Annotated in this window: 43 protein-coding genes and 2 pseudogenes; 12 read left to right on the top strand and 33 right to left on the bottom strand. The window is 73.0% G+C overall.

The annotated features are described in order from the left end of the window. Positions 1–949: pseudogene (locus ACFCY1_RS35195) on the top strand (hypothetical protein); the annotation flags it as partial. Between the two features lie 444 nt (positions 950–1,393). Here the strand turns inward: ACFCY1_RS35195 and ACFCY1_RS35190 are convergent. The 3 genes and pseudogenes from ACFCY1_RS35190 to ACFCY1_RS35180 form a co-directional block, all read right to left on the bottom strand. Next, positions 1,394–1,815, bottom strand: a pseudogene (locus ACFCY1_RS35190) (TrmH family RNA methyltransferase); the annotation flags it as partial. A 14-nt stretch (positions 1,816–1,829) separates the two neighbouring features. Further along, entirely contained in the window at positions 1,830–3,326 is a 1,497-nt protein-coding gene (locus tag ACFCY1_RS35185; RefSeq protein WP_375877208.1) for a UvrD-helicase domain-containing protein, read from the bottom strand. Further along, positions 3,307–5,565, bottom strand: coding sequence for an ATP-dependent endonuclease (locus ACFCY1_RS35180; RefSeq protein ID WP_375877207.1), 2,259 nt, complete (start codon positions 5,563–5,565; stop codon positions 3,307–3,309). The genes ACFCY1_RS35185 and ACFCY1_RS35180 overlap by 20 nt, the downstream gene beginning before the upstream one ends. A gap of 547 nt (positions 5,566–6,112) precedes the next feature. Between ACFCY1_RS35180 and ACFCY1_RS35175 the strand changes: the two genes are divergently transcribed. Together ACFCY1_RS35175 and ACFCY1_RS35170 are read left to right on the top strand one after the other, a co-directional pair. Then, positions 6,113–6,532 carry a hypothetical protein gene (locus ACFCY1_RS35175; RefSeq protein ID WP_375877206.1) on the top strand — a complete coding sequence of 140 codons (420 nt, stop codon included), beginning with the start codon at positions 6,113–6,115 and terminating at the stop codon, positions 6,530–6,532. After that, positions 6,532–9,225: a KGGVGR-motif variant AAA ATPase gene (locus ACFCY1_RS35170; protein WP_375877205.1), complete on the top strand. Its 2,694-nt coding sequence runs from the start codon at positions 6,532–6,534 to the stop codon at positions 9,223–9,225. Before ACFCY1_RS35175 ends, ACFCY1_RS35170 begins: the two co-directional genes overlap by 1 nt. A 132-nt stretch (positions 9,226–9,357) precedes the next feature. Here the strand turns inward: ACFCY1_RS35170 and ACFCY1_RS35165 are convergent, their stop codons facing one another. Then, the gene (locus tag ACFCY1_RS35165) at positions 9,358–10,263 is read right to left on the bottom strand and encodes a TrmH family RNA methyltransferase (protein ID WP_375877204.1); all 906 of its coding nucleotides are present in this window, start codon (positions 10,261–10,263) and stop codon (positions 9,358–9,360) included. 88 nt (positions 10,264–10,351) lie between these two features. On the opposite strand from ACFCY1_RS35165, the gene ACFCY1_RS35160 reads away from it, so the two are divergent. Beyond that, the gene (locus ACFCY1_RS35160; protein WP_375877203.1) at positions 10,352–13,093 is read left to right on the top strand and encodes a SpoIIE family protein phosphatase; all 2,742 of its coding nucleotides are present in this window, start codon (positions 10,352–10,354) and stop codon (positions 13,091–13,093) included. Between the two features lie 37 nt (positions 13,094–13,130). Here ACFCY1_RS35160 and cobA read toward each other — a convergent pair whose 3' ends face one another. From cobA to ACFCY1_RS35080, 16 genes are all read right to left on the bottom strand, one after another. Continuing rightward, entirely contained in the window at positions 13,131–14,378 is a 1,248-nt protein-coding gene (gene cobA / locus ACFCY1_RS35155; protein WP_375877202.1) for a uroporphyrinogen-III C-methyltransferase, read from the bottom strand. Between the two features lie 107 nt (positions 14,379–14,485). Further along, positions 14,486–18,457 (bottom strand): nicotinate-nucleotide--dimethylbenzimidazole phosphoribosyltransferase, encoded by a 3,972-nt coding sequence (cobT, locus tag ACFCY1_RS35150; protein ID WP_375877201.1) that lies wholly within the window; start codon positions 18,455–18,457, stop codon positions 14,486–14,488. 494 nt (positions 18,458–18,951) lie between these two features. Then, the gene (gene cbiE / locus ACFCY1_RS35145; protein ID WP_107418731.1) at positions 18,952–20,208 is read right to left on the bottom strand and encodes a precorrin-6y C5,15-methyltransferase (decarboxylating) subunit CbiE; all 1,257 of its coding nucleotides are present in this window, start codon (positions 20,206–20,208) and stop codon (positions 18,952–18,954) included. Positions 20,209–20,345: 137 nt separating this feature from the next. Beyond that, positions 20,346–20,981 carry a GNAT family N-acetyltransferase gene (locus ACFCY1_RS35140; protein ID WP_049652062.1) on the bottom strand — a complete coding sequence of 212 codons (636 nt, stop codon included), beginning with the start codon at positions 20,979–20,981 and terminating at the stop codon, positions 20,346–20,348. Positions 20,982–21,180: 199 nt separating this feature from the next. Beyond that, a complete protein-coding gene (locus ACFCY1_RS35135) occupies positions 21,181–22,008 on the bottom strand; it encodes a MetQ/NlpA family ABC transporter substrate-binding protein (RefSeq protein WP_074002360.1) in 828 nt (275 codons plus the stop codon). 57 nt (positions 22,009–22,065) lie between these two features. After that, a complete protein-coding gene (locus tag ACFCY1_RS35130; protein ID WP_375877200.1) occupies positions 22,066–22,794 on the bottom strand; it encodes a methionine ABC transporter permease in 729 nt (242 codons plus the stop codon). Then, positions 22,791–23,816, bottom strand: a complete 1,026-nt coding sequence (locus tag ACFCY1_RS35125) for a methionine ABC transporter ATP-binding protein (protein ID WP_074002359.1) — start codon at positions 23,814–23,816, stop codon at positions 22,791–22,793. The genes ACFCY1_RS35130 and ACFCY1_RS35125 overlap by 4 nt, the downstream gene beginning before the upstream one ends. A 550-nt stretch (positions 23,817–24,366) precedes the next feature. Then, positions 24,367–24,867, bottom strand: coding sequence for a GNAT family N-acetyltransferase (locus tag ACFCY1_RS35120; RefSeq protein WP_049652066.1), 501 nt, complete (start codon positions 24,865–24,867; stop codon positions 24,367–24,369). Between the two features lie 206 nt (positions 24,868–25,073). Then, entirely contained in the window at positions 25,074–25,331 is a 258-nt protein-coding gene (locus ACFCY1_RS35115; RefSeq protein WP_053112078.1) for a sigma-70 family RNA polymerase sigma factor, read from the bottom strand. Between the two features lie 164 nt (positions 25,332–25,495). After that, complete coding sequence (argH, locus tag ACFCY1_RS35110) at positions 25,496–26,920, bottom strand: argininosuccinate lyase (protein WP_375877199.1); 1,425 nt, start codon at positions 26,918–26,920, stop codon at positions 25,496–25,498. A gap of 116 nt (positions 26,921–27,036) precedes the next feature. Further along, positions 27,037–27,585, bottom strand: coding sequence for an arginine repressor (locus tag ACFCY1_RS35105; RefSeq protein ID WP_049652068.1), 549 nt, complete (start codon positions 27,583–27,585; stop codon positions 27,037–27,039). Between the two features lie 23 nt (positions 27,586–27,608). Beyond that, the gene (locus tag ACFCY1_RS35100) at positions 27,609–28,895 is read right to left on the bottom strand and encodes an acetylornithine transaminase (RefSeq protein ID WP_375877198.1); all 1,287 of its coding nucleotides are present in this window, start codon (positions 28,893–28,895) and stop codon (positions 27,609–27,611) included. Then, the gene (argB, locus tag ACFCY1_RS35095) at positions 28,892–29,767 is read right to left on the bottom strand and encodes an acetylglutamate kinase (RefSeq protein ID WP_049652078.1); all 876 of its coding nucleotides are present in this window, start codon (positions 29,765–29,767) and stop codon (positions 28,892–28,894) included. Before argB ends, ACFCY1_RS35100 begins: the two co-directional genes overlap by 4 nt. A 142-nt stretch (positions 29,768–29,909) precedes the next feature. Further along, positions 29,910–31,082: a bifunctional glutamate N-acetyltransferase/amino-acid acetyltransferase ArgJ gene (argJ, locus tag ACFCY1_RS35090; RefSeq protein ID WP_375877197.1), complete on the bottom strand. Its 1,173-nt coding sequence runs from the start codon at positions 31,080–31,082 to the stop codon at positions 29,910–29,912. Further along, on the bottom strand, positions 31,079–32,107 hold the full coding sequence (gene argC / locus ACFCY1_RS35085) for an N-acetyl-gamma-glutamyl-phosphate reductase (protein WP_375877196.1): 1,029 nt from the start codon (positions 32,105–32,107) through the stop codon (positions 31,079–31,081). Before argC ends, argJ begins: the two co-directional genes overlap by 4 nt. 94 nt (positions 32,108–32,201) lie before the next feature. Next, entirely contained in the window at positions 32,202–33,413 is a 1,212-nt protein-coding gene (locus ACFCY1_RS35080; RefSeq protein WP_375877195.1) for a methyltransferase, read from the bottom strand. 80 nt (positions 33,414–33,493) lie between these two features. On the opposite strand from ACFCY1_RS35080, the gene ACFCY1_RS35075 reads away from it, so the two are divergent. Beyond that, positions 33,494–33,928: a VOC family protein gene (locus ACFCY1_RS35075; RefSeq protein WP_375877194.1), complete on the top strand. Its 435-nt coding sequence runs from the start codon at positions 33,494–33,496 to the stop codon at positions 33,926–33,928. A 9-nt stretch (positions 33,929–33,937) separates the two neighbouring features. After that, positions 33,938–34,312: an RNA-binding S4 domain-containing protein gene (locus ACFCY1_RS35070; protein ID WP_074002351.1), complete on the top strand. Its 375-nt coding sequence runs from the start codon at positions 33,938–33,940 to the stop codon at positions 34,310–34,312. 14 nt (positions 34,313–34,326) lie between these two features. Here ACFCY1_RS35070 and ACFCY1_RS35065 read toward each other — a convergent pair whose 3' ends face one another. The 3 genes from ACFCY1_RS35065 to ACFCY1_RS35055 form a co-directional block, all read right to left on the bottom strand. Continuing rightward, the gene (locus tag ACFCY1_RS35065) at positions 34,327–34,836 is read right to left on the bottom strand and encodes an FBP domain-containing protein (RefSeq protein ID WP_049652075.1); all 510 of its coding nucleotides are present in this window, start codon (positions 34,834–34,836) and stop codon (positions 34,327–34,329) included. A gap of 44 nt (positions 34,837–34,880) precedes the next feature. Next, positions 34,881–35,435: an HD domain-containing protein gene (locus ACFCY1_RS35060; protein WP_375877193.1), complete on the bottom strand. Its 555-nt coding sequence runs from the start codon at positions 35,433–35,435 to the stop codon at positions 34,881–34,883. A gap of 126 nt (positions 35,436–35,561) precedes the next feature. Further along, positions 35,562–36,446 carry an SAM-dependent methyltransferase gene (locus tag ACFCY1_RS35055; protein ID WP_079272094.1) on the bottom strand — a complete coding sequence of 295 codons (885 nt, stop codon included), beginning with the start codon at positions 36,444–36,446 and terminating at the stop codon, positions 35,562–35,564. A gap of 210 nt (positions 36,447–36,656) precedes the next feature. On the opposite strand from ACFCY1_RS35055, the gene ACFCY1_RS35050 reads away from it, so the two are divergent. Beyond that, entirely contained in the window at positions 36,657–37,571 is a 915-nt protein-coding gene (locus tag ACFCY1_RS35050) for a polysaccharide deacetylase family protein (protein WP_375877192.1), read from the top strand. A gap of 42 nt (positions 37,572–37,613) precedes the next feature. On the opposite strand, the gene ACFCY1_RS35045 is transcribed toward ACFCY1_RS35050, so the two are convergent. Continuing rightward, positions 37,614–38,432, bottom strand: a complete 819-nt coding sequence (locus ACFCY1_RS35045) for an SDR family NAD(P)-dependent oxidoreductase (protein WP_074002350.1) — start codon at positions 38,430–38,432, stop codon at positions 37,614–37,616. A 305-nt stretch (positions 38,433–38,737) separates the two neighbouring features. Here ACFCY1_RS35045 and ACFCY1_RS35040 point away from each other — a divergent pair, with 305 nt between their 5' ends. After that, on the top strand, positions 38,738–39,607 hold the full coding sequence (locus ACFCY1_RS35040) for a 3-hydroxybutyryl-CoA dehydrogenase (protein ID WP_049649865.1): 870 nt from the start codon (positions 38,738–38,740) through the stop codon (positions 39,605–39,607). A 74-nt stretch (positions 39,608–39,681) separates the two neighbouring features. Here the strand turns inward: ACFCY1_RS35040 and ACFCY1_RS35035 are convergent, their stop codons facing one another. The 8 genes from ACFCY1_RS35035 to infC all read right to left on the bottom strand — a co-directional run bounded on the left by ACFCY1_RS35035 (position 39,682) and on the right by infC (position 48,329). Then, a complete protein-coding gene (locus tag ACFCY1_RS35035) occupies positions 39,682–40,524 on the bottom strand; it encodes a chitosanase (protein WP_049649866.1) in 843 nt (280 codons plus the stop codon). Between the two features lie 249 nt (positions 40,525–40,773). Continuing rightward, the gene (gene pheT, locus ACFCY1_RS35030; RefSeq protein ID WP_375877191.1) at positions 40,774–43,275 is read right to left on the bottom strand and encodes a phenylalanine--tRNA ligase subunit beta; all 2,502 of its coding nucleotides are present in this window, start codon (positions 43,273–43,275) and stop codon (positions 40,774–40,776) included. Beyond that, a complete protein-coding gene (gene pheS, locus ACFCY1_RS35025; RefSeq protein ID WP_049649868.1) occupies positions 43,275–44,396 on the bottom strand; it encodes a phenylalanine--tRNA ligase subunit alpha in 1,122 nt (373 codons plus the stop codon). The genes pheT and pheS overlap by 1 nt, the downstream gene beginning before the upstream one ends. Before the next feature lie 171 nt (positions 44,397–44,567). Then, positions 44,568–45,671: an ATP-binding protein gene (locus ACFCY1_RS35020; protein WP_049649869.1), complete on the bottom strand. Its 1,104-nt coding sequence runs from the start codon at positions 45,669–45,671 to the stop codon at positions 44,568–44,570. 117 nt (positions 45,672–45,788) lie between these two features. Beyond that, positions 45,789–46,655: an RNA methyltransferase gene (locus tag ACFCY1_RS35015; protein ID WP_049649870.1), complete on the bottom strand. Its 867-nt coding sequence runs from the start codon at positions 46,653–46,655 to the stop codon at positions 45,789–45,791. A gap of 100 nt (positions 46,656–46,755) precedes the next feature. After that, positions 46,756–47,151: a 50S ribosomal protein L20 gene (gene rplT, locus ACFCY1_RS35010; protein ID WP_030055649.1), complete on the bottom strand. Its 396-nt coding sequence runs from the start codon at positions 47,149–47,151 to the stop codon at positions 46,756–46,758. 109 nt (positions 47,152–47,260) lie between these two features. Further along, positions 47,261–47,455, bottom strand: coding sequence for a 50S ribosomal protein L35 (rpmI, locus tag ACFCY1_RS35005; RefSeq protein WP_030055648.1), 195 nt, complete (start codon positions 47,453–47,455; stop codon positions 47,261–47,263). A 142-nt stretch (positions 47,456–47,597) separates the two neighbouring features. Continuing rightward, positions 47,598–48,329 carry a translation initiation factor IF-3 gene (gene infC, locus ACFCY1_RS35000; RefSeq protein WP_074002347.1) on the bottom strand — a complete coding sequence of 244 codons (732 nt, stop codon included), beginning with the start codon at positions 48,327–48,329 and terminating at the stop codon, positions 47,598–47,600. A gap of 446 nt (positions 48,330–48,775) precedes the next feature. On the opposite strand from infC, the gene ACFCY1_RS34995 reads away from it, so the two are divergent. After that, complete coding sequence (locus tag ACFCY1_RS34995) at positions 48,776–49,153, top strand: DUF1844 domain-containing protein (RefSeq protein WP_049649872.1); 378 nt, start codon at positions 48,776–48,778, stop codon at positions 49,151–49,153. Positions 49,154–49,213: 60 nt separating this feature from the next. Here the strand turns inward: ACFCY1_RS34995 and ACFCY1_RS34990 are convergent, their stop codons facing one another. Continuing rightward, a complete protein-coding gene (locus ACFCY1_RS34990) occupies positions 49,214–49,987 on the bottom strand; it encodes an SseB family protein (protein ID WP_049649873.1) in 774 nt (257 codons plus the stop codon). 102 nt (positions 49,988–50,089) lie between these two features. On the opposite strand from ACFCY1_RS34990, the gene ACFCY1_RS34985 reads away from it, so the two are divergent. From ACFCY1_RS34985 to ACFCY1_RS34975, 3 genes are all read left to right on the top strand, one after another. Further along, entirely contained in the window at positions 50,090–51,313 is a 1,224-nt protein-coding gene (locus tag ACFCY1_RS34985; RefSeq protein ID WP_375877190.1) for an amino acid deaminase/aldolase, read from the top strand. 58 nt (positions 51,314–51,371) lie between these two features. After that, positions 51,372–51,791, top strand: a complete 420-nt coding sequence (locus tag ACFCY1_RS34980; protein WP_049649875.1) for a hypothetical protein — start codon at positions 51,372–51,374, stop codon at positions 51,789–51,791. A 241-nt stretch (positions 51,792–52,032) separates the two neighbouring features. Further along, the gene (locus tag ACFCY1_RS34975; RefSeq protein WP_049649876.1) at positions 52,033–52,947 is read left to right on the top strand and encodes a lytic polysaccharide monooxygenase; all 915 of its coding nucleotides are present in this window, start codon (positions 52,033–52,035) and stop codon (positions 52,945–52,947) included. Positions 52,948–53,044: the final 97 nt, after the last annotated feature.

The following is a 53,044-nucleotide window of genomic DNA, read 5'->3' as shown; positions in this document are numbered from 1 at the left end:
CGCGCAGGCCGCCGGGGCGGCCGGACGGCGCCCCCAGGGGCCGGGCGCCCCACTCCCCCGGCCCGAGCCGACACCGGTCACCCGGCCGCTGCGGGCACGCCCGGACCGGCCGCAGACCCCGCCCCCGGCCCGGCCCGGGCCCCGTGACCCCCGCGACGCCCGCGAGCGGGTGCGTCCCCGGGACCGCCAGCACACCCCCGCCCCCGGCGGGCGGCCCGGCGCCGCGCGGCAACGGCTGCTCCGGCAGCGGCTGGTCGTCTTCGTCACCGTGACCATCGGGGTGGCGCTGGCCATCGCGGCGGCCCAGGGGTGCGAGAACCGGGACAACCGGAGCGTGCGGCCACCGGCCGCGGTGGTGACCAACACCGGCTCCGGCGGCGAGCAGGCCGTACCCGGGACATCGGCGGACGTCGCGCCGCAGGCCTCGCCCACCCCCCTCCCGGCAGCGGCACGCGGCGGTACGGACGGCGGGCTGACGGCCCCCCAGGCGCCGCTGCCGGCCGTGGACTGGCCCAACCGCAGCTACCCCGACGGGGCCGGCGGGCCGGCCATCGCCCTGCAGAACGGGCACTCGGTCGGCGCCGGGCCCCAGGTCGCGCTGAGCGCGGTGCTGCCGGCCCGGTACAAGGGCCTGCCAGCCGCGGTGGTCGTCCTGCGACGGGTGGAGGGCTCGGCCCCGGTCGACCTCGTCCAGCTCTACACCTTCACCGGGGACGCCCCGGCCGCCACCACCTCCCGCACCTCGGTGGCGGACCCGCAGGCGACGGCCAGCTGGCGACTGGACGGCAGCACGGTCGTCCGCGAGGAACGCGCGGCCGCCACCGGCACCGTCACCTCCACCCGCTACGCCGTCCGCCCCGACGGCACCCTCGACGAATCCTGGACCGGCGCCGCCACCACCCCGCCCCCCGCCGCCGCCCCGGCCCCACCCACCTCCCCCACCGGCTGAAGCCTCCGGGCCGGCTCCCGGTTGTGCGGCGGCCGCTGCGAAGGCATGCGCAGGCGGGGCATGGCGCGAGAAGTCGGGCCCGCCGACTTCCGGTGCAGGGCGGTCCCGGAAGGGCGCTGCGGGCCGGCAGGCGGGATAGCGGCCTCAGCGGAGCCAGTACGCGTGAGAAGTCGGGCTGGCCGACTTCCGGTGCAGGGCGGTTTCAGGGAGCCCAGCGGGTCGGCGGCCGATCGGGGGCCTCAGCGAGGGGTGGCGCACCACCAGAAGTCGGGCGGGCCGACTTCTGGTGGTGCGGCGGCACCTGGCGAGGTGATAAGTGGGCGGGGCGCGGCGTGAGAAGTCGGGTGGGCCGACTCTCGGGGATGGGGCCGCGGCTGCGGTGTCAGGGGCCGGGCAGCGCGCGGGAAGTCGGGTGGGGCGACTTCTCGCGCGCCGGTGAGGGGGTCAGGGGATGGTGACGGCGTAGAAGGCGACGGCGGCGGCGGCGCCGACGTTGAGGGAGTCGATGCCGTGGGCCATCGGGATACGGACGGGGTGGTGGGCGGCGGCGATGGCGCGGGGGTGAGGCCGTCACCCTCGGCGCCGAGCATGAGGGCGGCCTTGGGGAGGCTGTGCGGGGCGAGGGTGTGGAGGTCGACGGCGGTGTCGGCGGGGGTGAGGGCGAGCAGGGTGAAGCCGGCCTCGCGGACGGTGTCGAGGGCGGCGGGCCAGGAGTCGAGGCGGGCGTACGGGACCGCGAAGACCACGCCCATGGAGACCTTGACGGCGCGCCGGTAGAGCGGGTCGGCGCAGTCGGGCGAGAGCAGGACCGCGTCCATGCCGAGGGCGGCGGCGCTGCGAAAGATGGCGCCAGCTGTCTTGCGATCTTGCGGTGTATCTCCTACAGGGCGACGCTCAGATTTCTCGCTCTGGTAAGGGCAACGTAGAGCGTCCGGTGGCGCTCGATGGCGGAGTCGAGGCCGTGTTCGAGGGAGCGCCGGTCGTAGTCATCCAGCCTAATACCCACTCTGCCCCACTCTCGCCCTTTGGCCTGATGGCACGAGATGCCTGGGACGAGATGGTTGGCGGGCATCTGGAGTCGCATCCGCATGGCGTTGAGGCGTTCGATGTGCGTGGCATGGCGTCGTGGAAAGGTTCTGTCGACCGCTTCGGTGGCGACCGCTTCGTTGAGAAGCTCCCAGATCCCGTTCAGGTCCTCTGTGCCGGCCAGCGGCTCCATGATCGCCTGTAGTTGGGGGCGAAGCCGCGCGAACGCGTCCTGGTCCGATATTCCGAGGGTCGTGAGCGCGTCGTTCAGGTACGTGGCGTCCAGGCCGAATGTTCGCCGGGTGATTTCGTTGAGGAGGAGTGTGGAGGCTGCCTCCTGTACCTGGCCCGTTGCCGACTTGAAGGCGAGCGGAAGGACTCTGGCATCGGTCTCCCACAACGGCTTCCACTCGCGGGCAAGGACGATGTCGACCACGTCGACCGATCCGATCGGTACGGTGGTTGGAGCGCCTGAGCGCAGTTGCGCGGCGAGCTGGTCTTGGGGGCTGTTGCGCTGCCATCGGAAGGAGGAGCAGAGGTCTCGCTGGGTGAACCGTTCTTCGGTCACAAGAACGGGCACCTGCTCGGGGCGAGCACCGCGGAAACTGTAGAGGGCCTGCCAAGGGTCTCCAACGACGGTCACCTGGATGCCTGCGCGGGCTGCGAGACGGACGACTGCCAGGTCGAGCGTGTTGGCGTCGAAGATCTCGTCAACGATCAGGGCTCGGGTTGTCGCTTCGAGGTGGCTTGTCAGGCTCTTGACGACGTCGTCTGCGGCAAGTGCGTGTTCCAGCACCTCACGTAGGTCGTCGTGAGTGCAGAATCCGGCGTGCACAGCCTTCTCGAAGTTGTCCTGCGAGACCGTGTAGATCGGCTCGGTGCCGGTACTGACGGAGGTGGCGACGACCTGGCGACCTTCGAGGACGAGTGCCGGCTTCCGGCATGTCCTGGAGGTCGGGAACTTTACCTTCCATGAGTCGAGGACTTGCAGCTCGCGGTGGCCACCGGGCCATTCGATCAGTCCGATGCGGAGCAGATGGGTGAGCAGGTCGTACATGACGGTGTCGAGGGTGACAATGCGGTGGGGCCACGCGAGTGCGCTGGGCCCCCATCGCTGGAGTACCCGGGTTCGTAGTTCAGAGGTGGCCGAGCGGGTGAAGCTGACTGCGACGACGGCCCGCTGGTCGGCGGAGGGTGTATAGCGCTGCAGGCCGAAGCGGTGGGCGGAGACAGCAGTCTTGCCTGAGCCCGGCGCGGCCTGGATGTAGAGGCGTGGGACGAGGCTGCCAGCGGCGACGAGCTGCTCGGCGGTGAGGCCGGGGATACTCGGATTAGACGCCGTCATGGTCATCTACCGTCTGATGCGGGAAGGGGAACGGCCAGGTTGAGGGTACGGGCCACGGCGAGGATCCTCCAGTGGCCGGATTCTGCTCTCGGGCCTGGACCTCGAGCTCGGGCGTGAGCCTCCATGGAGTGACAGGAGCGTAAGTGTTCGGTGCCGCCTCGTCCGGCCATTTTTCCGGGCTGGACGGCTCCTGCATTCCGACCCAGTCCTCGTCGTCCCACGGTCCGATGATGTGCCCAGAAGCATCGCTGGAAGGCGGCAGGGGCGCGGGAACCTCGTCTGTCCGAGCAGTTGTGTGCTCGCTACCGGTGAGGGACGACGTGCTGGCATCCGTGATGGCTGCGCTGACGTCCTGGGCGGCGGTAGCGCGGGGATAGAGGAAGTCGAAGAGCCTCTGGAGGTGGGCGGGCACGGTGATCGGGGTCTGGGTGGCGTTGGCGTCGATCAACTGACCAGCGAGGGCGAGAGCAAACTCCGCTTTATGCTTCGCTCCTGGACCGGCAGGTGTGGACGAGGTGCCGTTGCGGCCCTTGCGGGCGCTCTTGAACGCGTCGTGGATGCTCTCCGGTGTGATGCTCTCGACTTCCAGCCCAACCTCCTCCAGAGCCGCGGCAATGAGTTCTTCATTGCCCGCGGTGATAGCCGGCTCCAGGGTGGGGTGACTGATGAAAGCCCCCACGACCTCCGGGTCGTGATCGACCAGCCATCTGGGGTCTTCGGGTTCTTCGTGGAACGCCAGGTCGCTGTCGCGCAGCACAGCAAGCTTCGTGCACAGCTCGTACTCCAGGGTCGCCAGCAGGCGCACAGCCCAAGGGCCGACCTTGGTTCCGACCGGCACGACACTCAGGGCGTCGATGAAAGCGTGCTTGATGTCGTCCTGCCCGGCCCAGGCACGGCCGAACTCTCGCAGGATGGTGGCTTCCGTGACGCCCTCCACCAGAACGAGACGGTCTGCGAACAACGCGGCGGAGCGACTGGCGTCCAGATGCAGCCTGGCCATGCGCAGCGTCTTGTCCGGCTCCTTCATAGGTGCTTTGGCGACCGGACGGCAGACGCGCCGCCCATCAGGGGTCTGGCGCACCACGACGAGATCCTCGGGATCGCAGGAGGTGATGACGTCCGTGGCATGAGTGGAGAGGACAACCTGCAGCTCCGGACGCTCCTTGACGGTCCTGCGCAGGTAGCGGACGAGTGCATGCTGCAGTTGGGGGTGGAGGTGGGCCTCCGGCTCCTCAATCACGACTGTGGCGTGGAATGGGGTCGCGGGGAAGAAGGAGTCCTCCTGCGACTCCGCCTCGGCCTGAGCTTGGAGGAGGTTATCCTGCACCTGACGTGCCGCTTCCCCCTCGGCGACTTCGGTGAGAGGCTCCAACTCGTCTTCGCCCTGCGGTTGGCCAGCCGATGTCCCGGTGGCATGCCGGGCGGGGTCTGGAATTGCGGCGAGGGTCACCGCGATGTGCAGAAGGTTGACGTAGCCCAGACCGGACACTTCCAGGGGCCTGGCAGCGCTACGCCCTTCCATGACGGCGAGCATGAGTTCCAGGACACGGGCCAAATAGGAGTCGTCGATGACCTGCCCTCGGACGTACGGCCACTGAGCGTCGACTCCGGCGGACAGGGCGACCAGGTGGGTGCGGATACGCTCCTCAACGGCCTCGATGATGCTGTCCTTGGCCAGATCCTCCAGCAGTCGGGAAGCGCGCACCCTCAAGGGAACCAGGCTGCGGCTCCCATCCAGCCGCTGTTGCTGGGAGCGCAGGAGCTCGATGAGGATGCGGACCTCACGGCGTGCGAGCTCATCCAGTGGGTGACGCCAGGCCGGCAAGTAGATGAGTTTGAAGGGATCCAAGTCCTTAGTGGCGCCCTGGGAGTACTCAATCGTGCTTCTGATGGTCCCCAGGCTGCGACTCAGTGAGGCACCCCATCGCATGGCGACTTGGCCGGAATCCACGTATCGAGTGTGACCAAAGTTTCGGCCCAAGGGGCCCTCAGCCACCAGCTCCGTGCCGAGAGAGTACTCGACGGCAATCCGCCGCGCGACATCAGCAGGGCCCAACGTCGAGGCGCTCTGGCGCGGCAGGGTAGGAAAGCGGCTGGGATGTATCAGGTAGAGCGCGTCGGTGATCGTGGTCTTACCAACCCCGTTCGCACCGATCAGCACGCTGAACCGGCCCGGCAGCTCGCACTCGATCTCCCCCTCTGCACTCGCTCGAAGACCGCTGACCTTCAACCGGCTCAAGTGCATGTCGCTCCCCTCAGCCACAGAACCGACGATCGATAACCATCATGGCGGAAAGCAACGACAAACCGGCGATCTCGCGAACGGACAGCCATGGCTTGGAGGATGACGGAATCGGCCCCCAACCCGGCGGCGTGCCACGGCTGCGCGCTCGTCAGCGAGACATCGTGTGAGACATCGAGCCGCGTACTGGACCGCCAACTCGTCCTCTGCGGCCGGGACGTGCCCGGGCTCCTCGAGTGTGTCTTCGATAGGGTCCGGCGCGGGGCGATGGTGTAGGGCGATGTCGGACGAGCGCCACCACGTGCGCCAGGGTCCCCCCTCCATGGGCACTGGGGGCGCTCGGGTTCACGCCTCGCCCTGCGGTCGTCGGCACCGGTCCGCTCACGCCCGGTCGGCCACCGGGCGTGGACTCGAGAACGGGTGCCCTGCGCCGGACGGACGCGGTCACCCAGAAGGCACCACTAAGGTCATCCACGCCTACCGATCCTCCATCAGGACTGTCCTTAGGCTGCCCTCCGCCCCACTTTCCTCAGCCGGTAGCCTGGCCCGCATGGTGGATGTGGGGGTCAGCGAGTTGCGGCGCAGCCGCGATCGGCTCGCGAAACGGGCGGAGGCCGCCGAGCAGGCGGGCGACGGGGCTGCCGGGGGGCTGCTGTACTTCTACGCAGCGGAATGCGGCTTGAAGGCCTCGCTGTTGCGTAATGTCCTACAGCATCAGGACACCTCAGGTCTGCCCGTGAATCTGCGGTCGCACGATCTGCGCCGTCTGGCCAAGGCACTGAACCTCAAGGACCCCGGGCCAGGGGCGGATCCGTTGCGGTGCCGGCGACACAAGGGCGGCGCCGTGGTTGAGGGCCATCAGTTGCACGAGGCGTGGCGCTATGGTGCGGAACTGCACGCGGAGGATCAGAAAGCGGCGTTGGAAGCGCTGAAGGCACTGGTGAAGGACGCCGGAAGGGATTTCAGGTAATGGCTGGCAGGCTCTTCACCTGGGTTGATGTCGACACGCGGCTCGCGGACGCGGCCACGGCGGGCCAGTGGCCCTCGTGGCTGTCGGAGGCCGACGCATGGTGGGACGGGATTGAGCTGACAGTCCGCCCGGGGACCACCAGCGCCGAGGTCCGCTCGTGGCTGGACGGACAGTTCGGCCTCGGTTCGGCCACCGAGCAGGACGGGACACTGGATCTCGCCCTGGACCGGCCTTCCTCCAGAACTCCCGCGTCGCTCGCCGTACGGCTGGTCGAATCGGACAGCCCAGAGGTAGTCACACGCCGTCCCCGGCTGGACGAGCGGCAGGTCACCTCCGCCCTGGGCGAGGCCCTCCCGCGTCCGGGCGCGGCCCAGTTCGCCGGGGACGTACAGGTCACGGCCTTCCATTCGTTCAAGGGCGGTGTCGGACGCACCTTGCATGCGGTGGCACTGGCCGACCGCCTGGCATCCCAGGGCCGCCACGTCCTGCTCGTCGACGCGGACCTGGAAGCGCCCGGTATCACATGGATGTACCAGGCCCAGGGCGGGCGCTGCGACATCGCGTATGAGGATGTACTCGCCCTCCTGCACGGCTCCCACCGGGGCGACCCCTCCCCCGCGGTGGAGATCGCCGCCGCCTACCTACCCAATCAGCAGGTCTCGCGCTACCGGGGAACGGGCCAGGTGACGGTACTGCCCGCCAGTCGGCGCACGCGGCTCGGCCCGCCCCGCATCGGCCCGGCCGACCTGCTCACCGAGGACCGCCCACCATTCTTCCTCAGCGAGTCCCTGGCGGCCCTCGCTGTCGCTGCCGGTGCCGACACCGTCGTCCTGGACCTGCGGGCGGGAGCGTCGGAGCTGTCGGCCCCGATCCTGCTCGACCCGCGGGTCATGCGGGTCTTCGTCACCACGATCAGCAGCCAGTCCCTTCAGGGCACCGAGAGCATGATCCGTCAGCTCGGGGCGAAGTCCCCGGCACTGGCGGGAACAGACCCGACGCCCGGCGCGATCGTGACCCAGTACCGGCTGGATGTCCACGACGGCCACGCCGAAGAGGCCCGCAGGGGCCTGTCCGAGGCACTGTCATCCGCGATCGAACTGCCTGAGACGGTGACCGACGAGTACAGCCCTGAGGACCTGGTGGTGGACGAGCAGGTCCTGACTGAGCCGGTCCTGAGCCCGTTCCGCGAGGAGCTCCTGGCGCTTCCGCCGAGCTGGGACGAGGTGGTCGAGGTCGTCCGCCGGTGCGGGCTGCCCGATCTTCTCGGCGAGTTCGCTCCAAGTCGGGTCCACTTGGACAGAGGCGCGCCGCTGGCAGGGGCCTCGAGCGCGGCGACGCCGGACGACCGCCGGCGCTCCCTCGCCGACACCGCCAGCCGACTCGTCTTCGCCGAGCGGCAGGGCATGGACGCCGGCCTCGGCTTCCTCACCACTGAACCCGTGCGTCGACTGATCGCCGATCACAGTACGGACCTGCCTGTGGCGGTCGTCGTCGGCGCGAAGGGGGCGGGCAAGACCTTCACCTTCGCGAGGATGTGCGCCGAGGGCTCGTGGGAGGCGTTCGCCCGCGAGAACGGCCAGCGTGTCCAGCGGACCGCCCCGGTGCTGCCCGTCCTGGACCCGATCAACATCGCCGAGCCCCGTGGCGGTGTACCGCGGCCTCAGGAGCTGCGCGACCTCGCGGCGGGGGGAACCGGGGTGACGGCCGAGGAGATCCGCAGCCACCTCAACGCCGGCCTCCGGGACGAACTCGGCGACGACGCGAACTTCTGGCGTCAGCGCTGGCTGCAGTGTCTGGCCCTGGCAGCCGGCGCCCGGTGGGGCGAACCTGCCGAGGAATTCCTCATTCGGCGGACCTCCGACGAGTCCGGAGCTGTCCTGTTCGTCGTCGACGGCCTCGAGGACTGGCTCGAGACGATCGACGAAGAACGCCGCCGCGTGGCGCTGCGGGTGCTTCTGACGGACGTTCCGGCCTGGCTGCGCCAACTGCGCAACCGATCCCTGGGCCTAGTGGTGTTCGTCCGCCAGGACCTGGTCCGGGCGGCGATCCGCCAGAACCTCGGCCAGTTCATGGACCGCTACGACCCCTACCAGCTGCACTGGGACACCGAGGACGCGCTGCGGCTGTCGCTCTGGGTGGCGACCCGCGCTGATGCCGTGGCGCCTCCGGAGTTGCCGATCGCCGACCTGAGCTACGACGAGATCGTCCAAGCGCTCCTCCCCCTCTGGGGCGCCAAGCTCGGCCTCGACACATCGCGCGAGGCATGGACCGAGCGGTGGGTGCCCGCAGCCCTCGCTGACTTCCACCAGCAGATCCAGGCCCGGGACGTCGTCCGCTTCCTCTGCGAGGCAGCGCAGGCCTCGATCGGGGACGAGCGCTGGCCGGACCGCGTCCTGGCCCCGCCGGCCATGCGCAGGGCCCTGAGCGCCTGCAGCCGCGCGAAGGTCAGCGAGATCGGCCAGGAAAACCGACGCCTGGGCAAGCTCCTGACAGCCATGTCGCAGTACTCGGGCGACGTGAAGATGCCCTTCGACGCCGCAGACGTCGGCTTGGATGCCGAGGACGCCGAGGCGCTCGAACAGTGGGGCGCCCTCGCCCGGGACAACGACGGGCGCTACCGCATGCCCGAGATCTACCGACACGCCCTCGGCTTCCGCACCCAGGGCCGCGCCCGGGTGGTCCGCGGGGTGTGACGCCGATGCCGGTACCCCTGCCGCAGGGCGGGGGTACCGGCCACCCGTGTCCTCAAGGGCAGGCACCGGCGGGCACTGGACTCCACCGTGCTGGAGGAGGGCCAAAGAGGCCCAACAGCTGCTCTGAGTGATCTACCGGACCAGCTCGCGTCGCGCGCGGGTCGCGTAGAAGGCCACCGCCGAGGCTGCTGCGACGTTGAGCGAGTCGACACCGGCATCCATCGGGATGCGGACGTGCTCGTCGACCGAGGCGAGTGTCTTGGCGGCAAGGCCGTCGCCCTCCGTGCCGAAGACCAGGGCGAGCCTCTCGTCGTTCCGCGAGGCGAGTTCGTCGAGGGTGATCGCCCGGTCACTCAGGCACAACGCCGCGACCGTGAAGCCGGCGGAACGCAGGATCTCGATGTCCTTCGGCCATGCCTCCAGGCGAGTCCACGGCACCTGGAAGACGGCGCCCATCGACACCTTCACGGACCGGCGGTAGAGGGGATCGGCACAGCGCGGGGTGAGGAGGATTGCGTCAACGCCCAGGGCGGCCGCGTTCCTGAAGGCCGCCCCTATGTTGGCGTGATCGACGATATCCTCGAACACGGCGACGCGCCGAACTGCATGTTCCCGTAGACCCAAGGGCAACACCGCGCCGAGGTTGGTGTGGTCGACCAGGCCTTCCAGGACGGCGACCCGGCGGGCGCCGGCGAGCACCTCGGCGGCGTCCGGAAGGGGCTTGCGCTCCATCGAGGCGAGGGCGCCGCGGTGCACGTGGTAGCCGGTGACGGCTTCGGCGAGGGCGGGCTCGACCACGTGGACGGGGGCGTCGGCCTCGGCGATGACGTCGCCCATCACCTCCAGCCACTTGGAGGTGAGCAGCATCGACCGCATCCGGTAGCCGGCGGCGAGGGCGCGGCGGATGACCTTCTCCCCCTCGGCGATGAAGAGGCCCTCGGCGGGTTCGCGGCGGCGGCGCAGCTCGACGTCGGTGAGGCCGGTGTAGTCGGCGAGGCGGGGGTCGGCCGGGTCGGTGATGGTGCGGGGTTCGGACACCCTGCGATCTTGCCAAGCCCGGACGGGGAAGGCCAAACGGCGGAGGGGGCGGGTGGTCCCCGGCTGGCCGTAGTGCAAATATGACCGTATGGCCCGAAATCCGGGCCGATCCTGGGCTCCGTCGGCCTCTGGCGCCACTGGCTCCGCCGGCTCCCCCGGTGGGCGCCCACACGGTCGGCCGCAGCTGCCGCACGCGAAGCCGCGGTGGCCCGTGTGGCACCGGTCGGTGGCGGGGCAGGTGTTCGCGCTCCAGATCCTGGTCGTGCTGCTGCTGGTGGTGGCGGCCGCGGTGGCGCTGGTGGTGCAGTCGCGCAACGACGCCGAGCACGAGGCGCGCAACCGTTCGGTGGCGGTGGCGCAGACCTTCGCCAGTTCGCCGGGCATCGTCGACGCGCTGCGCTCCCCCGACCCAACGGCCGTCCTGCAACCGAGGGCGCAGTCCGCGCGGGTCGCCGCGGGCGTGGACTTCATCGTCGTGCTGAACAACCAGGGCATCCGCTACACCCACCCGAACCCGGCGCTGATCGGCCGGAAGTTCGTCGGCACCTACGAGCCCGCGCTGCACGGGCAGGTGGTGACCCAGCGCGTCTCGGGCACGCTCGGCTCGCTGGTGCAGGCGGTGGTCCCGGTGTACGCGCCGGACGGTTCGGTGGTCGGGCTGGTCTCGGCGGGCGTGACACTGAAGAGCGTCAGCAGCGCCAGCGAGCGCCAGCTTCCGGTGGTGCTGGGCGCGGCGGCGGCCGCGGTGGGGCTGGCCACGCTCGGGACGGCGCTGGTCAGCCGCAGGCTGCGGCGCCAGACGCACGGGCTGGGCCCGGTCGAGATGACCAGGATGTACGAGCACCACGCGGCGGTGCTGCACGCGGTGCGCGAGGGCGTGATGATCCTCGGCGGGGACGGCCGGCTGCTGCTCTGCAACGACGAGGCGCGCCGGCTGCTGGACCTTCCGCCGGACGCCGAGGGCCGCCCGGTGGCCGGGCTGGGCCTGGAGCAGCGGCCGCTGGACCTGCTGACCGCCGAGCGCCCGGTGACCGACGAGGTGGTGCTGTCCGGGGAGCGGCTGCTGGCGGTGAACGTCCGGCTGATCGACCAGCCGGGCGGCCCGCCCGGCCGGGTCGCCACGCTGCGCGACTCCACGGAGCTGGCGGCGCTGTCCGGCCGGGCGGAGCGCGCGCAGCGGCGGCTGCGGCTGCTGTACGACGCCGGGGTGACGGTGGGCAGCACGCTGGACGTGACGCGGACGGCGGAGGAGCTGGCGCAGGTCACGGTGCCGCGGTTCGCGGACTTCGTCACGGTGGACCTGGCGGACCAGGTGCTGACGGGCGAGGAGCCGCCGCCGGGCCCCTCGCTGGGGCGGATGCGCCGTACGGCGGTGACGGGCGTACGGGACGACGCGCCGTTCTACCCGGTCGGCACGGTGCTGGACGTGGTGCCCGAGACCCCGCTGGCCGGGGCGCTGCACAGCGGGGAGCCGGCCATCGAGCCGCGGCTGGCGGAGGCCGGCCGGTGGCGGGAGCAGGACCCGGAGCGGTCGGCGCGGGTGCTGGCGTACGGGGTGCACTCGCTGGTGCGGGTGCCGCTGCGGGCGCGCGGGGTGCTGCTGGGGGTGGCCCGGTTCTGGCGGGCGCAGCGGGCGGAGCCGTTCGAGGCGGAGGACCTGGCGCTGGCCGAGGAGCTGGTGGCGCACGCGGCGGTGTGCATCGACAACGCCCGCCGCTACACCCGGGAGCACGCGATGGCGGTGACGCTCCAGCACAGCCTGCTGCCGCGCAAGCTGCCGGAGCAGACGGCGCTGGACGTGGCGCACCGCTACCTGCCGGCCCAGGCCGGGGTGGGCGGGGACTGGTTCGACGTGATCCCGCTGCCGGGCGCGCGGGTGGCGCTGGTGGTCGGGGACGTGGTGGGGCAGGGGCTGCACGCGGCGGCGACGATGGGCCGGCTGCGGACGGCGATCCACAACTTCTCGACCCTGGACCTGCCGCCGGACGAGCTGCTGGGGCACTTGGACGAGCTGGTGAGCCGGATCGACCAGGACGAGGCGGCGGGCGGGGAGCGCGCCGGGGTGGCCGGGGCGACCTGCCTGTACGCGATCTACGACCCGGTGTCGCGGCGCTGCACCCTGGCCACCGCCGGGCACCCGCCGCCGGCGGTGGTGGACCCGCAGGGGCGGGTGGTGTTCCCGGAGCTGCCGACCGGGCCGCCGCTGGGGCTGGGGGTGCTGCCGTTCGAGAACGCCGAGCTGGAGCTGGCCGAGGGCAGCCGGCTGGTGCTGTACACGGACGGGCTGGTGGAGGACCGGCAGCGGGACATCGACGAGGGGCTGGAGCTGTTGCGGGCGGCGCTGGCCGGGCCGCCGCGCACGCCCGAGCAGACCTGCGCGGACGTGCTCGGGGCGATGCTGCCGGAGCACCCGCAGGACGACATCGCGCTGCTGGTGGCGCGGACCAGGGTGCTGGCGCCGGAGCAGGTGGCGCAGTGGGAGGTGCCCTCCGACCCGGCGGCGGTGCGCGAGGTCCGGGCCGCGGTGGCGGAGCGGCTGACGGCCTGGGGGCTGGCGGAGGCGGCGTTCGTCACCGAGCTGATCCTGAGCGAGCTGGTGACCAACGCGATCCGGTACGGCTCCGGGCCGATCCGGGTGCGGCTGCTGCGGGACCGTTCGCTGATCTGCGAGGTGTCGGACGGCAGCAGCACCTCGCCGCACCTGCGGTACGCGGCGACCGAGGACGAGGGCGGGCGCGGGCTGTTCCTGGTCGCGCAGTTCGCGGACCGCTGGGGGACGCGTTACACGGCGACCGGGAAGGTCATCTGGACGGAGCAGCCGCTGGAGTAGGAAGTCGGCCGGGCCGACTTCCCACTCCCCCGCGGGCCTACCGCTGGAAGGCGGCCGCCAGCACGTTGACGACGTCGCCGATGACGATGACCGCCGGGGGCTTGACCCCCTCGGCCTCGACCACCGCGGCGACGGTTCCGAGGGTGGCGTCCACCCGGCGCTGGGCGGCGGTGGTGCCCTCCTGGACGATCGCGACGGGGGTGTCCGCCGACCGACCGTACTCGACCAGCCGGGCGGCGATCGCGCCGATCTTGTCCACGGCCATCAGCAGCACCAGGGTGCCGCTCATCCGCGCGGCGGCCTCCCAGTTGGTGAGCGAGCGCTCGTCGTCCGGGCCGACGTGGCCGGAGATGACGGTGAACTCGTGGGTCATGCCGCGGTGGGTGACGGGCACGCCGGCCGCGGCGGGGACGCTGATCGAGCTGGAGATCCCGGGCACCACGGTGACCGGCAGCCCGGCCTCCGCGCAGGCCAGCAGCTCCTCGCCGCCGCGGCCGAAGACGTACGGGTCGCCGCCCTTGAGCCGGACCACGAACTTGCCGGCCTTGGCGTGCTCGACCAGGGTGCGGTTGATCGCCTCCTGGGCCATGAACCGGCCGTACGGGATCTTGGAGGCGTCGATCACCTCGACGTGCTCGGGCAGTTCGGCGAGCAGCTCGCGCGGGGCGAGGCGGTCGGTGACGACCACGTCGGCGTCGGCGAGCAGCCGGCGGCCGCGCACGGTGATCAGGTCCGGGTCGCCGGGGCCGCCGCCGACCAGGGCCACGCCGGCCCCGTGCGAGCGGTACTGACGGGCGGCCAGCGAGCCGTCCCGCAGGCCGTCCACGATGGCGTCGCGCAGGGCGGCGGAGTGGCGCGGGTCGCCGGTGAGGACGGCCACGGTGGCGCCCGCGTCGCGGCCGCTGGCCGGGGTCCAGGCGGTGGCAGCGGCGGCGTCGTCGCTGCGGGAGCAGAACACCCGCTCGCGCTCGGCCTCGGCGCTGACCGCCGCGTTGACGGCCGGGTCGTCGGTGGCCACCAGGGCGTACCAGGTGTCGGCGAGGTCGCCGTCCCGGTACGGGCGGGCGTGCCAGGTGAGCTCGCCGGCGTCGGCCATGGCCTGGACGGCCGGGGTGGTGGCGGGCGCCACCAGGTGCAGGTCGGCGCCGGAGGCGATCAGGGCGGGCAGCCGCCGCTGGGCGACCTGGCCGCCGCCGACCACGACGACGCGGCGGCCGGCCAGCAGCAGGCCCACCGGGTAGGGGGTACGGCCCTCGGTGCTCGGGTGCGGGGTGGGCGCGGTCATCGGCGGTGCTCCTGATCGGGGATGAGGGTGTGGGGACGGTACGGCACGTCACCGCTCCGCGGTCCGGCGCGCCCTCGGGCCGGTCCGCGGAGCGGTGACGGGGTGCGTCAGGCCTTCTCGGTGACCCCGGCGGAGTCGAAGGTCGCTACATCGTGCATCGCCCGGGCCGCGCTCTGCACCAGCGGCAGGGCCAGCAGGGCACCGGTGCCCTCGCCCAGCCGCAGGTCCAGGTCGATCAGCGGGCGCAGGCCGAGCTTCGCCAGCGCGGCCTGGTGGCCGGGCTCGGCGGAGCGGTGGCCGGCGATGCAGGCGGCCAGCACCTCGGGGGCGATGGCCTTGGCGGCCAGCGCGGCGGAACCGGCGATGACGCCGTCCAGGATCACCGGGGTGCGCAGCGAGGCGGCGCCCAGCAGGAACCCGGCCAGGGCGGCGTGCTCCAGGCCGCCGACGGCGGCGAGGACGCCGATCGGGTCGCTCGGGTCGGGCTGGTGCAGGGCCAGCGCGGCGCGGATGACCTCGACCTTGCGGGCGTGGGTCTCGTCGTCGATGCCGGTGCCGCGGCCGGTGACCTCGGCCGGGTCGAGGCCGGTGAACACCGAGATCAGGGCGGCCGAGGCGGTGGTGTTGGCGATCCCCATGTCGCCGGTGACCAGTGCCTTGTTGCCCGCCGCGACCAGGTCGCGGGCGGTCTCGATGCCGACCTCGATGGCCTTGAGGGCCTCCTCGCGGGTCATCGCCGGGCCCTGGGTCATGTCGGCGGTGCCGGGGCGGACCTTGCGCGGCAGCAGGCCGGTGGCGCGGCCCTGCTGGACGGCGTCCGGCAGTTCGGCGGCGACGCCGACGTCGACGACGCAGACCTCGGTGCCGATCTGCTTGGCGAAGGAGTTGATCACCGCTCCGCCGGCCAGGAAGTTGCCGACCATCTGGGCGGTCACCTCCTGCGGCCAGGGGCTGACGCCCTGGGCGTGCACGCCGTGGTCGCCGGCGAAGATCGCCACGCAGGCGGGCTCCGGGAGCGGCGGCGGGCACTTGCGGGACAGGCCGCACAGCTGGGCGGAGATGATCTCCAGCATGCCGAGCGAGCCGGCCGGCTTGGTCATCCGCTTCTGCCGGTCCCAGGCCTCGCCGAGCGCCTTGGCGTCCAGCGGGCGGATGCCGCGCAGGGTGTCGGCGAGCAGGCTCTGCGGCTCCTCGCCGGGCAGCGCGCGGTTGCCGTACTGCTCCTCGTGGACGACCCAGGACAGCGGGCGCTTCTTGGCCCAGCCCTGCTGCTCCAGCTCGGGCTCGTCCGGGAACTCGTCGACGAAGCCGACGCACAGGTAGGCGACGACCTCCAGGTGCTCGGGCAGGCCGAGCTCGCGGACCAGCTCCTCGTCGTCGAAGAAGCTCACCCAGCCGACGCCCAGGCCCTCGGCGCGGGCGGCCAGCCAGAGGTTCTCGACGGCCAGGGCGGCCGAGTACGGGGCCATCTGCGGCTGGGTGTGCCGGCCCAGGGTGTGCCGGCCGCCGCGGGTGCGGTCGGCGGTCACCACGATGTTGACCGGGGTGTCGAGGATGGCCTCGATCTTGATTTCCTTGAACTGCTTGGCCCGGCCCTTGGGCAGCGAGTCCGCGAACGCCTCGCGCTGGCGCTCGGCCAGGGCGTGCATCCGCCTGCGGGTCTTCGCCGAGCGGATCACCACGAAGTCCCAGGGCTGCGAGTAGCCGACGCTGGGCGCGGTGTGGGCGGCCTCCAGGACGCGGATCAGCACCTCGTGCGGGATCGGGTCCGGGCGGAAGCCGTTGCGTACGTCGCGGCGCTCGCGGATCACCTGGTGGACGGCCTCGCGGCCGGCCTCGTCGTAGCCGGGGGCGGCCGGGCCGCGCGGCTCGGCGGGCTCCTCGGGCTGCGGCTCCGGCTGCTCCTCGGCGGCCTCGGCGGCGGGCTGCTCCTTGGCCACGGGCTGCTCCTCGGTGGCCTCGGCGGCTTCGGCGGGCTCCGTGGCCTCGCCGGCTTCGGCGACCTCGGTGACCTCGCCGGACTCGACGGTCCCGGCGGCGGGCTGCTCGGCCTGGGGCTGCTCGGCGGCTTCGGCGGGGGCCTCGGCGGCCTGCTCCTGGACGGGCTCCGCCTCGGCGGCGGGCTCCTCGACGGCGACGGGCTGCTCAGCGGCGGCCTCGGGCTCGGCCGGGGCCTGCGCCTGCTCGGCGGCCGGCTCCGCGGGGGCCTCGGCCTCCGGAGCGGCGGCGAGGGGCTGCTCGGCGACGGCCTCGGCGGGCGCGGCAACCTCGGCGGCCTCGGCGGCGGGCTCCTCGACGGCTTCGGCGGGCTGCGCCGCCTCCGCCTCGGGGGCGGCCTCGACCGGAGCCTCGGCGGCCGGCTCGACAGCTGCGGCGGCGTCGGCCTCCGCCGGCGCCTCCACGGGCTGCTCCGCGACCGGCTCGGCGACGGCCTCGGCCGGGACCTCGGCCTGCTGCTGCGGCTGCTCGCCCTCGGCCGCGGGCTCGGTGACGGCCTGGCCGGAGGGCATCTCACCGGTGCCCGCGGCGGTCTCCGCCACCGGCTCGGCGACGGCCTCCGACACGGCCTCGGCCGGGACCTCGGCCTGCTGCGCGGCCTCGGCGACCTCGGCGGCTTCGGCAACCGGGGCGGACTCGGCGCCCGCCACGGCCTCGGCGACGTGAGCAGCCTCGACGACCTCGACGACCTCGACGGCCTGCGGCGCGTCGGCGGCCGCTATGGGCGCGGGCTGCTGCGCGGCCGTCTCCTCGACGACCGGCGCCTGCCCGGCCGCCCCGACCTTGGGCAGGCCGTGCGGGGTGGGCGCGGCGAGGAAGGCGGAGATCCGGCGCGGCTGACCGGCCGGGGCCGCGGCCTCGGGCTGCTCGGCGGGCACGGCGGCGCCGTCGGCGGCAGCGCCCTCGGCGGCGACGGCCTCAGGAGCGGCGGGGGCGACGGCGGTCTCGGCGGCCACGGGCTCGGCGACGGGTGCGTCGGCCGCCTCGGCCACCGGCTGGGCGGCCTCGGCCGGAGCCGGCTCGGCCACGGGGGCCTGCGGCGCGGCCGCGACGGCGGTCTCCACGACCTCGGCGGCCTGAAGGGCCTGGGGAGCCGTCACGTCCTGCACGGGCTGCGCCGGGACGGCCTGGGCGGCCTCCGGCGTCTCGACGACCTCGATCACCTCGATCGCCCCGACCGTCTCGACGGCCAGCACGGTCTCGACCGGCGGCACGCCGAGCGGCACCTGCTGGGCCCCGTGGGCCTGCGGAGCCTGCTGGACCTGCTGGGCCTGCGGGAAGTCCTGCGCCTGCGGCAGCTGCTGCCCCTCCACGACCGGGGCCGCCGGAGCGGCCGGGACGGCCTGCGGCGCGACGGCCGGAGCCGCGGCCTCGGCCATCGGCGGGCGGCCGACCACCGGGATGCCGTGCGCCGGCGTGCCGCCCTGCGAGGGGCCGCGGTCGGCCAGCGAGCGGACCGGCACCTGGCCGGTCATCAGCGACGGGTCCGGGATCGGCGGACCGGCGTGCAGCGGCCGGCGCGGCTGCTGAGCCTGCGTCATCGGCTGCTGCGGCTGCTGGACGGGGTGCTGCTGGACGCCGTGCTCGGCGCCGAGCACCGGCGGGTCCACCGGCGGCCAGGACGGCTCGACCGGCGTGCCGTCGTGCTGCGGCGCGAGCGGCACCTGCTCGGCCGGGACGGCCGCGAGCGGCTCGCCCCAGGAGCCCTGCGGACCGGGCATCAGCAGCACGTCGTCCTCGTCGTCCAGGCCGTCCGGCGTGTCGGGCTGGTCGAGGAAGTGGAAGGCCGGGCGCGGGGCGCCCTGGTCGACGCCCCAGCCCTCGCCGGGCTGGCCGGGCTGCGGCACGCCGGGAACGCCGTAGCCGTACTGGCCCTGCGGCGGGATGCCGCCCGCGCCCGGGGGCACCGCGCCGGGGACACCGCCGATCGGGGCCGCCGGGTTGGGGATCGCCCCGCCGTCCGTCGCGACGCCCTGGAGGGGTGCAACGCCCGCGACGCCCTCCGGTCCGCCGAGCGGGCCCGGCCCGCCGTGCAGGTGCTCCGGCATTCCCTCGCCCGGAACGTGGCCGCCATCGGTCATTGTCAAAGCTCCTTCCAGGCCGCTGCCGCGCCCTCGGCGACACGATCACCGATCGCAGCGCCCATCCGCACGGGCCGAACCAGCACCGGCCCGCCCCTAACCACACGCGGCCGCCGCGCCGTGGCGCTGCGGCCCAAGTCCATCCGGCGCGCTGCGGCACCCCGGTCCGGCGCACCGCCCGTAGGGGGCGGCGCATCGTCTGAAACAACGACAACCCGGAGCAACCGGCACGACCGCACCGGACCCTACGGCATTCTCCAGGTCCGGCACGAGGCCCGTCGAATTGCCCACACTTCGAGCGGAACCGGATTGCACCGCGTCAAAAAGGTGACAAACCGACTGAATCGGGTGGGTCGCCTACCCTTGCAGTCGCCCAGGACGTCACACTACCGGCACCGCGCGGTCACCTCTCGAATCGGTGTCCGGATGCGACCTGGATCACCGTCGGCGCCACCGGACGATCCCGGCGCGGGCCCCGGACGGGCCCACGGCCTTCACACGATCTGCTCACCCCAGAGGACCAGCGCGCCGGTTCCGCCCGCTCCCAGCGCCAGCCCGTCGCCCTCCCCGACCGGCCGCAACGGGCTCGCCTGGAGCAGCGCGCCGTCCGCCCGGTAGCCGGCCCCGGCGATCGCCCGGTGGACCTCCTCGGCCTCGGTGAGGGTCCGGGGCAGCGCGACGAACCGTTCGGGCCGGCGGGCCAGCACCGCGCGCACCACGTCGAGGCCGCCGGACTCCACCACCGCCGCGTCCGGTTCCGGCAGGCCGCCCAGCACCTCGGGGCCGCTCCCGTACACCGCCTCCACCTCGACGCCGTAGCGGCGGGCGTTGACGGTCAGCCGGGCGCAGGCCGAGCGGGAGCCCTCGACCGCGACGACGGCGGCGCCGAACCGGGCCGCCTCCACCGCGAGGGCGCCGCTGCCGGCGCCGACCGACCAGACCAGGTCCCCGGGGCGGGCACCGAGCCGGGCCAGCACCAGGGCGCGCACGTGGGCGGGGAGCGCCTCCGGTGCGCCCGGCTCGCCTTCCGTGCGCCCGGCGCCCGCGTAGGCGTCACCGGGGAGCGCCCAGCCGCGTTCCACGCCGGGGTAGCCGACCGGGCGCCCGGCGAGCCAGCCGGCCGCCTCGTCCACCGCCCCCGTCCGGGCGCCGCCGCCGATCACCAGCACCACGTTGGGGTCGCGCCACACGTGGTCGGCGATCCGGTCGGAGGTGAGGACGGTGACGTCCTCGTCGGGGGTGCCGAGGGCCTCGCAGACCACGAAGGTCCGGTGCACCCCGCGCAGCATCAGGGCGAGTTCGGCGGGCCCGGCGCCCGGCGCGGTGAGCACCGCGACCTTGGGGTGGGCCCGGCAGATGTTGGCCGCGCGGCGCAGCCGTCCGCCGTGCGCGCTGACCACCTGGGCGTCCTCCCAGGGCATGCCGGCCCGGGCGAAGGCGGCGGCCACCGAGGAGACGGCGGGCAGCACCTCCAGTTCGAGGCCGTACTCGGGGCGGCGCAGGGTGCGCACCACCCCGAAGAACCCCGGGTCGCCCTCGGCGACCACGACGGCGGCGCCGCGGTGCTCGGCGATCCTGCGGGCGGCCTGCCGGACGTTGCCGAGGGCGATCCGTTCGGCGGCCTCCGGCACCGGGAGGGCGTTCAGTTGGTAGGGGGCGCCGGCGACCAGCGTCGCCGCGGCCAGGGCCGCGCCGGCGGCCTCGGTCAGCGGTGTGCCGTCCCACCCGATGACCGTGATCCGGTCAGCCATCTGCGGCCGTTCTCCCTCGACTCGGTGCGCCGCTCGATCCGCCGTCGTGCGGCACCGGTCCAGAGGCTACCGGGTGCGGTCGGCCGGAGCCCGACATCTCGCACACATGTCCGCGTCGGGTGAACAGGCGGCGTGTCTCAGTCGCGCAGCACGTAGCGGTGGTCGCCGTGCCAGCCCTCGCGGTGCAGCTCGGGGGACTCCAGGTCCTCCGGGAGCAGGCTCCACAGGATGAGGTCGCTGCGGCTGTCCTGGAGCACCTCGCCGGACTCCCCGCGGACTATCCAGGCGCTGCGCAGCACGCCCTCGCTGATGCCGCCGATCTTCTGGGCGACCTGCTGGGCGGCGGTGTTCCCGGCGGCGGTGCGCAGTTCCAGGCGCAGGAAGCCGCGGTCCTCGAACAGCCACTGGGCGACGCCGAGGACGGCCTCCGGGGCGTAGCCCTCGCCGCGCGCCCAGACGGCGGTGACGTAGGAGATCTCGGTGCTGCGCAGCCGCCAGTCGGTGTTGCGCAGCTCGACCAGGCCGACCAGGCGCTGGGTGAGGTGCTCGGTGACGGCGAAGACGATGCCGCGGCCGGCGGCCCGGTGGGCGGGGGCGAGGGTGCGGGCGAGTTCGGCCGCGTACTCCTCGGTGAAGGGGTGCGGCAGGTCCGTCCAGGCGAGCACGAGGTCGTCGGCCATCATCGTGGCCAGGCCGGGGGCGTCGTCCTCCGCAAGGGGTCGCAGCAGCAGCCGTTCGGTGCTGATGGCGGTCTCGGGGAAGCTCGCTGCCATGCCGTCTCTCCTCGCCGGGTCGTGAACACAACACCGTACGCCTCCGGCGTGCCCCGGGTGCCACGCGGTGCGCTGCCCGCACGACGGTACGTCAGAACGCGGTCGGTCGGAGTGTCCCTGCTGCATACTGCCCGACCGGGCCCCCGTCGCGGTGCGGTGGGGGCCCGGTCGGGCGTTACGAGGTATGACCGTACGACGATCAGAAGGCCGGGATGACCGAGCCCTGGAAGGTGTCGTCGATGTACTTCTTGACCTCGTCGGAGTGCAGCAGCTCGGCCAGCTTCTTGACCCGCGGGTCGTTCTCCTTGCCCTTCTTGACGGCGAGGATGTTGGCGTACGGGTTGCCCTCGGCCTTCTCCAGCACCAGGGCGTCGGTGGCCGGCTTCAGGCCGGAGTCGATCGCGTAGTTGCCGTTGATGACGGCGGCGTCGAGGTCGGCGACGGAGCGGGGCAGCTGGGCGGCCTCCAGCTCCTTCCACTTGAAGTTCTTCGGGTTGCCGGTCACGTCCGCCGGGGTGGCGGTGGTGGTGACGCCGTCCTTGAGGGTGATCAGCTTGTTGTCGGCGAGCAGCTTGAGCGCCCGGCCCTCGTTGGTGGCGTCGTTCGGCAGGCCGATGGTGGCGCCGTCCGCGAGGTCGCCGATCGCCTTGACCTTCTTGGAGTAGAGGCCCAGCGGCTCCAGGTGCACGGGCTCGACCGACACGATGTTCGTGCCGTGCTTCTTGTTGAAGTCCTCCAGGTACGGGACGTGCTGGAAGTAGTTGGCGTCGGCCGAACCGTCCTGCACCGCCGTGTTGGGGGTCACGTAGTCGGTGACCTCCTTGATGTCGAGCTTGAGGCCCGCCTTCTCCGCGAGGTTGTCCTTGACGTACTTCAGGATCTGGCCGTGCGGGGTGGGGCTGGCCACGACCTTCAGCGGCGCGTTCGCGTCCGAGGAAGAGGAGGAGCCCGAGCTGCCGCAGGCGGCGAGCGAGAGGGCGACGCCGGCGGTGGCGAGGATGCTGGTGAACTTCAGGGCGTTGCGCACGAAAAGTGCCTTTCTGCGTGGAACGGGGAGCCGCGTCCGGGGTCGGACGAGGGAGGTCTAGGAGGCGGCGAGGTCCTTGTCGGGAGCCGCCGGGGTGCGGCCGAACAGCCGCGTCCGGCCGCCGGTGCGGCCGCGGTGGGAGAGCCGCCGGACGGCGAAGTCGCCGATCAGCTGGACGGCGGTGACGATGATCACCAGCTCGGCCACGATGACCCACATGAAGGCGGTCTCGAAGCGCTGGTAGCCGTAGTTGACGGCGAGGGTGCCGAGGCCGCCGCCGCCGACGGTGCCGGCCATCGCGGAGTAGCTGACCAGGGTGATGACCGTGGTGGTGACCGAGGCCACGATGCCGGGCAGGGCCTCGGGCAGCAGGGTCTTGCGGACGATCGTCCAGGTGCTGCCGCCCATCGACTGGACCGCCTCGACCAGTCCCCGGTCGACCTCGCGGACGGAGGTCTCGACCAGGCGGGCGAAGAACGGGATGGCGCCGATGGTCAGCGGCACGGTCGCCGCCTGCCAGCCGATGGAGGTGCCGACCAGCCAGCGGGTGAAGGAGATCAGCGCGATCATCAGGATGATGAACGGCACCGAACGGGCGATGTTCACGACGAAGCCGATGGCCTTGTTGACGGCCCGGTTGGCCAGCAGGCCGCCCTTGTCGGTGAGCACCAGGAGCACGCCCAGCGGCAGGCCGAGCAGCACGGTGACGAGCGCGGACACCCCGACCATCTGGAAGGTCTCCTGGGTGGCGGGCCACATCAGCTCCCACATCTGGTCCCAGGTCATGCCACCGCTCCGTTCGCCGTACCGATCACGTCCACCTGCAGGCCCTGCTCGCGCAGGTAGCCGATCGGCACCACGTTGTCCTGGTGGCCGCCCGGCAGCTCGACCCGCATCCGGCCGACCATCCGGCCGGCGATGGTCTCCACCGCGGCGCCGAGGATGTTGATGTCGATCTGGTACGTGCGGGCGAGCTGGGAGACGAACGGCTGGGCCGAGCTGTCGCCCTGGAAGGTGATCTCCAGCACGGTCGAGCCGGGGTGGCCGGTGCCGAACTCGCTGAGCGGGAAGAGCTCGCGGGCCAGCTCCGAGCCGGGCTTGGCCAGCAGGTCGGTCAGCTCGCCGGACTCCACCACCCGGCCGCCGCGCATCAGGGCGGCGGAGTCGCAGACGGACTTGATGACGTCCATCTCGTGGGTGATCAGCAGGACGGTGAGGCCCAGCTGCTGGTTGAGGTCGCGCAGCAGCTTGAGGATCGAGCGGGTGGTCTCCGGGTCGAGCGCCGAGGTGGCCTCGTCGGAGAGCAGCACCTTCGGGTCGCCGGCCAGTGCGCGGGCGATGCCGACGCGCTGCTTCTGGCCGCCGGAGAGCTGGTTGGGGTAGCTGCGGGCCTTGTCGCCGAGGCCGACCAGCTCCAGCAGCTCGGCGGCCTTGCGGCGGCGCTCGGTGCGGTCCAGGCCGACGATCTCCAGCGGGAGCTCGACGTTCTGCTGCACCGTCCGCGAGGAGAGCAGGTTGAAGTGCTGGAAGACCATGCCGATCCGGCGGCGGGCCTCGCGCAGTTCGCGGCCGGCCCGGTTCTCGCCGCCGGACAGCGCGGTCAGCTCGACCCCGTCCACGGTGACCGTGCCGGAGGTCGGGCGCTCCAGCATGTTCACGCAGCGGATGAGGGTGGACTTGCCGGCACCGCTGGTGCCGACGACTCCGTAGACCTCGCCCGGGCGGACGTGCAGGTCGACACCGGCGAGGGCGGTCACCTCGCGGCCTCGGGAACGGTAGACCTTCGTCAGGTCCGTGGTGGTGATCACAGCGGCTTTCCGTGGGTCGGGGGCGGGCGGCGTGGTCCGACCGCCCGACCGGCTTGCGGCCGGCGGCGGCGTTACGGCGCTGCGCCGGGAGGGTCCGGACCTGCCGCCCCTTGATCGTGGCCGCTGGACGGCCGGGCCGCGCGACGGCGTGGCCCTAACGAGTCACCCGGGCCCGCGGGTCGGCGGGCACGGCAAAGGGAGGGGTCCGGGAGGAGGGGCGCGCTCGCACGGGCGGGAGCGGCGCCGGAGTCTCGCTTCGGGGCGCGAGGAGGAGGCGCCCTCAGCGGGGCGCCGGGGGCGGTGGCCCTCAGCAGTGACACATTCGACGACACATGGCACGCTCACCTGCCGGCAGGGTGCCGGTGGGGGTCCAGTTCGTCGTCGCAGTCATGTGAGCCAGTAAAACAGATGGGTTGATTCCTGCCCAATTGTTTCCCGAAGCTGTCCGCATTGCGGACACTCACCACCGTTGACCAGCGCGGATACGGCTCGGCGCCGCCACCGGTGGTCCGGATGGTGGCGGCGCCGGGAAAGCGCGGGGGCGGCGGGCTCAGGCCGTCGCGGCGAGCGGCTCGGCGGCCGCCTTCTCCAGGTGGACGAAGCTCAGCCGGGTGCTGACCTGCTCGACCCGGGTCTGACGGTACCCCTGCCGAGCGTACAGCCGCAGGTTGCCCAGGCTGCGGTGGCCGGTGAACAGCCGGTAGGCGCTCACCCGGCCGTCCTGGGCCAGGCGGCGCTCCAGCGCGTCCAGCAGGCGGCCGCCGAGGCCGTGGCGCTGCATCCGCGGATGGACCACCAGGCGCCCTATCCGGCCGACGCCGTCGGCGCCGACGTGGCCGCGGACGGTGCCGACCACCTCGTCGCCCAGCCGGGCGACCAGGAAGTGCTGCTCGGACAGTTCGGCGCGCAGGCTCTCCAGGCTCTGCGTCAGGGGCTCGATCGCCCAGTCGCCGTACAGCTCGGCCTCGGGCTGGTAGCCGAGGTACTGGAGCTTGAGGATCTGCTCCGCGTCCTCGGCCTCCGCGGCCGAGATGATCACGCTCATGCCCATGTGGAGGGGCCTCCCCAGTCGTCGTGCGCGGCGCGCGGAGGGTAGGCGCGCTCACGCTCAGTATCCGAGTGATCGCGCCACCGTCAAGGGCTGCGTTCGCCAGCGCTCTACCCGGGTGTCAGCTTCCCTCAACCTTCGCGGGGGCGGACGTGAGGAGGGTCACCTCCCGTGCCGCACACGTTCCGCTCGGTCGCACGGGCTTGCGCTCAGGGGTAGCGCTCGGTGTGGAGCAGCATCCGCAGGCAGGCCAGGCAGCGGGAGCGGGTGGGGCCGATCGAGCCGCGCGGCATGCCGAGCCGCTCGGAGAGCTCACGGTAGGTGGGCGGCGGATCCTCGGCGAGCGCGGCCATCAGCTGCGGACAGCGGCCGGGCAGGGCGGCGACGGTCTCGCGGACCGCGCGGCGGCGACACTCGTCGAGGTAGACGTCCTCGGCGGAGGGGGCGAAGGGGAGGGCGGTGCACACACCGTGCATGACGGCCCGGGGCGGGGCCGGTTACGCCCGGGCCGGGGCACGGACGCGGGAGGGGCGCGCCGGTCGGACCGCCGCGCCCCTCCCCCGTCGCGCCGGGGATCGGCCCCTTCGCGGGGGCTCGACCCCTCGTCCGGGACCGGCCCCGCCGTCCGGGATCAGCCCCGCGCCCACTCCTGCTGCCGCGCCAGGTCCGCCTTCACCTCGGCGAGCTGGACCGCGACCGCCGAGGGGGCCGTTCCGCCGCGCCCGTCGCGGGAGGCGATGGCACCGTGGACGCTGAGCACCGAGCGCACCTCGGGCGTCAGGTGCCCGGAGATCGCGGCGAACTGCTCGTCCGTCAGGTCGGACAGCTCGATGCCCTCGGCCTCGCAGACCTTGACGCAGGCGCCGGCCACCTCGTGCGCGACCCGGAACGGCACGCCCTGCTTGACCAGCCACTCGGCGATGTCGGTGGCGAGCGAGAAGCCGGCCGGGGCCAGCTCCTCCAGCCGCTCCCGGTGCACGGTGAGGGTGGCCATCATCCCGGTGAACGCGGGCAGCAGCACCTCCAGCGTGTCGCAGGAGTCGAAGACCGGCTCCTTGTCCTCCTGGAGGTCCCGGTTGTAGGCGAGCGGCAGCGCCTTGAGGGTGGCCAGCAGGCCGGTCAGGTTGCCGATCAGCCGGCCGGACTTGCCCCGGGCGAGCTCGGCGATGTCCGGGTTCTTCTTCTGCGGCATGATCGAGGAGCCGGTGGAGAAGGCGTCGTGCAGCGTGATGAAGCCGAACTCCTTGGTGTTCCAGATGATCACCTCCTCCGCGATCCGGGAGAGGTTGATGCCGATCATCGCGGTCACGAAGGCGAACTCGGCGACGAAGTCGCGCGAGGCGGTGCCGTCGATGGAATTGCCGACCGAGCCGCCCTCGAAGCCGAGGTCGGCGGCGACGGCCTGCGGGTCGAGGCCGAGCGAGGAGCCGGCCAGCGCGCCGGAGCCGTACGGCGAGACGGCGGTGCGGGCGTCCCACTGGCGCAGCCGCTCGGCGTCCCGGCCGAGGGCCTGCACGTGCGCGAGGACGTGGTGGGCGAAGAGCACCGGCTGGGCGTGCTGGAGGTGGGTGCGGCCGGGCATCGCGGTGTCCGGGTGCGCCTCGGCGAGGCCGACCAGGGCCTGCTGGAGGTCGAGCAGCAGGCCGCCGATGGTCTTCGCGTGGTCCCGCAGGTACATCCGGAACAGGGTGGCGATCTGGTCGTTGCGCGAGCGTCCGGCCCGCAGCTTGCCGCCGAGGTCGGGGCCGAGGCGCTCCAGCAGGCCGCGTTCCAGGGCGGTGTGCACGTCCTCGTCGGCGACGGTGCCGGTGAAGGTGCCCGCCTCGACGTCGGCGAGCAGCTCGTCCAGGCCGGCCAGCATGCCGGCCAGCTCCTCGTCGGAGAGCAGGCCGGCCTTGTACAGGACCCGGGCGTGGGCCTTGGAGCCGGCGATGTCGTACGGCGCGAGGCGCCAGTCGAAGTGGACCGAGGCCGAGAGCCTGGCCAGCGCCTCGGACGGGCCGTCGGCGAAGCGCGCACCCCAGAGGCGGACGTCGGAGGACTGCTCGGCGGTCATCGCGGTGGCTCCTTCATGCATGTGCAGTGGGTGGCATAAGTATGCACGACGCCGTATGAAACACAAAACCCCGGCCGGACGGTCTCCGTCGGCCGGGGTTTCGCGCGTTCGAGGTGCTACTGCGCCTTCGCCTGGGCGAGTTGCATGAGGTGGTCGGCGAGCGCCTGCCCGCCGGCCGGGTCCCGGCTGATCAGCAGGACGGTGTCGTCGCCGGCGATGGTGCCGATGATCTCGAACACCTCGGCCTGGTCGATCGCCGAGGCCAGGAACTGGGCGGCGCCCGGCGGGGTGCGCAGCACCACCAGGTTGCCGGAGGCCGTCGCGGAGACCATGAGCTCGCCGGCCAGCCGGGCCATCCGGCCCTCGCTGGCCGACTCGCCCATCGGCGCGCGCGGCGTGCGGTCGCCGCCCTCGGCCGGGACGGCGTAGATCAGCGCGCCGTCCCGGTTGCGGATCTTGACCGCGCCCAGCTCGTCCAGGTCCCGGGAGAGGGTGGCCTGGGTGACCACGAGTCCGTCGTCGGCGAGCAGCTTGGCGAGCTGGCTCTGCGAACGCACGGGCTGGCGGGTGAGCAGGTCCACGATCCGCCGGTGGCGCGCGGTGCGGGTCTGCGGGACCTGCGGCGTCGGGCCTGCGGCGGACGGGCCGGAGTGGGAAGCGGTCATGTGATTATTCTCCCGGACGACGGTCAATTCGCATCGGCCGGGGCGCCCTCGCGCACCGTCCGGAGGATGCCCGGCAGCGCGGCCAGGAAGGCGTCCGCCTCCTGCTCGGTCAGCACCAGCGGCGGGGCCAGCCGGACGGCGTCCGGGACGGCCGCGTTGACCAGGAAGCCCGCCTCCTGCGCGGCGGCCTGGACCTGCGCCGAGACCGGCTCGGTGAGCACGATGCCGAGCAGCAGGCCCGCCCCGCGCACGTGCGAGACCAGCGGGTCGCCGAGCGCCTCGACGCCCTGCCGCAGCCGCTCGCCGAGCTTGCGGACGTGCTCCAGCAGGCCCTCGGACTCGATGGTGTCCAGCACCGCGAGCCCGGCCGCGGCGGCCACCGGGTTGCCGCCGAAGGTGGTGCCGTGCTGGCCCGGGGTGAGCAGCTCGGCGGCCGGCCCGAAGGCGAGCACCGCGCCCATCGGCAGGCCGCCGCCGAGCGCCTTGGCCAGTGTGACCACGTCCGGCTCCACGCCCTCGTCCGCCTGGTGGGCGAACCAGTGGCCGGTGCGGCCGACACCGGTCTGGATCTCGTCCAGGACCAGCAGGGTGCCGGTGGCCCGGGTGATCTCGCGGGCCGCCTTCAGGTAGCCCTCGGGCAGCGGGATCGCGCCGTTCTCGCCCTGGACGGGCTCCAGGAAGACGGCGGCCGTCTCGGTGGTGACGGCCGCGCGCAGCGCCTCGACGTCGCCGAGCGGGACGTGGGTGACGTCGCCGGGCAGCGGGCGGAACGGGTCCTGCTTGGCGGGCTGGCCGGTGAGCGCGAGGGCGCCCATGGTGCGGCCGTGGAACGCGCCCTGGAGGGCGACCAGGTGGGTGCGGCCGGTCCGCCGGCTGATCTTGAAGGCGGCCTCGTTGGCCTCGGCGCCGGAGTTGCAGAAGAACACCCGGCCGCCCGGGCGGCCGTCCAGCTCCAGCAGCCGCTCGGCGAGCGCGATGGTGGGCTCGGCCATGAAGAGGTTGGAGACGTGGCCCAGGGTGGCGATCTGCCGGCTCACCGCCTCGACGACGGCCGGGTGGGCGGTGCCGAGGGCGTTGACGGCGATGCCGCCGAGCAGGTCGGTGTACTCCTTGCCGTCGGCGTCCCAGAGCTTGCTGCCCTCGCCGCGCACCAGCGGGATGCGGGGGGTGCCGTAGTTGTCGGTGAAGGCGTGCTGCCAGCGCTCGGCGAGCTGCTCGTTGTGGGTCGTACCCGTCGTACCCGTCGCGCCGGTCGCACCCGTCGCGCCGGTCGCGCCGGTCGTGCTGTCGGTGCCAGTCGTGCCGCTCATGCCAGTCCCCCGGTCACGGTCGTTTCGTCGTCCGGCACGACCATCGTGCCGATGCCCTCGTCGGTGAAGATCTCCAGCAGCAGGCTGTGCTGGACCCGGCCGTCCAGGACGCGGGCGGTGCCCACGCCGGAGCGGACGGCCCGCAGGCAGCCCTCCATCTTGGGGAGCATGCCGCTGGCCAGCTCGGGCAGCAGCTCCTCCAGCTCGCTCGCGCTGAGCTGGCTGATCACGTCGTCGGATTCCGGCCAGTCCTTGTAGAGGCCCTCGACGTCGGTGAGGACGACGAGCATCTCGGCGCCGAGCGCGACCGCGAGGGCGGAGGCGGCGGTGTCGGCGTTGATGTTGTAGACGTGGCCGTCGGTGCCGCGGGCGATCGAGGAGATGACCGGGATGCGGCCGTCGGCGATCATCGCCTTCACGGCGCCGGCCTCGATGTTGACGATGTCGCCGACCAGGCCGATGTCGACCTGCTCGCCGTCCACCACGGCGTAGCGCTTGACCGCCGTCATGGTGTGGGCGTCCTCGCCGGTCATGCCGACCGCGAACGGGCCGTGCTCGTTGAGCAGGCCGACCAGCTCGCGCTGCACCTGGCCGGCCAGCACCATCCGGACCACGTCCATGGTCTCCGGGGTGGTGACCCGCAGGCCGTTGGTGAAGCTCGACTCCAGGCCCAGCCGGTCGAGTTGGGCACTGATCTGGGGGCCGCCGCCGTGCACCACGACGGGGTGCAGCCCGGCGTAGCGCAGGAAGACGACGTCCTGGGCGAAGGCGGACTTGAGGCTGTCGTCCACCATGGCGTTGCCGCCGAACTTGATCACGACGGTCTTGCCGTGGAAGCGCTCCAGCCACGGCAGCGCCTCGATCAGCGTCATGGCCTTGGGCAACGCGGTGTTGTTGCGGGCCTGTTCGCCCTTGGGTGCGATCTGCACGGGTTTCCCTCGTCGATGGGGGTCCCCCCGGCCGCGGGCCGGGGGGATGTCGCGGATCAGGCGGGCTCGGGTGGAGCGGCGCGGATCAGGTCGAGTAGGCGCTGTTCTCGTGGACGTAGTCGGCCGTCAGGTCGTTGGTCCACAGCGTGGCGCCCGCCGTACCGGCGTTGAGGTTCGCGGTGATGACGACCTCGCGGCCCTTCATGTCGACCAGGTCGCGGTCCTCGCCGACGCCGCCGGACTTGCAGACCCAGACGCCGTTGATGGCGACGTCCAGCCCGTCCGGGTCGAAGGCGGCGGAGGTGGTGCCGATCGCGGCCAGCACCCGGCCCCAGTTGGGGTCCTCGCCGTGGATGGCGCACTTGAGCAGGTTGTTGCGGCTGATCGTCCGGGCGACCTCGACCGCGTCGTCCTCGGTGGCGGCGCCGGTGACGTCGATCCGGATCTCCTTGCTCGCGCCCTCGGCGTCGCCGATCAGCTGGCGGGCCAGGTCGGCGCTGACCGTGCGGACGGCCTCGGCGAACTCGGCCCGGTCCGGGACGGTGCCGGAGGCGGCGGAGGCGAGCAGCAGCACGGTGTCGTTGGTCGACATGCAGCCGTCGGAGTCGATCCGGTCGAAGGTGGTGCGGGTGGCGCCGCGCAGCGCGTCGTCCAGGGCGGCGCTGTCCAGGTCGGCGTCGGTGGTGAGGACGACCAGCATGGTGGCGAGGCTCGGGGCGAGCATGCCCGCGCCCTTGGCCATGCCGCCGACCGTCCAGCCGGCCGGGCTGGTGTACTCGGCGGTCTTGTGCACGGTGTCGGTGGTCTTGATGGCGATCGCGGCGGCCTCGCCGCCGTCCTCGCCGAGCGCGCCGGCGGCCAGGGCGACGCCGGGCAGCAGGAGGTCCATCGGCAGCCGGACGCCGATCAGGCCGGTGGAGGCGACGGCGACCTCGCCCGCGTTGAGGCCCAGCTCCGCGGCGGCCTTCTCCGCGGTGACGTGGGTGTCCTGGAAGCCGAGCGGGCCGGTGCAGGCGTTGGCGCCACCGGAGTTGAGGACGACGGCGGACACCTGGCCGCCCTTGAGGACCTGCTCGGACCAGAGCACCGGCGCGGCCTTGACCCGGTTGGCGGTGAAGACGCCGGCCGCGGCGAGCGAGGGGCCGTCGTTGACCACCAGGGCGAGGTCGGGGGTGCCGGAGGCCTTGATGCCGGCGGTCACACCGGCGGCCCGGAAGCCCTTGGCGGCGGTCACTCCGACGTTGGTGCTCTTGCTCACGGTGCGACTCCGTTCACGGGCAGGCCGAGCTCCTCGGGCAGGCCCAGGGCGATGTTCATGCTCTGCACCGCGCCGCCGGCGGTGCCCTTGACCAGGTTGTCGATCGCGCTGATCGCGATGATCCGCCCGGCGGCGGCGTCCAGGGCGACCTGGACCAGGGCGGTGTTGGCGCCGTAGACGCTGCTGGTCTGCGGCCACTGCCCCTCGGGCAGCAGGTGGACGAATGGCTCGTCCGCGAACGCCTCGGTGTAGGCGGCGCGCAGGCTCCGGGCCGTCACCCCGGGCCTGGCCTTGGCCGAGCAGGTGGCGAGGATGCCGCGCGGCATCGGGACGAGGGTGGGGGTGAAGGAGACGGTGACCGGCTCGCCCGCGACCGGGGAGAGGTTCTGCGCCATCTCCGGGGTGTGCCGGTGGACGCCGCCGACGCCGTACGGGCTGACGCTGCCCATCACCTCGCTGCCCAGCAGGTGCGGCTTGGCGGCCTTGCCGGCGCCGGAGGTGCCGGAGGCGGCGACCACCACGGCCTCCGGCTCGGCGAGCTGCGCGGCGTAGGCGGGGAACAGCGCCAGGGAGACGGCCGTCGGGTAGCAGCCGGGTACGGCGATCCGGTTGCTGCCCTTCAACGCGGCGCGGTGGCCGGGGAGTTCGGGCAGGCCGTAGGGCCAGGTGCCGGCGTGCGCGGTGCCGTAGAACTGCTCCCAGTCGGCGGCGGCCTTGAGCCGGAAGTCGGCGCCGCAGTCGATCACCAGGACGTTCGGGCCGAGCTGCTCGGCGACGGCGGCGGACTGACCGTGCGGCAGGGCCAGGAACACCACGTCGTGGTCGGCCAGCACCTCGGGGGTGGTGGCCTCGAGGACGCGGTCGGCGAGCGGGCGGAGGTGCGGCTGGAGCTGGCCCAGCCTGGTGCCCGCGTTCGAGCCGCCGGTCAGCGCCCCGATCTCCATCTCCGGGTGGCCGAGCAGCAGGCGCAGCACCTCGCCGCCCGCGTAACCGCTCGCGCCGGCGACGGCGACTCGCAATGCCATGGCGTTCCTCCTTAGTCTTGGCATGAATATACGCGTGACGGAAAATTCATGCAAGGAGGTTGTGCCGGCCCCCCGCCGGGGCGGGGTGCCCGGGTCAGCGCTTGACGGCCCGCAGCACCACGAACTTGGGGTTCCCGGCGACGAGTTGGCAGTTGCCGAAGAGGCGGCGCAGCTTGACGTGGTAGCCGAGGTGGCGGTTGCCGACCACCCAGAGCTCGCCCCCGGGGCGCAGCGCCCGCTTGGCGCCGGTGAACATCCGCCAGGCGGTGGCGTCGGTGGTGGCCTGGTGGGAGTGGAACGGCGGGTTGTTGAGCACCAGGTCCACCGAACCGGGGGCGACCACGTCCCGGGCCAGGGCGTCGGCGGCCAGGAACTCGGCCGGGGCGTCCGGGCCCAGGTTGGCGCGGAAGGTCTCCTCGGCGGAGGCCACCGCCTGGTGCGACTCGTCCACGAACACCAGCTCCGCGCCGGGCCCGGCCAGCGCGGCGGCCGTACCGACCACGCCGTTGCCGCAGCCGAGGTCCACCACCCGGGCGCCGGGGGCGGGGACGGGCAGGTGGGCGAGGAGGAAGCGGGTGCCGATGTCGAGCCGGTCGGCGCAGAAGGTGCCCGCGTGGTTGACGACCGTACGGCCGGAGGCGGGGCCGATGTCCTGCGGCAGCGCGTAGCGGTGCGGCCACGGGTTGGGGCCGGGGTCCAGCGCCCGGTCCGGGGTGCAGAAGACCAGCCGGGCCTTGCGGGCGGCCAGCGAGGTGCGGGTCGGGCCGAGGATCCGCTCGAAGAGCCGGAGCGTGGAGGTGTGGATCTCGGTGACCATGCCGGTACCGATCACCACGGTGCCCTCGTGGACGGCGGGGGCGAGCCGGTACAGCTGGTCCTCCAGCAGGGCCAGGCTCTTGGGCACGCGCACCAGCAGCACGTCGATCCGCTCCGGCGGGGTGTCACGGGTGGTGAGCAGCCGGGACTCGTCGACGGCGGCGCCGGCCCGGGCCAGGTTGGCCAGGGTGGCCCGGCGGCCGAGGTGGGAGTCGGTGATCTGGACCGGCCGGTACTCGGCGAGCGCGGTGGTCAGCGCGCCCCAGCGGTCGCCGAGGACGGCGACCGTCCGGCCGGCCAGCTCCGTCGCGGTGCCGGCCGCGCTGTCGGCCTCGCCCGCGAGGTGGCGCAGCAGGTACTCGTCGGCGGCGTCCCAGGCCCGCAGCCGCTCGCGCGGGTCCTCGGGGAAGCGGGTGAGCGCGAAGGCGCCCCACGGGGTGGTGAAGGAGGTGTCCGGCGGGGTCGCGGCGGGCGTGGTCTGGGGATTCATCGTGTTCTCAGGCTATCCGACGGTCCCGGGGGCGGTTACGGACGGATACTGGAAGGGCCCGGCCGAGAGAGGTGAGGGCGATGGAGTGGAAACTCGAAGTCGTGGTGGTCCCGGTCTCCGACGTGGACCGCTCGAAGCTCTTCTACGAGGAGCAGGCCGGGTTCACCGTCGACCACGACACCCTGTTGCGGGACGGGATCCGGGTGATCCAGCTGACGCCCCCGGGTTCGGCCTGCTCCATCGTGGTGGGCAAGGGGGTGATCGACTCGCCGCCCGGATCGGTCAAGGGACTCCAGCTGGTGGTGCCGGACATCGAGAAGGCGCACGCCGAACTGGTGGCCCGCGGTGTGCAGGTCAGCCCGGTCCAGCACTTCGTGGCCGGGGCCCGGGTGGACGGGCACGGCGAGGCGTGGAACAACTTCCTGTTCTTCAACGACCCGGACGGGAACGGCTGGGCGATCCAGGAGGCACCGCCCGCGGGCGGGGAGTCGGGCGGGCAGGCCGTCCTTGGGTAGGCTCCCAGGATGGCTGAACACGAGGGAAGCGTGCGGGTGGACAGCTGGATCTGGTCGGTCCGGCTGGTCAAGACGCGGGCGCTGGCGGCGGCCGCCTGCCGGGCCGGGCACGTCCGGGTGAACGGCGAGCGGGCCAAGCCCGCCCAGACGCTGAAGCCCGGGGACGAGGTGCGGCTCCGCGAAGAGGGCCACGAACGGGTCGTGGTGGTGAGCAAGCTGATCCGCAAGCGGGTCGGCGCCGTCGTCGCGGCGGAGTGCCTGGTCGACAACAGCCCGCCGCGGCCGCCGCGCGAGTTCGTCGCGGCGGCCGGGACGCGGGACCGCGGGGCCGGGCGGCCGACCAAGCGGGAGCGCCGCGACCTGGACCAGCTGCGCGGGCACTGAGCGGCGCGGAGCCGCTACGCGACGTCCGCGGTGGCGAGCACCTTGGCGAGGAAGCCGCCGAGGTTGCCCACCGTACGGTCGATCTGCAGCTCCAGCGGCAGCGACTCGTCGGGCCGGGTGACCAGCGTGGACTTCTTCAGCCCGCGCACGTAGAGCGAGCAGGCCAGGTCGGCGCAGATGTACGTGCCGACCGTGTTGCCCTCGCGCCCGGCCGCCCCGGCCCGGCGGGCGGCGAGCAGCGCGACCCCCGACCCGGCGTGCGCGGTGATGCACAGCGAGCACACGTTGGTCTTGGTCAGGCTGCGCCGGATCACCGAGGAGCGCAGCGTCACGCCGACCGGCTCGCCCTCGTACGGCGCCACCAGGTACGCCCGGTCGGGCGCGCCCTGGTCCCGCCAGCCGAGGAAGTCCAGCTGCTCCCAGGGCAGTTCGGCCAGACCCCGGGGCAGGTGGAGCCGGCGGGCCTCGCCCTTGGAGCAGTTGACGAAGGACGCGCGGATCTCGTTCTCGCTCAGGGGTTCCATGCCGCGGACGCTAACACCGGCCGGCCGGGCCTGTCGCGCCGTTTTCACCCGGTCCGTACCGGGTGGGCGGCCTGGACGGCGAGCCGGCGCGGGGCGTCCTCGCCGATCCGGGTGAGCAGGTCGTCCAGGGCGAGGAAGGCCTCCCAGCGCTCCTTCCCGCCGGCGGCGGCGAGGCGGTCGACGACCAGGTCCTCCAGGTCCTGGACCCGCTTGTTCTTCCAGGCCTTGTCGGCCAGGCCGACCAGCAGGTCCTCGACGGTGGTGCCGGGCTCGTCCCAGCTCGCGTGGGTGCGGGCGAAGCGGGCGAGGTGCTCGGGGACGCCGTGGGCGAGCAGCAGGGCGGACCCGGCGGGCTCGTGCCGGGAGCCGGGGGCGGAGAGCTCCTCGGGGTGGACGGTCTTGCCGATGTCGTGGGTGGCGGCGCCGTAGAGGACGGCCGCGCGGTCGAAGGCCAGGCCTTCGCGGGCGCAGAACCCGGCGATCTCCTCGGCGACCCGGTGCACCAGCGCGAGGTGGGCGACCAGGCGGGGCGGGGCGTCGACGGCCCGCAGCAGTTCGGCGACGTCGGCGGGCAGCGGCGGCAGGGCGGTGGTGGTCACGCCGCAGGGTAGCCGCGGGGGTGAGGGGTTGTCAGTGGGGTTCCGTAGCCTTCGACGGTCCGGTCCCGGCGTAGGAGGGAGGCGCCGGGACCGGGCGCGCGAACGGCTGCCGCTCGAAGCGGACGGCTACCGCTTGAAGGCGACGCCGGCGTACGCGGAGACGTCCTGCCAGCCCTCGGGGAGTTCGGAGGTCGGCACGTGGCCCGCGACGGGGCGCCAGAGCGGGAGCTGGACGAGCCCGGGGCCGACGAAGTCGAAGTCGCCGAAGAAGGGCTCGACGCCGGAGCGCGGGCGCAGCACGAGCGGGGCGCTGGCGCTGCGGTAGATGCGGGTGCCCTCGGCGGCGCTCTCGCGGGAGGCGAAGTCGGGGCTGCCGTGGGAGAGGATCAGCGCGCTGCCGGGGGCGAGCGCGTCGCGCAGGGTGCGGACGATCTGCTGGGCGCCCTCCTCGTCGCGGATGAAGTGCAGGACGGCGACCAGCATCAGCGCGACCGGCTGGGAGAGGTCGACGGCGCCGGCCAGCCCGGGGTGGCCGAGGATCGTGGCCGGGTCGCGCAGGTCGGCCTCGATCACCGAGGTGTGCCCGGCGGGGTGGCCGGCCAGCAGGGCGCGGGCGTGGGTGGCGACGATCGGGTCGTTGTCCACGTACACCACCCGGGCGTCCGGGGCGACCCGCTGGGCGACCTCGCTGGTGGAGCCGACCGCCGGGATGCCGGTGCCGATGTCGACGAACTGGCGCACGCCCCGGCCGGCCACGTACTCCACCGCGCGGCCGAGGAACTGCCGGTTGGTGCGGGCCAGCAGCGGCAGCGCGGGGTAGGCGGCTATCGCGGCCTGGGCGGCCTTGCGGTCGGCCTCGAAGTTGTCCTTGCCGCCGAGGTAGTAGTCGTACATCCGGGCGGTGTGCGGGACGCCGGTGTCCAGCTCGCTCGGCGGCTGCCAGTCGCCGGTCCTGCCCCAGTCCCACTCGGTGTCCGTGCTCCGGCCGGTCGCCGCGCTGTCCTCGTACATCCTGTCCGCCCCCAATGCGCCATGCCGGAAGAGTTCGGCTACCGCCCGTCCACACGCGGTGCGCGGTGATCGTATCCAAGGACACGCCGTGGAAACAGCGGGAGTTCAGGTTTACGCAACACCCGGTGACGGAGTGTGTGCACGTCAAGAAGGGTCCGGACGCTCGGCCCGGATCGCCCGCCCGAGCCGTCCTCTCTATGCTGGCTGCCGATGACTGCCGACCGCCGCAGCGTGCTGCGCACCACCGCCCGACTCGCCGCCCTCGCCGCCACCGGGGGGCTGCTGGCTGCCTGCGGCACCGGCACGCTCCGCCGGGCCGACCCGGGGGCGCTCGCCGCGCACCCCGGCACGGTGGACCCGCAGCACACCACCGACCCGGCCTGGAACGGCGGCGAGGGCCCGGCCTCCCCCGAGCCCACCGCCCCGGCGGAGCCCCGGCCCGACGCCGAGCCGACCGCCGCCGCGGCCGCCGCCCAGCCCAGCGCCCCGCCGGCCCCGCCCGCGCTGCCGCCGCTCGCGCCCGGCACCCCGGTCGAGGTCGCGTACGGGCCGCGCACCGGGAAGAACGTGGCGCTCACCGTCCACGGCAGCGGCGACCCGAAGCTGGCCACCGCCCTGCTGGAGATCGCCGAGCAGCGCGGCGCCAAGCTGACCGTGATGATCGTCGGCAGCTGGCTCGACCAGCAGCCGCAGATGGCCCGGCGGATCCTGGACGGCGGCCACGAGCTGGGCAACCACACCCAGAACCACCTCAACATCTCCGCCATGACACCGGACCAGGCGCGCGCCGAGATCGCCCAGTGCGCGGAGCGCCTGCAGCGGCTCACCGGCTCGATCGGCCGCTGGTTCCGGCCCTCCGCCGCGCAGTACGCCACCCCGATGGTGCGCGAGCAGGCCAAGGCGGTCGGGTACGAGCACGTGCTGTCCTTCGACGTCGACCCGCGCGACTACAACGACCCCTCGGCGGCCGAGCTGCAGCGCCGGGTGCTGAACTCGGTGCGCGGCGGCTCGGTGGTGGCGCTGCACATGGGGCACCAGTGCACGGTGGACGCGCTGCCGGGCGTCCTGGACGGCCTGGCCAAGGCGGGGCTCAAGCCGGTGACCGCCAGCCAGCTCTGCGCCTGAGCGGCCGGGACCGGTCTGACGGACCCCGGGGAACGCCCCAGGTCAGACCATCGGATCGTCGTCCTTGTACGGGCGCAGCCGCAGCGTACGGGCGTCCGCGGCGCGGATCGCGTCCGCCCGGTTGACCAGCTCCTCCAGATCGTCCCGGCCGGCGTGGATGAACCGCCCGTGCAGTCCGTCGAAGCGGCCCCGGGCGGCGTCCACGGTGACCGCGACCATGTACGGGATGGAGCCCCAGGTCGTCGTCTCCTTGAACATCGGCATCCCGGCGGTCATGTCGGTGGCCACCGCGCCCGGGCTGACGTCGAGGACCACGACGCCGTTGCGGGCGAGCGAGTCCGCCATGTTGTCGGAGAGCTGGAGCAGCGCGCCCTTGGACGTGGCGTACGCGGTGTAGTTGCCGTCCGGGCGCAGCGCGAAGCCGGAGTTGAGGTTGACCACCCGGCCGCTCCGGCGGGCGACCATGCCGGGGAGCACGCAGCGCAGCAGGTTGTAGGGGCCGCGCAGGTTGGTCTCGATCACCTGCCACCACTGGTTCGCGTCGGTCTCCCAGATCGGCACCTCGGCGCGGTCGACCAGACCGGCGTTGTTGACCAGCAGGTCGATCGGCCCGAGGTCGCGCTCGACCAGCCGGACGGCCTCGCGCACCGAGCCGGGGCGGGTGACGTCGGCGGTCACCGCGACGCCCCGGGAGCCGCGCTTGACGCACTCCTTGAGCGTGTCGGTCAGCGTCTCGTGGGTGCGGCCGACCAGGCCGACGGACATCCCCTCGGCGGCCAGGCCGATGGCGAGCTCCCGGCCGATGCCCCGGCCCGCGCCGGTGATCAGGGCGACCTGTCCTGCGAGCGATCCCGTCGACACCCTGTGCTCCCTTCACGTCCCCGGCCCTGTCCGCGTCCGCCCCCGGCCCCCGTCTGCGGCATTCTGTCGGCAGCCGGGCGGAGCGGGCCCCGGGCACACGGGTCCGGGGCCGCTGCCTCACTCGTTCGGGTGAAGCCCGACCCTGGCACTACGCCGGGGAGGGGGTGACCTACTGGCCGGTACGGAGTAGTAACGTCGTCGGGGCGGTGACCGGTGCACCCATTCCGGCACACCGGCCCGTCGTCCAGCAGCTCGCTGGGCCACCCGAAGCTGGGCGACCCCCAGCACCGTCGAAGGGCAACTGAGTGAGTGACATCGCGCGCGTCGGAGTGATCGGCTGCGGTCTGATGGGGTCGGGCATCGCCGAGGTCTTCGCCCGGGCCGGGCTGGACGTCCTGGTGTCGGAGGCCAGCGGTGAGGCGCTGGAGTTCGGCCGCACCCGGCTGACCAACTCCCTGGAGACGGCGGTCAAGCGGGGCAAGCTGAGCCCCGAGCAGCGGGACGAGGCGCTGGCCCGGCTGTCCTTCACCGTCGAGCTGTCCGACTTCGCCGACCGCGACCTGGTGGTCGAGGCCGTCGCCGAGCGCGAGGACGTCAAGGTCAAGATCTTCGAGACCCTGGACCGGGTGGTCGAGCGCCGCGACGCGATCCTCGCCTCCAACACCTCCTCGATCCCGATCGTGAAGCTGGCCGCCGCCACCACCCGCCCGGAGCAGGTGATCGGCCTGCACTTCTTCAACCCGGCGCCGGTGCAGAAGCTGGTCGAGGTCATCCCGACCCTGACCACCTCGGCGACCACCACCGAGCGGGTCGAGGCCTTCGCCTCCCAGGTGCTCGGCAAGGAGCCGATCCGCGCCCGCGACCGGGCCGGCTTCGTGGTCAACGCGCTGCTGGTACCGTACCTGCTGTCCGCGGTGCGGATGTTCGAGACCGGCGTGGCCACCGCCTCCGACATCGACAAGGGCATGGAGGCCGGCTGCGCCCACCCGATGGGCCCGCTGCGGCTGTGCGACCTGATCGGCCTGGACACCATCGTCTCGATCGCCGAGTCGATGTACGACGAGTACAAGGAGCCGCTGTACGCCGCTCCCCCGCTGCTCTCCCGGATGGTCGACGCGGGCCTGCTGGGCCGCAAGTCCGGCCGGGGCTTCTACGACTACACCGCGAGCGCCTGACACCCCGGCGCGACCGAACGGCGGGGGGCCCGGCGGCTGTGAACCAGCCGCCGGGCCCTTTCGCCTTGCCGGCGTCAGCTGTTGATGGCGTAGCTGTCGCCGTAGACCTTCCACTTCAGCGGCGGGTTGAGGTCGAAGTTCTTGGCGTTGAGGAAGACCAGCTGCTCGGTGTCGACCCGGCTGGTGTCGGAGTGCGCCTCCTCCTTCTTCATGACCACCTTGCGGGCGTCCAGGAAGGCCTTGAGGTAGGTGGCCTCGTCGCCGCCCTGGGCGGGGGTCTTGGCCTTCTTCAGGGCGGCGGCGCGGATGCCGCCGAAGCTGTCCGAGCTGTTGCCCGGGCCGTGCATGACGATGGCGTCGTAGTAGGCGAACTGGCCGAGCGCGCGCAGGCCGTCGCTCTTGGCCTGGTTGACGGCGGGGTTGAAGTACACCCGGTCGCGCTCGTCGTTCTGGGCCTGCTGGAAGACGGTGTCCTTGGCGGCGGTGGCCCAGTCCTTCTCGAACGCGGAGCCCAGCCCGGCGTGCGACTCGCTGCCGTTGACCTTCTTCAGCGCCGGCAGGTACTTGGCCAGGATGTTGCCGGGCTTGAGGTCGGTGTAGTGCTGGACCAGGTCCAGCATGTCACCGGTGCCGGAGCAGAAGCCGATGATGCCGGCGGTGTAGCCGCGGCCGTCCTTGATGTCCTCGATGTACTTGTACTGGGCCTTCCAGTCCAGCGACGAGTTCTCCGCGCTGGACACCAGCTGCATGGCGATGTCCTTCTTGTGCGGGTCGTCCAGCCCGACGCCCTTGAGCTGGACGGCGGCGGCGGGCGACGGGGCGGCCTGGGCCGCCGAGGTGGCCGCGACGGTCAGCGGCGCGGCCACCAGGGCGGCGGCGAGGGCGATGCGGAGGGCACGACGGGGCTGAGGGCGCATGGGACGCTCCGATTCCTCGTGGGGTTAGGAAACTTTCCTAACGAGAAAAAGGAAACGCTCTCGGCCCGGCTCCCGCAAGGGTTTTGACCGAACCTCTTCAAGAGATCTTGAGGGCCGGCGGCCGGGTCGCGACGCCCGGGCGACCGTCCGGTCGAGCCGGGGAAACGGCCGGGACAACACCGGGGAAACGGAGAGGGCCCCGCCCCGGACGCGTGGTCCGGGGCGGGGCCCTCCTCGGGCGCTGCCGCGTCAGGCGCCGCGCAGCACCGCGCCGGTGCGGGCGACGGCCTCGGCGACGGCCGCCTCACGGGCGGCGGTGGCCTCGTCGGCGGTCAGCGTGCGGTCGACCGCGCGGAAGCGCAGCGCGTACGCCAGCGACTTCCGGCCCTCGCCGACCTGCTCGCCGGTGAAGACGTCGAACAGCCGGATGGCCTCCAGCAGTTCGCCCGCGCCGGCCCGCAGCGCGGCCTCGACCTCGGCCGCCGGGACGGCGGTGTCGACGATCAGCGCGACGTCCTGGGTGGCCACCGGGAAGCCGGAGACCGCCGGGCCGTTGACGCGCTCGGCGCCGTCCGCCGTCAGCAGGTCGACGTCGATCTCCATCGCGGCGGTACGGGCCGGCAGCCCGAGCGCCTTGACCACCCGCGGGTGCAGCTCACCGGCGTGGCCGACCACCCGGTCGGTGCCGGCCACCAGCAGCTCGGCGCAGCGGCCCGGGTGCCACGGCGCCAACTGGCCCTGGCGGACGGTCAGTTCGACGCCGGCCGCACGGGCCACCGCGCGGGCCGCCTCGACGGCGTCCGCCCAGGAGGCCTGGGAGCCCTTGCCCCACCAGCCCGACGGCAGCCGCTCGCCCGCGAGGGCGACGGCGATCCGGCGCGGCTGGTCCGGCAGCGCGGCGTCCAGCGCGGCCAGCTCCTCGTCGCTGGGCCGGTGGTCGACCGCCGGACGCGGGGCCACGCTCAGCTCGTCCTTGGGCAGGAAGACCGTGCCGGTCTCGAAGACCGCCAGGTCGGTGTTGCCCCGGCCGACGTTGCGGCGCAGCGCGCCGAGCAGGCCCGGCAGCAGCGTGGTGCGCAGCGCCGGCTCCTCGTCGTTCAGCGGGTTGACCAGCTTCACCGTGCGGCGGCGCCGGTCGTCCGCCTCCAGGCCGAGCGCCTCGAAGGCGGGCTCGCCGAGGAACGGGTAGTTGTTGACCTCGACGTAGCCGGCCGCGGCCAGCGCGACGCCGATCCGACGGTGCACCCGCTGGGCCTCGGTCAGACCCTTGCCCGGGGGGACGTTGGGCATCCGGGCGGGGACGTTGTCGTAGCCCTCCAGCCGGATGACCTCCTCGGCGAGGTCGTACGGGTCCGTGAGGTCGGGCCGCCAGGTCGGCGGGGTGACCTCCAGGATGTCGGCGCCGGAGACCGAGCAGCCGATCTCCTGCAGGCGCCGGGTGACGGTCTCGCGGCCGTACCCGGTGCCGGCGACCCGGTCGGGCAGGTCGGCGGCGATGGTGATGGTGCGCACCGGGTGCGGGGCCGCGATGTCGGTGACCCCGGCCTCGGCGGTGCCGCCGGCGATCAGGACCAGCAGGTCGACGGCGCGCTGCGCGGCGGCGCGGGTGGCCTCCGGGTCGACGCCGCGCTCGAAGCGCTTGGACGCCTCGGAGGGCAGCTTGTGCCGCTTGGCGCTGCGGGCGATGGCGACCGCGTCGAAGTGCGCCGCCTCGATGATCACCTCGGTGGTGCCCGGGCCTGCGGCCGGGTCGAGGATCTCGGTGGAGGCGCCGCCCATCACGCCGGCCAGGCCGATCGGGCCGCTGTTGTCGCAGATCAGCAGGTCCTCGGCGGAGAGCTTGCGCTCGACCCCGTCGAGGGTGGTCAGGGTCTCGCCCTGCGCCGCCCGGCGGACCGTGATCGGGCCGTCCACGCGCTGCTTGTCATAGGCGTGCAGCGGCTGGCCGACCTCCAGCATCACGTAGTTGGTGATGTCGACGGTCAGCGAGATCGGGCGGATGCCCGACTTCTGGAGCCGGCGCTGCAGCCAGATCGGGGACTTGGCGTTCGGGTCGACGCCGACGACCGTACGGGCCACGAAGCGGTCGCAGCCGGTCTGGTCGTTGACCTTCACCAGGTAGCCGAAGGAGTTCGCCGGCGGCACGTCGAGCAGCGCCGGGTCGGCCAGCGGCAGCCCGTACGCGGCGGCGGCCTCGCGGGCCACACCGCGCATGGACAGGCAGTAGCCGCGGTCCGGGGTGACGGCGATGTCGAGCACCTCGTCGACGAGCTGGAGCAGCTCGATGGCGTCGGTGCCGGGCTCGTACTCCGGCGGGAGCACGATGATGCCGTTGTGGTCGTCGCCCATGCCCAGCTCGCGGGCGGAGCAGATCATGCCGGCCGAGGTGTGGCCGTAGGTCTTGCGGGCCGCGATCGGGAACGGGCCGGGCAGGACGGCGCCCGGGAGCACGACCACGACCTTGTCGCCGACGGCGAAGTTGGTCGCACCGCAGACGATCTCCTGCGGGTCGCCGGTGCCGTTGGCGTCGCCGACGTTCACGAAGCAGTGCCGGATCGGCTTCTTGAAGCCGGACAGCTCCTCGATGGAGAGCACCTCGCCGACCACCAGCGGGCCCTTGAAGTCCGCGCCGATCTGCTCGACGGTCTCGACCTCCAGGCCGGCCCGGACGAGGCGCTCCGCGACGTCACGGCCGGTCTCGCCGGCCGGCAGGTCGACGTACTCGCGCAGCCAGGAAAGCGGGACGCGCATCAGATCTCCATCCCGAACGGGAGGGTGAAGCGGACGTCACCCTCGACCATGTCGCGCATGTCGGCGACGTTGTGACGATTCATCAGGATCCGCTCCAGGCCCAGGCCGAAGGCGAACCCGCTGTAGCGGTTCGGGTCGACACCGCAGGCGACCAGCACCCGCGGGTTGACCACGCCGCAGCCGCCGAGCTCGATCCAGCCCTCGGAGGAGCAGGTACGGCAGGGGCGGTCCGGGTTGCCGACGCTCTCGCCGCGGCACACGAAGCACTGGAGGTCGATCTCCGCGCTCGGCTCGGTGAACGGGAAGTACGACGGGCGCCAGCGCAGCTCCAGGCCGCCGCCGATCAGCTTCTCGACCAGCACCTCGATGGTGCCCTTGAGGTCCGCGAAGGTGATGCCCTCGTCCACCGCGAGGCCCTCGACCTGGCGGAAGACCGGGGTGTGGGTGGCGTCCAGCTCGTCCGTCCGGTAGACCCGGCCGGGGCAGACCACGTAGAGCGGGGGCTCGCGGTCGAGCATGGTGCGGGCCTGGACCGGGGAGGTCTGGGTGCGCAGCACCACGCCGGAGTCCGCGGAGCCGTCCGGGGCCTGGACCCAGAACGTGTCCTGCATCGAGCGGGCCGGGTGGTCCGGGCCCAGGTTGAGGGCGTCGAAGTTGAGCCACTCGGCCTCGACCTCGGGGCCCTCCGCGACCTGGTAGCCCATCGCGACGAAGGTGTCCTCGATGCGCTCGGCCATGGTGGTCAGCGGGTGCCGGGCGCCGCGCGGGGCGCGGTCGTACGGCAGCGTGACGTCCACCGCCTCCTCGACCAGCACACGGGCGTCCCGCTCCGCCTCCAGCTCGGCCTGCCGCTGGGCGAGGGCCTTGTTGACGGCCCCGCGGGCCTGACCGATCAGCTTTCCGGCGGCCGCCTTGGCGTGCGGGGGCAGGGCCCCGATCTCGCGATTGGCGAGCGAGAGCGCGGAGCGGTCGCCGGTGTGGGCGACCTTGGCCTGCTTCAGCTCGTCCAGGGAGCCGGCGGCGGCGAACGCGGCGACCGCCTCGTCCCGCGCCTGCTCCACCACCTCGGGCTTGAGGGCCTCGACCTCGACCGGGTCGTACGACTTGTTGGGTGCCGACATCTCTATCTTTCCCGTGCTCCTGCTCGTCCGTGCTCAAGGTCTTTGGGCCAACGCCAAAGGTCGAGTGTAGTCGCAGCGTGTATCACCGCTGCCGCGAAGCCCGTCCGGGGGAACGACGTCCGACCTGCTCGGGATCCCGAAGCAGGCTGTGCTTGGCGTTCACGCACTTTCTCAGAGCATGAAGTCGGGCACCCCGGCGGGCAGGATAAATCGGAACCGGGCGCCGCCGCCGGGCGCGCGGTCGACGCGGATCGAGCCGCCGTGGGCCTCCACGATGCCCTTGACGATGTAGAGGCCCAGGCCCGTACCGCCGCGCTTGGAGCCGCGCCAGAAGCGGGTGAAGACGCGCGGCACCGCCTCCTCGGGGATGCCGCTGCCTTCGTCGCTCACGGTGACCGCCGTACCTTCCACGATGCGGGGCGGGGTGCCGTTGCGCTCCCAGACGGGCGCCTCGACGACCTCCTTGGCCGGTGCCACCTCGATCGTGACAGTTCCCTCACCGTGCCGCACCGCATTTTCCAGCAGGTTGGCCAGCACCTGGTCGACCTTGTCCGGGTCGGCCCACAGGACGGTCAGCGGCTCGCTGATCCGGATGTCGAAGCGGTCCTCGGGGATGCCGGTGGCGACCTTGCGCTCGACGTGCCGGCGCACCGCCGCCGCCAGGTCCACCACCTGCTTGCGCAGCTCCAGCCGGCCGGCGTCGATCCGGGAGATGTCCAGCAGCTCGGCGATCAGCCGGGTGACCCGGTCCGCGTCGGCGTCCACGGTCTCCAGCATCAGCCGCTTCTGCCCGTCGGTGAACCGCTCCCACTTGGCCAGCAGCGTCGCCGTGAAGCCCTTGACGCTCGTCAGCGGGGAGCGCAGCTCGTGCGCCACGGTGGCGATCAGCTCGGCGTGGCTGCGCTCGGTGCGGCGCCGGGCCTCGGTGCCGCGCAGCGCGATCACCAGGCGCTCCAGCGGCCCGCCCGGGGCGCCGCGCACGTACCGGGCGGAGACCAGCACCTCACGCCCGCCGGGCAGCAGCAGGTTGCGCTCCGGCTGGCCGGTGCGGATGGCCAGGCCGCCGTACGGGTCGGTCAGCTGCCACCAGCGGCGGCCGTCCAGGTCCTCCAGCGGGAGGGCGTCCTCCAGCCCGCTGCCGAGCGCGGCCTGCGGGAGCACGCCGGTGAGCCGGGCCGCGGCCCGGTTGAAGCAGACCACCCGGCCCAGCGCGTCGGCGACCACCAGGCCGTCCGGCAGGTCGTCCGGGTCGAGCTCTGGCCCGCTGCCGACCATGGGTTGCCTCCCCGATTACCCACCGTGCCGTTCCCCCCACAGAGGCAGACCCTAGCGTCTCCCAGGCGGGTGTAGTAGGGCTTGCAACGGGGAGATCCCGGTGCGCCCCCGGGTACGTCAGGCGTTCGAGCGGCAGCCGCCGGGCGAACGCTGCGCCCGGGCCGAGGCGTACAGGCAGACGGCCGCGGCCGTGGCCAGGTTGAGGCTCTCGGCGTGGCCGTGGATCGGAACGCGCACGACCTCGTCGGTGAGCGCGCGGGTCTCCTCCGGAAGCCCCCACGCCTCGTTGCCGAACACCCATGCGCCGGGCGCGCCCAGCGTGCCCTCGTCCAGCTCCTGGTCCAGGTCGCGCTCCCCCGCGCCGTCCGCGGCGAGCACCCGGACACCGGCCTCGCGCAGCCTGCCGACGGCCTCCTCGACCGGCACGCCGACCGCCACCGGCAGGTGGAACAGGCTGCCCACGGAGGCCCGGACGGCCTTCGGGTTGTAGAGGTCCACCGAGGCGTCGGTGAGCACCACGGCGTCCGCGCCGGCCGCGTCGGCGGTGCGCAGCACCGTGCCGGCGTTCCCGGGGTCGCGCACGTGGGCGAGGACCGCGACCAGCTTGGGGCGGGCCCTGAGCACCTCGTCGAACGGGGTGTCGATGAAGCGGCAGAGCGCCACGATGCCCTGCGGGGTCACGGTGTCGCAGATGTCGGCGATCACCTCGTCGGTGGCGGTCAGCACCGGCAGCCCCTCCGCCAGGGCGGCCTCGACGATGCCGGCGTGCCGCTCGGCGGCCTCCTGGGTCGTGTAGACCTCGACCACGGCGTGCTCGCCGCTGCCCGGCAGCCTGCCGAAGGCGACGGCCTCCCGGACGGCCTGCGGGCCCTCGACCAGGAAGCGGCGCTCCTTGCCGCGCTGGCTTCGCTTGGCCAGCCGGCGGGCGGCGACGACGCGCGGCGAGCGCAGGGAGGTCAGCAGGGGGGTGTCGGTGCTCGGCATGGTCTCGATCTCTGAGGGCGCTGAAGGAGGGGGGCGAAAGCAGGACCGGACCCGCAGGCGAGCCTGCGGGTCCGGTCAGAGCTCAACCGATCTCGGAAGATCAGGCGGCGTCCGCGGCGGCCTTCGGGGCGTTCACGTCGGCCGGCAGCGCCTTCTGGGCGACCTCGACCAGGGAGGCGAACGCACCCGGGTCGTTGACGGCCAGGTCGGCCAGCATCTTGCGGTCGATCTCGACGCTGGCGGCCTTCAGGCCCTGCACGAAGCGGTTGTAGGTGATGCCGTTGGCACGGGCCGCAGCGTTGATGCGCTGGATCCACAGCTGACGGAAGTCGCCCTTGCGCTTCTTGCGGTCGTTGAAGTTGTAGACCAGCGAGTGGGTGACCTGCTCCTTGGCCTTGCGGTACAGGCGCGAACGCTGGCCACGGTAGCCGCTGGCGCGCTCCAGGATGACCCGGCGCTTCTTGTGGGCGTTGACTGCCCGCTTGACGCGTGCCACTTGATTACTCCTTGGGTTGGACCACGGACTACTTCACGTGGTCCGTCATTCGAATGGGTCGGGAAGGATCAGCTGCCCCGCTCACGGCTCGCGCCGGGCGGGAGGGCGATCACTTGCCGAGAAGCTTCTTGATCTTCTTGGCGTCAGCGGGGGCCAGCTCGACGGTCCCGGCCAGCTTGCGGGTCAGCGTCGAGGGCTTGTGCTCCAGGAGGTGGCGGCGGCCGGCGCGCTCGCGCAGCACCTTGCCAGAGCCACTGATCTTGAAGCGCTTGCTGGCGCCACTGTGCGTCTTCTGCTTCGGCATTTCGCCGTATCTCCTCGTCAGTCCCGTCCGCGCCCGCGCGACGTGCGCCGCGCGGGCGTGAACTGGATGGATCTGCGGTGACCGGGCGGGACGCCCCGTCACCCTGGGGGCCGGTCTCCCGGGCCTCCTGGCCGGTGAGGGCTCAGGCGCCCTGGGAGGCGGCCGGCTGCTCGACCGGAGCGTCGGCCTCGACGGCCGGCGCCTCGGCCGGGGCGTCCTCGGCCTCGGTCACGACGTCCTCGACGTCGGTCACGACGTCCTCGTCCTCGATGTCCGCAGCGGCGTCGGGGCCGCCGGTGCGGCCCTGACGCTCGGCCTTGCGGGCGTCCGCGAGGGCGCGGGCCTCGGCCATCGCCTCGGTCTTCTTCTTGTGCGGGCCAAGAACCATGATCATGTTACGGCCGTCCTGCTTGGGCGAGGACTCGACGAAGCCCAGGTCCTGGACGTCGTCGGCGAGCCGCTGGAGCAGACGGAAGCCCAGCTCGGGGCGGGACTGCTCACGACCGCGGAACATGATCGTGATCTTGACCTTGTCGCCCTGCTTGAGGAACCGGACGACGTGACCCTTCTTGGTGTCATAGTCGTGCGGGTCGATCTTCGGCCGGAGCTTCATCTCCTTGATGACCGTGTGCGCCTGGTTCTTGCGCGCCTCACGGGCCTTCATGGCCGACTCGTACTTGAACTTGCCGTAGTCCATGAGCTTGCACACCGGCGGCCGGGCGGTCGCCGCGACCTCGACCAGGTCGAGGTCGTACTCCTGCGCGAGCTCCAGCGCCTTGGCAAGCGGCACGATGCCGACCTGCTCGCCGCTGGGACCGACGAGTCGCACCTCGGGGACGCGAATCCGGTCGTTGATGCGGGGCTCGGTGCTGATGGGGCCTCCTCGGTTGCACCTTCTGCGATGCGGCCGTCGGACGGCGGTCGCACGTAGTGGACTCGACCACTGGGCGGGGCTTCATTCGTGCTGCGCTGTCCGGCTACGTACACCGCCACACGAAAAAAGCCCCGCTCGGTACAAGCGGGGCTCCACACAACCGGGGGCTGCGCCCGGTGAGGGGCGCTGCGGCGACTCGGCGCCAGGGGCGCCCGTCGCGGACCGGGACCCGTCGGCCGCGAGGCCGACAAGGTGGGAGACTTTCGCGGTTGCCCTCTCGGGCCTCCTCAGTGGAGCCTCCACTTGCTGGCCGAGTGCCCATACGGGATCCCGGCCGGTCAGTCTCGAAGCTTACAGCGTCACGCGGTCGAACGCTATTCCGCCCCGGCGCGGACCCCCTTGTACGCTCCACGTGTACCCACACGGCACAACGGAACGAGCCACCCTTGAGCAGCGAGCCCACCCAGAACCCCGGCGCGGACGACGACGCGATCGGCTTCGACGACCTCACCCGCGACATCGCCGAGGTCCCGGCCGTCGAGGTGATCACCACCGTCGCCGTGCACCTGATGAGCGCCGCCGCGGTCAAGTGCGGTCTCGCCGAGGGCGGCGACAAGGACAAGGACCTGGACGAGGCCCGCAAGCTGATCACCGCGCTCGCCGGGCTGGTCACCGCCGGCGCCCCGGAGATCAGCAACTTCCACGCCGCGCCGCTGCGGGACGGGCTGCGCTCGCTCCAGCTCGCGTTCCGCGAGGCGTCCGTCGTCCCGGACGCGCCGGGCGCGGGGCCGGGCGAGAAGTTCACCGGGCCGGTCTACTCCTGACGTCCGGACCGCGAAAAGGGGTCAGCCTACTAGTCTAGTAGGCTGACCCCTTTTCGCTTCCTACCGCTTGTAGAGCGGCTCCCCCGGAAGCTCCGCGCCGGCCGGCAGCACCGCGAGGTCCAGCCCCCGGTCCAGCCGCACCCGCAGCACCGGGTCGGCGGCCACGGCCTGTCCGACCCGCTGGGCGGCCGCCTGTAGCCCGGCCTGGTCCAGCGCCGGGTCGAAGACCACCGCGAGCACCCCGTCCGAGTCCTCCGAGGCCGCCAGCAGCCCGGTGACCACCTGCGGCTCGGCCGCCAGCAGCCCGCGGACCGCCTCGCGCACCTCCGGGTCCCGGACCGGCGGCAGGAACGCGCGGTTCTCCGCCAGCGCCCGCAGCCGGGCACCGCTCAGCAGGAACGGCACCGGCCCGGCCGGGTCGATCAGCAGGGTGTCGGCGCGCTCCGAGAAGGCCACCATCGCGGCCTGCGGGGCCGCGGTCGGCGCCGGGCGGGCGTCGGCGCGCCAGCGGGCGAGCGACTCCAACGACGTGAAGGCCGGCAGCGCGCGGCGCCCGTCCGGGGCCTCCAGCACCGGGACGGCCATGTCGCTGGTCTTCTCGTGCCGGTGCCCGTTCGCGTCCACCTCGACCTCGCCGAGGATCGCGACGATCGGGACCATCAGCCGGGTGGGGGTCAGCGCCGCCAGCACCTCCGGCTCGGCCGCGCGGTCCTGCGACCAGCGGGCGAGGGCCTCGGTGAGCGCCTGGTCGGCGGTGCCGTCGTCGTCGGAGAAGCCGGGATTCGGGATGCTCTTGCCGACGAACGCCGGGTTGGAGAAGTCTTTGCGGTCCACCCGCCCGACCCTATGCCACCGCGCGCGAGCGGCCCCATTTCCCTGCACGCTCCCCGCGCACGGGGCCTACCCACCGGTAGCGCGGTGTGGCACCCTGCGGCCATGGTGATCCTCGACGCGCCCGCGACCGCACCCGCCCCGGTCTCCGACCGCCTCCGGTACGACCGCGCCACCGCCCACCTGGACGGGCCGGTGGCCGTCGTGGACCTCGCCGCGTTCGACGCGAACGCCGCCGACCTGGTCCGCCGGGCCGGCGGCAAGCCGATCCGGCTGGCCAGCAAGTCGATCCGCTGCCGGGCGCTGCTGGAACGGGCCCTCGCCGTGGACGGCTTCCTCGGGGTGATGAGCTTCACCCTGGACGAATCGCTCTGGCTGGCCCGCACCGGCGTCCGCGACATCCTGCTCGCCTACCCCTCCGCCGACCGGGCCGGCTACGCCGAACTGACCGCCGACCCGGAGGCCGCCCGCGAGATCACCGTCGTCCTGGACGACCCGGCCCAGCTGGACCTGATCGACGAGGCCCGCGGCGGCGACGCCGAGGTGCGGGTCTGCCTGGAGTTGGACACCTCGCTGCAACTGCTCGGCGGCCGGGTCCGGGTCGGCGCCCGCCGCTCGCCGCTGCGCACCCCCGAGGACCTCGGCGCCTTCGCCGAACTCGTCCAGCGCCGCCGGGGCTTCCGGGTCGTCGGCCTGATGGCGTACGAGGGACACGTCGCCGGGGTGGGCGACCGGGTGCCCGGCCGACCGGTGCGCTCGCAGCTGATCCGGCTGATGCAGGCCAGGTCCCGGACCGAACTGGCCGAGCGGCGCGCGGCGGCGGTCCGACGGCTGCGGCAGGTGGCCGACCTGGAGTTCGTCAACGGCGGCGGCACCGGCAGCGTGGAGTCCACCGTGGCCGAGCGCGCCGTCACCGAGGTGGCGGCCGGCTCCGGGCTGTACCAGCCGCGGCTGTTCGACAACTACCGCTCCTTCCGGGGCCGCCCGGCCGCGCTGTTCGGCCAGCCGGTGGTGCGCCGCCCCGGCCTCGGCGTGGTGACCGTGCTCGGCGGCGGCTACCCGGCCTCCGGCGCGGCCGGCCCGGACCGCTCGCCGGTGCCGTACCTGCCGGCCGGGCTGCGCTACGACCCGATGGAGGGCGCCGGGGAGGTGCAGACCCCGTTGCTCGGCTCGGCCGCGGACGACCTGCTGATCGGCGACCGGGTCTGGTTCCGGCACGCCAAGGCGGGCGAGCTGTGCGAGCGCTTCGCCGAGCTGCACCTGGTCGAGGGCGACCGGGTCGTGCGGACGGTACCGACGTACCGGGGCGAGGGGAAGACGTTCCTCTGACGCTTCGTCCGCCTTTGCCCTACCGTGGTGGCGACACTGCGAACGTGAAGGGGGCGGCATGGACGCCGAGCTCGTGCAGGAGATGGTGAGGTCCGGGGCGACCTCGGTGGCCGGACTGATGGCCACGGCCGCCTGGAACCAGGCCAGTTCGCGGATCGCCCGGCTGTTCGGGCGCGGCGAGCGGGACGAGGAGGCGAGCGCCGAGCTGGAGGTGATCCGCGCCGAGGTGCTGGAGGCCGACGGCGACGAGGAGGTCCTGGCCGACCAGGCCGCCGCCCTTCGCAACCGGCTGCGCGCGCTGTTCCGGACGAACCCGCAGGCGGCCGAGGAACTCTTCGACATCCTCCGGGAGTTCCTGCCCGGGCAGTTCGAGAAGGCGCCCGGCGGGACCTACATCATCAACACCATCAGCGGCAGCTCGACCGTCAACAGCGATCTCGTGATCCAGGCCGGCATCATCCACGACATGCGGCACTGACCTTTCCGGAGCCTTAACGGGGCCCGATGGAACGGCTAGCCACGGCCGTCCGTCGGGCCTTTCTCCTGCTCCGGGGCCTACAGTCCGTCAACAAGCACAGTACGCGCGGCTATTGCCTTCTGGTCCAGACCAATCCTACGCTCTGGCCGGGAGCCGCGCGCCGGGCCGGCGGCTCCCGAACGGGCAGGCGTGCCCGTTCCCCCACGCACGCCCGGAACGACGGTCAAGGAGTCCCCACCCCATGTCCATCAAGCGAAGTGCCCTGTCCGTCGGCGTGATCGGCGCCGCGGTCGTCGCGGTGGCCGGTGCCACCGCCGGCACCGCCAGCGCCCACGGCACGATGACCAACCCCGTGAGCCGGGTCGCCGCCTGCTACGCCGAGGGCCCCGAGCACCCGGTGTCCCAGATCTGCAAGGACCTCGTCGCCGCGAGCGGCACCCAGCCGCTGTACGACTGGAACGAGGTCAACATCGCCAACGCCAACGGCAACCACCAGGCGCTGATCCCGGACGGCAAGCTCTGCTCGGCCAACCGCGACAAGTACGCGGCGCTGGACTGGCCGCGCACCGACTGGCCGGCCACCGCGGTGAAGTCCGGCGCCTTCACCTTCCAGTTCCGCACCACCGCGCCGCACGTCGGCACCCAGACCGTCTACATCACCAAGGCGGGCTACGACCCCACCAAGCCGCTGAAGTGGTCGGACCTCGACCCGACCCCGGTGGCCAAGGTGCAGGTCGACCGCAACGCCGTCAACGGCTCCTACAGCTACTCCGGCACCCTGCCGCAGCGCACCGGCCGCCAGGTGCTGTACACGGTGTGGCAGCGCAGCGACAGCCCGGAGGCCTTCTACGCCTGCTCCGACGTCGACTTCGGCGCCTCCGCCACCGCCGCGTCGGCGCTCACCGCCCAGGCCCCGGCCGCGCCCAGCGACGCCCAGATCGCGGCCGACGCCTCCAAGTCCACGGTCGCCCACCACGGCCACGGCGGGGACCCGGACTCCCCGGCCGGCCAGGTGATCCCGACCGCCTCGGCGGCCGTGGGCGGTACCTCGGCCACCGGTCCGCTGCTGCTCGCGGGTGCCGCCGCGATCAGCGTCGGCTGGGCCGGCATGGTGCTCCGGCGCCGTCGCGTCGAGGCTGTTCGACGCGACTCCTGACGCCGGGCGCGGGACCGGGCCGGCCACACCCCCGTCCGGCCCGGTTCCCGCGGCACCACCCCGCGCACGAGCGAACGGCGGCGGCCCACCCGGAGGG

The organism is Kitasatospora sp. NPDC056273 (assembly GCF_042268845.1).
Taxonomy (GTDB): domain Bacteria; phylum Actinomycetota; class Actinomycetes; order Streptomycetales; family Streptomycetaceae; genus Kitasatospora.
This window is presented reverse-complemented; position numbering and strand designations above follow the sequence as displayed.

What these genes read in the sequence shown, in the direction of transcription:
- ACFCY1_RS35185 (WP_375877208.1), bottom strand. Translation starts at nt 3,326, where the DNA reads ATGACCATGACGGCGTCTAATCCGAGTATCCCCGGCCTCACCGCCGAG.
- ACFCY1_RS35180 (WP_375877207.1), bottom strand. Translation starts at nt 5,565, where the DNA reads ATGCACTTGAGCCGGTTGAAGGTCAGCGGTCTTCGAGCGAGTGCAGAG.
- ACFCY1_RS35175 (WP_375877206.1), top strand. Translation starts at nt 6,113, where the DNA reads ATGGTGGATGTGGGGGTCAGCGAGTTGCGGCGCAGCCGCGATCGGCTC.
- ACFCY1_RS35170 (WP_375877205.1), top strand. Translation starts at nt 6,532, where the DNA reads ATGGCTGGCAGGCTCTTCACCTGGGTTGATGTCGACACGCGGCTCGCG.
- ACFCY1_RS35160 (WP_375877203.1), top strand. Translation starts at nt 10,352, where the DNA reads ATGGCCCGAAATCCGGGCCGATCCTGGGCTCCGTCGGCCTCTGGCGCC.
- cobA (WP_375877202.1), bottom strand. Translation starts at nt 14,378, where the DNA reads ATGACCGCGCCCACCCCGCACCCGAGCACCGAGGGCCGTACCCCCTAC.
- cobT (WP_375877201.1), bottom strand. Translation starts at nt 18,457, where the DNA reads ATGACCGATGGCGGCCACGTTCCGGGCGAGGGAATGCCGGAGCACCTG.
- cbiE (WP_107418731.1), bottom strand. Translation starts at nt 20,208, where the DNA reads ATGGCTGACCGGATCACGGTCATCGGGTGGGACGGCACACCGCTGACC.
- ACFCY1_RS35140 (WP_049652062.1), bottom strand. Translation starts at nt 20,981, where the DNA reads ATGGCAGCGAGCTTCCCCGAGACCGCCATCAGCACCGAACGGCTGCTG.
- ACFCY1_RS35130 (WP_375877200.1), bottom strand. Translation starts at nt 22,794, where the DNA reads ATGACCTGGGACCAGATGTGGGAGCTGATGTGGCCCGCCACCCAGGAG.
- ACFCY1_RS35120 (WP_049652066.1), bottom strand. Translation starts at nt 24,867, where the DNA reads ATGGGCATGAGCGTGATCATCTCGGCCGCGGAGGCCGAGGACGCGGAG.
- argH (WP_375877199.1), bottom strand. Translation starts at nt 26,920, where the DNA reads ATGACCGCCGAGCAGTCCTCCGACGTCCGCCTCTGGGGTGCGCGCTTC.
- ACFCY1_RS35105 (WP_049652068.1), bottom strand. Translation starts at nt 27,585, where the DNA reads ATGACCGCTTCCCACTCCGGCCCGTCCGCCGCAGGCCCGACGCCGCAG.
- ACFCY1_RS35100 (WP_375877198.1), bottom strand. Translation starts at nt 28,895, where the DNA reads ATGAGCGGCACGACTGGCACCGACAGCACGACCGGCGCGACCGGCGCG.
- argB (WP_049652078.1), bottom strand. Translation starts at nt 29,767, where the DNA reads ATGACGCTGATCGAGGCGCTGCCGTGGCTGGAGCGCTTCCACGGCAAG.
- argC (WP_375877196.1), bottom strand. Translation starts at nt 32,107, where the DNA reads ATGGCATTGCGAGTCGCCGTCGCCGGCGCGAGCGGTTACGCGGGCGGC.
- ACFCY1_RS35080 (WP_375877195.1), bottom strand. Translation starts at nt 33,413, where the DNA reads ATGAATCCCCAGACCACGCCCGCCGCGACCCCGCCGGACACCTCCTTC.
- ACFCY1_RS35075 (WP_375877194.1), top strand. Translation starts at nt 33,494, where the DNA reads ATGGAGTGGAAACTCGAAGTCGTGGTGGTCCCGGTCTCCGACGTGGAC.
- ACFCY1_RS35070 (WP_074002351.1), top strand. Translation starts at nt 33,938, where the DNA reads ATGGCTGAACACGAGGGAAGCGTGCGGGTGGACAGCTGGATCTGGTCG.
- ACFCY1_RS35065 (WP_049652075.1), bottom strand. Translation starts at nt 34,836, where the DNA reads ATGGAACCCCTGAGCGAGAACGAGATCCGCGCGTCCTTCGTCAACTGC.
- ACFCY1_RS35055 (WP_079272094.1), bottom strand. Translation starts at nt 36,446, where the DNA reads ATGTACGAGGACAGCGCGGCGACCGGCCGGAGCACGGACACCGAGTGG.
- ACFCY1_RS35050 (WP_375877192.1), top strand. Translation starts at nt 36,657, where the DNA reads ATGACTGCCGACCGCCGCAGCGTGCTGCGCACCACCGCCCGACTCGCC.
- ACFCY1_RS35035 (WP_049649866.1), bottom strand. Translation starts at nt 40,524, where the DNA reads ATGCGCCCTCAGCCCCGTCGTGCCCTCCGCATCGCCCTCGCCGCCGCC.
- pheT (WP_375877191.1), bottom strand. Translation starts at nt 43,275, where the DNA reads ATGCGCGTCCCGCTTTCCTGGCTGCGCGAGTACGTCGACCTGCCGGCC.
- pheS (WP_049649868.1), bottom strand. Translation starts at nt 44,396, where the DNA reads ATGTCGGCACCCAACAAGTCGTACGACCCGGTCGAGGTCGAGGCCCTC.
- ACFCY1_RS35020 (WP_049649869.1), bottom strand. Translation starts at nt 45,671, where the DNA reads ATGGTCGGCAGCGGGCCAGAGCTCGACCCGGACGACCTGCCGGACGGC.
- ACFCY1_RS35015 (WP_049649870.1), bottom strand. Translation starts at nt 46,655, where the DNA reads ATGCCGAGCACCGACACCCCCCTGCTGACCTCCCTGCGCTCGCCGCGC.
- rpmI (WP_030055648.1), bottom strand. Translation starts at nt 47,455, where the DNA reads ATGCCGAAGCAGAAGACGCACAGTGGCGCCAGCAAGCGCTTCAAGATC.
- ACFCY1_RS34985 (WP_375877190.1), top strand. Translation starts at nt 50,090, where the DNA reads ATGGTGATCCTCGACGCGCCCGCGACCGCACCCGCCCCGGTCTCCGAC.
- ACFCY1_RS34980 (WP_049649875.1), top strand. Translation starts at nt 51,372, where the DNA reads ATGGACGCCGAGCTCGTGCAGGAGATGGTGAGGTCCGGGGCGACCTCG.
- ACFCY1_RS34975 (WP_049649876.1), top strand. Translation starts at nt 52,033, where the DNA reads ATGTCCATCAAGCGAAGTGCCCTGTCCGTCGGCGTGATCGGCGCCGCG.